Below are 56,229 nucleotides of genomic sequence, written 5' to 3' on the forward strand. Positions count from 1 at the left end.
TATTAGCCCCGGTTTCCCGGAGTTATCCCAGTCTCATAGGCAGGTTGCCCACGTGTTACTCACCCGTCCGCCGCTAATCTTCGGGAGCAAGCTCCCAAAGATCCGCTCGACTTGCATGTATTAGGCACGCCGCCAGCGTTCGTCCTGAGCCAGGATCAAACTCTCCAATAAAGAGTAAGATTAGCTCTTAAAAGTTAAAACTTAGAATTAACGTTGACGTTTGTTGTCTTGTTCAGTTTTCAAGGTTCAATTAAGCACTTGATTATCATACTATTTCTTTTCACCGTTGTCAACTTCTACGAAAAAACTTTTTAAAAGTTATTTTCAAGTCGTCGTTGTCGGCTACATGTATTACTATATCATCTTGATTCGCAGAAGTCAACTTCTGTTTTCAAACTATTTTTAAAGAGCCTTCAACTTTTTTGAAGCCGAAGACTATCTTACATAATTCCAAGATAAAACACAATAACTTTCTCTCTTTTTTTTAATGAACATAGAAATTGCGGACATCAAAGATATCCGCATCACTAATTATCATTTATTTCGTTTCCTAATCTTAAAGATCGGATCCTTCATTGCCTCACCGCGAGTGTATTCATCCAAACTTTTAAAGGTATAACCTTTCTTTTTTAAATCCTTAATGATTGTTTCCAAAGCATCCGCATTGTCCTTAGATACAGTGTGCAACAACAGTACTGCTCCCGGATGAATCTGCTTCATCACATTATTATAAGAATACTGCCAGCCCTTTTGGTCGTCGCGGTACCAGTCAACAAAAGCAAGAGACCAGAAAACGTGCGTGTAGCCCATTTCCTTTGCCTTCATAAGGGTACGTTCACTAAATACCCCTCGAGGCGGGCGAAGGTACACCATATGTTTAACACCAGTTATTTCTTCGGTACCTGCACGAACTTTTTCAAGCTCTCTGTAAAATCTTTCGTCGCCTATGGTCGTCATATCTGGGTGATAATACGAATGATTGCCAACAATATGACCTTCATCAGCCATCCGCTTTACAAGGTCAGAGGCACTTTCTAAGTAATGACCAGTTACGAAAAAGGCGGCAGGCACTTTCTCTTTTTTCAGTACATCAAGCACCTTGGCTGTGTACCCATTTTCATAGCCATTATCAAATGTTAAGTATATGTCCTTTTTGTTTGGATCACCTTTATAAAAGGCTCCGTACTTCTCTAACAGCTCATCATACTCTTTTCCGGCTTCGACCGGTTCTTCATCTGAAGATTTCTTAAAGCCCCAGTGAATCGGAGCATTGGAGACACTTGCTGAGACGATGGTCGAAAAGCTAAGCAATAAGGAAAAAAGGATGGCTAACAGCTTTTTCATCTGTAGTCCCCTCTCACAGTACAAGTTTTCCTTATTGTCCGTAATTAGAGAGAAAATCATTCATGTTATTTGGAAAAACCGAGTGAAGCTTCGTTAGCTAAAACAAATTCGGCAATTGCTTGGGCACACTCCTCCGTACCGTTAGTAAAAGTATCCACTTCTATATCATAGGCTTCATTCTGTTGGTGAACAAACTGAAGCTGTAGTCTTGCTTGTCCAATTCTTCGATCACCGCGTACCAATTCCCGCCTCTCCAGTTCCTCCACAGGACAATGAACACCAACAAAATAGATTGGATAATTTCTTAGTGTATGATAGGCATCTGTTATCGTTTCTTGATCGTGCAGCACATGATCGATAATCAGATTAATGCCTTGATCGGAAAACATGGCAATTGACCGATGGAAAAACGTTTCTGTAGGGACAGGTATTAGACGGGCTGTCCCGCGTTCTTCCATCCTTTCAATGATTGTGTCAAAGTCATCCACACTAAAATGAAAATAATTAGGAAGAAGCTTCACGATGTCCTTTGACAATGTGCTTTTCCCCGCACTTGAAACACCATTTAAAAAGATAATATTCCCCTTCATTTGTTCCTCCATCATGTAAAAAAATCGAGTGCTACTACAGCACTCGATCCTATATTAAAATACTCGTTCTTTGAATTTAGCTAGCTTTTCTAAAGATGATTTTTCCACATCTTGATGCAAGCTGTTTCCATGGGAATCCATTGTCACAACTGCTGTAAAACCTTCTACTTTTAAATGCCACATCGCTTCTGGAATTCCAAATTGCATAAGGTCTACACCTTCAACCGATTTAATACAATCAGCATAGTACTGTGCTGCTCCCCCGATTGCATTCAAGTACACGCCACCGTGTTCTTTTAATGCAGCTAGAGTTTTCAAACCCATTCCGCCTTTTCCAATGACCGCACGGATACCAAACTTCTTCATGATATCTCCTTGGTAAGGCTCCTCACGAATACTGGTTGTTGGTCCAGCAGCTTTTACATGCCATTTGCCTTCGTCATCCTTTAGCATAACCGGTCCACAATGGTAAATGATTTGTCCGTCAAGGCTAATCGGTGCATCATGGTCAGACAAATATTTATGAATGGCATCGCGCCCCGTGTACATCATGCCATTAATTTTGACAACATCGCCCACTTGAAGATCACGGATTTGCTCTTCTGTGATAGGAGCTTCAAGAGTAACTACACGATTCTCTGTTTCTTGAGATGCAGCTGTTTGCGCTTGCGCTTCTTGTTCCGCAGCAAAATCTACGTTCTCACCTTCTTGATACATCCAGCTATTGATCTCACCTGTTTCTGGATTCACCTCTACTCCTAAACGGCGATATGCCCAACAGTTATAAGCTACTGATACGAAGAAACTCGCAGGAATACGGTTAATGACACCTACTTTACAACCAAGGAGAGTCGTTTCCCCACCAAATCCCATCGTACCAATTCCCAGTTCATTAGCATGATCCATCACGTACTCTTCTAATTTTCTAAGATCTTCGTTAGGATTCACATCGTCCACCGAACGGAATAGCTGCTCTTTTGCTAGCTCATAACCAGATGTTCGGTCTCCCCCGATACCGACACCGATAAAACCAGCGCTACAGCCTTGTCCTTGTGCTTGATATACTGAGTGCATGATACATTTTCGAATTCCGTCTAGATCACGGCCTGCACGACCAAGTCCTTCTAGCTCTGCTGGAAGGCTGTATTGAATATTTTTATTTTCACAACCGCCACCCTTTAAAATAAGGCGCACGTCGATATAATCCTTTTCCCATTGTTCGAACTTAATAACAGGGGTACCTTCTCCAAGATTGTCTCCACTGTTATCCCCCGTAAGAGAGTCAACTGAGTTTGGACGAAGTTTTCCGTCTTTAGTTGCTTGAGCAATCGCTTCTTTAATCGCTTTTTTCATCACGATTTGGTTGGCTCCAACAGGCGTTTTAATTTTAAACGTTGGTAGCCCTGTATCCTGACAGATTGGCGACACATTGTCGTCTGCCATCTTAATATTATTTGTAATCGTTGCTAAGCTCATCGCTGAGCGTGTACCTGCGCTCTCTTTTTCCTTCGCCGCACGAATGGCACGTCGAACATCCTTTGGTAACTTTGTTGATGTTTCTACGATGAGTTGATACATACTTTCCTGAAACTTCTCGATATTCATGACTGGTTCCCCTTCCCCATGTATCTAAAAAATAAGTATGAATTTTTCAACATTTCCCCATCACATATTATACTCCTATCACGATTTGATGGAAAGGGTTTAGCAGGAATCGGTTACAGATGAGGAGTGTTTGGTGAGGGATCGGTTTATCGGCGAGTTGTTCAATTCACTCCTTGGAATTTAAAAAACGGCCGTGAATATCACGGCCACGATCAGCATTCATAGAAAATCCTATTTTTATCCGCGAGTTCCACCCGCAACCCCATACTTTTTCACCAACAAATACCTCTGAAGCCCGTGCGTCAATTGAATCGCTTCCTGCTGATGCTTGATTTCGAGATCCCTCTCCCCACGTTTGCCTGCAACCTCCGCTAATATCGCTTCCTTCATCCACGGTTTCTTCTGCTCACTAGCTAGTTGCGAGGCACGCTCCAGCTCTTCCTCCTCAATGGCCAATAGCCCCTCATAATACAATCGCAACGCTGGCTGCTTGATCTGAGCAATTAAGTCTCTTTCCTCCACTAACTTTCCTTTATATGCAGCATATGTAACAGAATAAATCGAATAATAATGACCCTTTTTATATTTTTCACGCACATCACGAAGTGCTTTTTCTACCTGAAAGTCATCCTCGTTTGCTAACGCATAATAAAAATGAAATATAGGCTGATTCAGTCTTGCTTCTAAAAACCTCTCAACCTTTTTCATATCGTCCGTTATATAGAGGTTGATCATGATTGGCAAATAGCTCACTGCCGCAGTAATCAATAAAATCACCACGATTAATATCCAAAATGGAATGTCAACCAATGCCGCAATGATACCAAGAACGATGGCAAACCCTAATATAATCGAAAACTGACTTCTACTTAACATAAAAGTTATTCCCTCTTTCTCTCCTGTTCGAGCAATTCAATAATGCGGTCAAGTTTTTCTTCAATCGCTGAAGATGAAGGTTTCTTCGACCGATTTAAATAGCTCACAAGTATGTAAATAAACACGGTAACAAACCCGACCATTAACAGCATTGATAAAATTTGAAATAACAAATCTCCCATATTCAACATTCTCCACATCCTTTCTATATATATGTACGAATTCATCAAACATAAGTTTCATCATAGAAAAAAGTGCAGCTAAACTAAGCTACACTTTATCATTTATAGATCACGGTTATTAAATTCTCGGCATTTTGATTCTAAATCATCAATCATTTCAATAAGACGATCGATATCTTCAAGCTCTGTATTTTCTGGCTCAATGGCATCCAATACTTCAATAAACATATTTAATCGTTGTTTTAAAAATGTAACCTGTGTATTTTTATCGCTAACTTTGTTACCCAATTCGACTCGCTCCTTTCACTCGTTTTTCATCCTACAGAAATTCCTTCCAACTTTCAAGGCTGTTTGCTTCTATTTTCCCCATTTTTCGAAGAACTTGAACATGGATTGACAGATTCATCATACAAATTGATAATAGCAAAGGATGATCTTGAAAAGGAGAGAATCGATGAAGACAATTAACAAACCAGCCATCACTCCCCAATATGATCCTTGGGAAGCCTATATGGATGTGGAACAACACGGGAAAATGACCCTGTCAAATATAGAATTTACAACGACCACACTTTGCAACATGCGCTGTGAGCATTGTGCAGTTGGTTATACTTTGCAACCAAAGGACCCTAAGGGATTGCCAATTGACTTATTAATTAAAAGGCTTGATGAAATACCGCATCTTCGCTCGCTTAGTATTACAGGTGGAGAGCCAATGCTCTCACTCAAGTCTGTTGAGAACTATGTGCTTCCTTTGTTTGAGTATGCCCATTCACGTGGTGTTCGTACTCAGATTAACTCAAATCTTACGTTAGATATTGAACGCTATTATAAAATCAGTCCCTATCTAGATGTTCTTCATATTTCGCATAATTGGGGAACGATAGATGATTTTATCGACGGTGGGTTTGCGATGATGGAGAAGAAACCAACTCGCGAACAGCGTGCCGCACTTTTTACTCGGATGATTGAAAATAGCCGTGCACTAGTCGAGGCTGGAGTGATGGTATCTGCGGAGACGATGCTGAACAAGCGAACTCTTCCATACTTAGAAAGTATTCACGAGCAGATCGTTGAGGAGATGAAGTGCCAACGTCATGAGATACACCCGATGTATCCTTCCGACTTTGCATCAAATCTGGAAGTTCTCGGGCTAGACGAAATTCGCCAAGCAGTGCATCGATTACTTGACTTCCGTAACGAAAATGTATGGATGCTGTTTGGAACTTTTCCTTTCTATGCGTGTAACACAAGTGAAGAAGATCAAGCTCTTTTACAAAAGCTTTATCATGCAAAAAATGTCACTGTCCGCAATGATCCCGATGGACGCTCACGACTCAATATTAATATTTTTACTGGTGAGGTCATCGTAACCGATTTCGGTGATACTCCACCACTTGGAAATATCCAAACCGATGAGTTACCAGGCATTTTTAATAAATGGCTTGAGACCCCCTTGGCAAAAAGCTTAAGCTGCCACTGCCCAGCCGCTCGCTGCCTTGGGCCGAATGTGCTAGTGAAAAACAGTTATTATAAAGGCATTGATTTTTCTACACGTAAAGCTTATATCTAAAAACAAAAGGGTCGATCACCAAGTTTAGTGATCGACCCTTTATTCATTCTCCCACTTATCTCGGCTTATCTGGTGCGATGAATCCAAATGATACATGGTCCTGAACGGGAATCCAAGCGCCAATTCCTTGCGACGTCACGTTTTTCACGACAATCATCTTTTTGCTGCCTTTAAGCATGATATACACTTCACCGTAAGTGACCTTTCCTTTTTCATTTACAGCTGGTGCGTATCCATACAGATAGCCAAGGCGTTTCGGCGGTACATTGTATACTTGATCCTTCTTCGTTCCCCCGCCAACTACGGTTTCAAATGCGAGAGGAAGACCTGTTTTTTCAGCAGCCTTTAACAGCATCATTTTCTTAACATCCTCTGCATTAGCCACCTTTGATGTTAAGCCACCGCGTACAATTTTCTGCATTTCTTGTACATAATGCATTTGGTAGTTTGCGTTTCCACCACGATTGTCTACATAATTCGTATTAATTTTTTGATATTCCCAGTTCGGTGCCGTTTCACTTGATTCATAATTTAGCGGCCACTGTCCTAAGTAAATGATCGCACGGTAACCGACAGCGAATGGTGTACTGTTCACAGTCGTTTCATTTAACATGCGAATCAATTCTGGGTTTTCAATTTTCACTTTAGAAGATTCAATTAAATCCTTCGTCAGTTCACTAGGTTGCAAGGTCGGCATATCCTGCGTTGGGTTTGGATATGTATTTTCTTTTGTAATGTTTAGTACTGAGTTTGGAACTTGAACCTGTTGTTGTTGCTTTTCCTTTTTTGCTTCAGGTGCAGCTGGTTTTTCAGCGTGTATGGTGGAAAAAGATAAGAGCGAGAAAAGAAAGCCAACGACTAGCGCATACAATAACTTTCTCATGTAGTGGAACTCCTTTCAGCTAACTCATAGATTTGATATTAGTTTTTTCGGAGTTCCATCAAATTATCCATTTGCCAAAAACTTCTACCATCTCTTAATTAAAACTCTTTCCCACATCAAACTAAAAAAAGCAATAAACGGCCCAAGACCAAGTGCCACAGCAAATGTGCCTAACCCAATCGGCCCATGAAGGAGAACGGCAAAGCATAAGGCTAACACCTCACCTATCGTTTTGGCTGTTCCGAGAGTAATCTTGTATCTCTCCTTCAAGGCAATCATAAAGTCATCAATTGGGCTAAGTGGCCATCTTGCCTGTATATACGTAGCGATGCCTAATGAAATGAGTAGGATTCCCACGGTAAGGCTTATTAATTTAGGATAGAATCCTACTGGATGAAACGCATCAAACACAAATAATAGCCACCCATCAATAAAAATCCCACTAATAGCTACCGTGATTGCACAGGACACTTCAGGCATCGTCTTCTTGATCAGAGCATTCAAGAAGATTAACAGTAGACCAATAATGATGGACCAACCACCTACCGTTAGCCCTAGCAAATGGGTCAACCCAACATTCAACGAGTCCCAAGGGCCAGCACCAAGATCAGCTTTTATGGTCAGAGACGCACCTAAAGTCAAAATAGCAAGTCCACCAACATAGAACAATAAGCGATGTATAAACAACGAGTAAATAAGCCCCCTTTCGCCAAATTGTAACAATATTGTAATGTTCTGAATATTTACATAAATAACTTTGTGAGCTATAATTAGCTTACATTCTAAACAAAGGAGGATAGCAGAACATACGCTTAACACTTTTAAAAGGAGGTTTGTAGTTTATCTTGTTATTCGTCTCTTCTTTAACGAAACCATCATAATAGAGAGGGAGTTGATAAACTAGAAAACAAGCGTCTGTATCTTTTTATTCCAACCTTGTCCAACATATTCTTGGAAATGTAAATATTACTTAAAAAAAATAAGAAAAGACTCTGTACCGTTTCTTGATACAGAGTCTTTTTTGGCATTTATTATGGCTGTTTTCGTAAAGATTGTTGTTAAAATCTTAAGGACGATTTTAACGTGGCAATAGCTATTTTGCACTTTAGAATTTAGTTTGCAGGCTCTTTTCTTAAGAAAAGAGCCTTTATAATAAGTAAAATCCAATCCCCATAATAAAATAGGCAGCAAGCAAGGTGGCCCCTTCAAACCAGTTGGATTCTCCATCGTTTGCGATGATAATCGACAATAACACAGCCGACGCCATCGCAATCAGCTCCTGTATAGTGAACACTAATGGCATCGGTGTTGGGAAAAATAAAGAAACTAACACGAGCGCAGGTGCAACGAACATCGATATTTGCAGTGTCGACCCCACCGCAATTTCTACTGCGATATCCATCTTGTTTTTATAAGCCATAATAACCGCCGATGCGTGCTCGGCAGCATTTCCAACAATGGCTACGATAATGACTCCGATGAAAAGCTCGGTCCATCCAAAGGTTTCTCCGACTACTTCAAAGGTATGAACGAGATTTTCAGAAACGTAAGCGACAGCAAGTGTGGCAATAAATAAAACTCCGATCGCTTTGTTTCTTCCCCATTCTGGTACCTCTTCTTCATGTTCTCCACCTTCCTGAGTGGTTTGATATACCCCTCGGTGAGTAACCAGCTTAAAAAATAAAGCCGCTAAGTATAAAAGAATTAAAATCACGGAGATGCCAACACTTAAGGACATTTTTTCCGTTGGTTCCATGGTCATCGAAAATACTTCGGGTATCACAAATGCAACAATCACGGCAAACATTAATAATCCGGAATTATGCCTTGCATCAAACACATTAAAGGTTTGTCTTTTATATTTTAGTCCGCCGACAAAGAATGAAAGTCCTGCCACCAACAAAAGGTTTCCAAGTACAGAACCGGTTAATGAGGCAAGCACGACACCCGTTAATCCTGCTTTTAATGCAAATACAGAAATAATTAATTCCACCGCATTGCCAAAGGTCGCATTCAACAATCCCCCTACTCGAGGTCCCGTAACAATAGCCAAACTCTCGGTCGCTCTCCCCATAAAACTAGATAACGCAATAATCGTTAAACAGTAGATGATAAACATGATAATACTAGACCAGTGCATCATTGTACCGATCACAGATAACGGCACACCAATAAGGACTAATATCAAGAACACTTTATTTGCCATATACCTTCCTTCTTTCATGTAAAAATTATCAGTCATAAAAACTCGTTTACGAGACAGATTATAGATAGCTTCATAAAAGGAGAGATCATCATGAATGTAAAAGATAAAGTACTACATATGCTTGATAAACACGCGATTGGAACGCTTGCTACGATTCAAGATGGAAAACCCTTTAGCCGATTTATGCTCTTTTTTCACGATGGGTTGACATTATATGCAGCCACTCACAAACACACGCATAAACTGGATGACATGAATGCAAATCCAAATGTTCATATTCTACTCGGTCTCGAAGCGGGAAGCTTTACCAATCATTATTGCGAAATTGAAGCAACCGCCTCCATTGAGGAATCACCAGACCTACGGAAAAGATTTTGGGACGACTCATTAGCTGAATGGATGTCTGGCTCGGATGATCCGAATTACGTATTATTAGCTTTCAAGCCAGAAAGAATCCTTTATTTTGAAAAAGCTGGCAGTGAGCCGGAAGAGCTAACTATTTAAAACGAGGGGCAGAAAACTCTGCCCCTCCCTTTTATGATCCATTTGAAGCAATTTCAAACGTTTCAATGATCTCAATTTTTCCAATTACGGATTGAACCATCGAGCAGTTTTTCCGCGTTAATTCCATTGCCTTATGGATTTTCTTTTCGTCTAGGTTCATACCTTTAATCGTAAAGTGAACTTTGATCACCTCGACTCGATCTGCTTCCTCTTTGTTTCTTTCAACATCTGTAGCAATGTGTATATCTTCAATCGTCATGCGCATCTTTTCAAGCACTTTGCGAAGAACTCCCCCGCTGCATACGGCAACCGAAGCAACTAAAAGCTGATAAGGACGGAATCCGTAAGCTTCATCACCTGCAACATCTAATCTTCCGTATGGTGTTTCTGTGTAAAACCCGACATCCTTCATATGAAATTCCATTTTCTCACCTCGATATGATTTCATACACATGAGATTACACTATTTTTCCATTTTTAAAAAGAACTTCATGGTAAAAATTTGTTTCAACCTTCGAAATATTCTTGTATGATGGGAGAAGAAATATGGAGGAGAAACAATCATGAAAAATAGTAAACACGCTTTCTGGGTACTTGTCAGCATTGTAGCGATTTCAGGCTTTAGCCAAGGGATGCTACTGCCATTAGTCGCGGTTATTTTTGAAAAAAGCGGGATCAGTTCTGGAATGAACGGAATGAATGCTACTGCTTTATATATAGGAATCCTTCTAGCCTCTCCTTTTATGGAGCAGCCGCTTCGAAAGTTCGGATATAAAAATATTATTTTAATTGGGGGATTATTGGTCGTTGTTGCCCTTGCTCTTTTTCCTTTGTGGCAAAACTTTTGGTTTTGGCTTTTGCTTCGCTTTTTCATTGGGATAGGTGACCACGCCCTTCACTTTGCGACACAAACATGGATTACTTCTTCTTCTCCAGAAGCAACTAGAGGAAGAAATCTTTCTTTGTACGGATTGTTTTTTGGAATAGGGTTTGCGGTAGGACCACTGATGACACCGCTTGTAAATATCAGTCTGTCACTTCCCTTTATCATCTCATCAGCCATGTGTCTCGTCGGATGGGTCTTTATTTTTGCATTAAAAAATGAGTACCCTGACAATGACGAAGGGATTGGCAGCTTGAAAGACACGGGAAAACGATTTGGGCAAGCTTTAAAGTACGGTTGGGTTGCATTTTTGCCACCTCTTGCGTATGGCTTTTTGGAATCATCATTGAATGGAATTTTTCCGGTATATGCCCTCAGGTCTGGTATTGAAGTGTCAGAGGTGTCTATCTTGCTTACTTCCTTTGCAGTTGGTGGGATTATTACACAGCTACCGCTTGGAATCCTTAGTGACCGCTTTGGTCGTCGAAAAGTGTTGATTGTCATTTTATTTCTTGGATTTACGAGTTTCTCGGCAGCGAGCTTTTTAGAAGAATCATTCCTTGGTTTATTTATTTGTTTCTTATCAGCCGGTATGGTGGTTGGTTCGACATTCTCGCTTGGAATAGCGTTCATGACTGATATTATGCCGAAAAATCTATTACCTACAGGAAATTTGCTTTGCGGAATCGCCTTTAGCCTCGGAAGCTTAACAGGACCTTCTATTGGTGGAGTAATCATTCAAGCCTTTAAACAAATCAGCTTTTTTCATATCGTAAGCACTCTTCTTTTTTCCATCTTCCTTGTGATTGTTGTGTTTGGAAAACGGATGAAGGTAAACTTAGCCAGTGAAAAAAGTGCGTGATTCTCTGACTTTTTACTTATTTTAAAATTGAAACTATTACAATGTATGTAAATGTAGTATATTCTCTAACCATCCATGGTTCTAGGGAAGAAAAATATAATGAGCAAATCCCTTCTGAACTCATAAAATATATGGTATGATGAACTTAATAAAATATAAACCAAGCAATTCTGCTGTCATCATTAGATGACAGCTTTCGTGTTTTTTAGGGGTAATGACTTTGATTATTTTTCTCAATTAGACAAATGGAGGAGAGAATATGAATACAGAATTAAAGGCTTTAGAGAGACCTATTGAAGCTAATGAAAGCTTTTTTGAAAAAATGAAGCCGCATGCTGAATTAATTGCTGCGATTACTAGTGGGGTTCTAATTGCGGTTGGTTGGACATTAGAAAAAATCGATTGGTCAACAGCTTCTATTGTTGCTTTTCTGTTCGCTTTTGTTATCGGTGGATTTGCTAAGGCAAAGGAAGGAATAGAAGATACGATTGCAGACAAGGAATTAAACGTAGAAATGCTGATGATCTTTGCGGCAATCGGTTCAGCGATTATCGGTTATTGGACAGAGGGTGCCATTCTTATCTTTATTTTTGCGATGAGTGGTGCACTTGAGACGTACACGATGAACAAGAGCCATAAAGAGATCTCCGCATTAATGGAGCTTCAGCCTGAAGAGGCACTTCTCATTCGCGGTGGTCATGAGGAAACGGTTCATGTAAGCGAGCTTCGTATCGGCGATCATATTTTAGTAAAGCCTGGTGAACGCGTCCCTTCAGACGGGAAAATTATTAAAGGCCAATCAAATTTAGATGAAGCGGCTATTACAGGAGAATCGATTCCTGTAAGTAAAGGAATCGGGGAAGAAGTGTTTGCTGGTACGGTGAATGTAAATGGATCTCTTACTGTTGAAATCACTAAACCAAGCAGCGAAACCTTATTTCAAAAGATCATTCAATTGGTTCAATCAGCACAAAGTGAAAAATCACCTTCGCAGCTTTTCATTGAAAAATTTGAAGGGACTTACGTAAAAGTTGTTCTTGCCGTCGTTGTACTCATGATGTTTGTTCCACATTATGCCCTTGGCTGGAGTTGGACGGAAACCTTTTATCGGGCCATGATCTTACTTGTGGTTGCCTCCCCATGTGCGTTAGTTGCGTCGATCATGCCAGCAACCTTATCTGCCATTTCCAATGGGGCGAAGCACGGCATCCTTTTTAAAGGCGGGGTACATTTAGAAAACCTTAGCCACTTACAGGCCATTGCCTTTGATAAAACAGGAACACTTACAAAAGGTAAGCCTGAGGTAACCAATATCATTGTAGTCGAAGATTTGGAAAGGCAGCCCCTTTTAAAAGCAGTCGCATCCATTGAGAATCATTCGAATCATCCACTAGCTCAGGCGATTGTTACTTATGTAAAAAAAGAAACAGGGGCTACACTAAATCATCCTGAGAGCATTGAAGATGTATCGGGATATGGTGTGAAAGCAAGTCTTGACGGGATGGATTGGAAAATTGGTAAAGCTGACTTTGTCGGCAAGATTGAGGCAGAAAACTTTTCTAATGGGGTAGCCAAACAGCTCGCATCTGAAGGGAAAACAATTGTATTTGTGAACCAAAATGAGAGACTTGTTGCCCTTATTGCATTAAAGGATGTGGTACGTGAGGAAACAAAAGCGGCCATTGATTTATTAAAAGCAAAAGGGATATACACCATCATGTTAACAGGTGACAGTGAAAAAACAGCTGAAGCCATCGCTGGTGAAAGTCACGTGAATGAATACGTAGCCGAATGCCTTCCGGAAACAAAGGTGGAAAAATTAAAAGAAATTCGAAAACGTTTTGGTACCGTTGCAATGGTTGGAGATGGAATCAATGATGCTCCTGCCTTAGCAACCGCCAATGTGGGGATTGCCATGGGCGAAGGCTCAGATGTTGCACTTGAAACAGCTGATATCGTGTTAATGAAGAACGACCTTCCTCGTATTGCCGAGGCGATTACACTTTCTGAAAGAATGAATCGAATAATCAAACAAAATGTAATTTTTTCCATCACTGTCATCATGTTGTTAATTGCTTCAAACTTCCTCCAATTTTTAGACCTTCCTTATGGGGTTATTGGACATGAAGGAAGTACGATTCTTGTTATTTTGAATAGTTTACGTTTATTAAAGTCATAGAAAGAGCCGGGGATCATCCCCGGCTTTTTAGCATGCTTCGTCCTTCATTTTGCTATAAAGTGCGTTAATCTCTCCACCAATAATCATAATAATCCCTGACATATAAAACCAAATCATCAATACGATGATGGCTCCGATGCTTCCATAGGTTGCCGAGTAATTACCGAAATTACTGACATAGTACGAAAAAGCAAGCGAAACCAGCGCCCAACCGATTGTTGCAAAAATAGCACCAGGTACAGCACGGACACACTTGAATTTTTTGTTTGGTGCGATCCAGTAAAGACCAACAAATACCGTAAACAAAATGAGCGAACTAACCACCCATCGGAGCGCATTCCAGATCGACAAAAATTCATCTGATAAACCAAATGCAGAAAATAAGAATATGCCGATTTGCTTCCCGAAAACAGGAAGCAACAAAGCGACAATAAAGACAAAAATCATCGCAAAGGTTAATAAGATAGACATGCCCCTTGCGACAAAAAAAGAACGGCTCTCTTTGACATCATACGCATGGTTAAATGCTCGAACAATGGCATTAATGCCATTTGATGCTGACCAAATGGTGGCAATGATCCCGAAAGAGAGCAAGCCCCCGTTTCTTTTTTCCATAATGTCGTTTAAGTTGGTTTCGATAAGTGTAAAGGATTCTGTCGGAGCAAAATCTTCCACAAAACCTAAGAGCTCTGGTTGAGAAATGGGTAAAAACGAAATAAGCGTCGCTAAAAATATTAGCAACGGAAATAAAGAAAGCAGAAAGAAGTAGGCTAGCTGTGCAGCCAGTCCAAATACATCATCCTGCAATACTCTTTTTGTAAGTAAGGTAAGAAATCTCAGATTAATAACCATTCCATTCCCCCTTCTTTACTATCAACTATTCCTCTTCCTTTTGAAATGCCTCTTTCGTTTCCTTTACGATCCCCGTTACCGCTGGTGTTACTTCACGAAGTTCCTCTACCTTGTCTGCGATAAAAGAAATATCTCCACTCACTTGCTCAACGGTTGAACGAATTTTTGTTGTCGCATCCTTCACCTGTTCGACAACTTCATCTGGATGCTTGATATAATAGGATAGCTCCCCACTTGTCTTTTTACAGCTTTGTACGACGGCCTGTCTTGTGTCACGATCGAGTAGACTGATTGCCCCTCCGGCAAGAGCTCCCCAAAGGACACCTGTCCAAAACTTTTTTGTTCCACTCATCTCATTTTCCCTCCCAGCTTGCATTCTCATTCGTTTGAATTTCTTGTAACAAACGTTCACAGCCGATCTTTAATAAATCAAACACTTCTTGAAAGTTCCCGGTAAAGTACGGGTCTGGAACATCCACTTTTTCTGCCTCCGGAACATAATCAAGAAGTTTTACAATTTTTGCACTCGTATGAAGAGATTTCAGCTTATGTATATTTTTTTCATTTTGAGAGTCCATTGCCACAATATAATCAAACTCGTTCAGATCAGCAGCAACGATTTGTCTAGCCACCTGACCTTCAAAACTAATCTGATGCTGACTTAATATATCTTGTGTTCCCTGATGAGGAGGCTTCCCAAGATGCCAATCTCCCGTACCTGCAGAGTCAACCGTTATTTTATGTTCTAATCCTTCCCTTTTCACTAAATCACGAAACATCGCCTCTGCCATTGGTGAACGACAAATATTACCGAGGCACACAAATAAAACTTTAACCATAACTATTTCCCTCCTTTCTACATTTTGTAGGAAAAGGAACGGCTTTTCAACCTTTCAGGCAAGAAGTTGCTGAAATTCATTTGACTTTTGTAGGGGAACATGGAAAGATAATTCTACAAGCTTGCAGAAAAAGGGGAGAACGAACGATGAACTTGTCTGAGAAATCAGTAGAAAACGTGGAATATATGATTGAAAAGATAAAAGAAAAGTTAAAGGTATTGAATTTAGGGGCCATCAAACCATCACATTTTGATGAAAATATGTATGAAGAGCTAAAAGAAATTTATGACCTAGTGATGAAAAGAGATTCGTTTAGCCCAAATGAAACGCAAGCATTAGCGGAAGAATTAGGAAATCTTCGTAAACAATAATAAAAAGAAGAACCGATTTTTTTCTAACGGGTTCCGTTACCTGTCGCAAAACCCGAAAATATAGCCCAATTTGTAATGCATGGCTCAGTTCACTATACTGAGCCATTTTTAATATCCATTTTTGGTTGCCTGTTGAACGAAGCTCCCTACCCAACCATAAAAGAGCGGACCCAGATGAGGGAATCAGCAGGGTTTGATAATTAAGCGGAGAAATTTCTCTTAATTAGGAAATAGCACTGATAATAGCTTAAATAGACGGAAAGATTCCGACTATTGACTCAAAAAACGTGAAAATGGGTAATTTTACTTTGCTTAATCGGAAAAACTCCGCTTATATACCCTGAACAGAGCTCTACTCTGCAGTTTAACCGAAAAAACTCCGCTTATTTTTAAATTTTTTGTAAGATAAATTGTATATTAAATTGAGGGGGCCCAACAGCCATTGTGCCACCCGTTAGATTTTTTTCGGCTCTTTTTTACTGATCCAACACTTCTGTGATTAATAATGTGTGATTTTCTGCTAACGAAACTTCTTCATTTGAATCTAAGTATCGTACGAACGGTCTTTGAAGATTCCCTTTTACTTTCGTGACAATCGCTTTTCGCCCATTGTTTAGTATGACCTTCGTGCCAGGAATAAAGTGTGGTACCTCTTGGACAAATAGTTTAACAAGATCTGTGCTAAAAAGCGTTCCACTTTTTGTCATTACGTACTCCATCACCTCATGGGGAGGAATTCCCTTTTTCGATAATGCATTTTCGTAAAGATTTGCAATGCTGCAGATTTGAGCAAATTCATGTATTTCTTTTTCAAGTAATCCCCTAGGTACTCCACTACCATCAAAGGCTTCGTGGTGCTGATAGGCAACATGAGCAGAAAGCAAACTCACTTCTCTTGTTTTTCGTAAATATTCAAACCCTACCCTGGGATGATCATCCTCCAAAGGGGTTAGAGCTTTTCCGATGTCATGAAGTAATGTACCGACTGCTAAATCACGAATTTGCATTTGAGAAATTTGATATTTTTTCGCAATTTGCAACGCAAGAAGTGTGACATTAACCGAGTGGGCATACTCTCGTAGATCTTCCGCTAATGAAGAGGCAGGAATTAAAAGAATGGCCTTTCTTTTGTTTACTTCCTCAACCAGCTTAATAGCAAGCTGTTGAATCGGTCTAATCGGAAGTTCTTCCTTTTTCTCTACCGCTTTATAAACAGCTTGTAGTACATCTACTGCATCCACCCATGTCGGAACATCGAGCATCTCCTCCATTGAAATTCCGAATGACTCTGCGTCCTCTATAAATAAATATCGAATATCAAGATCGATTAACTTTTGCAAGTATGTTGGATGGATCGAGCGTCCTGCTGCAAGGAGCACCCTTTTCTGCCGATCAAAAATCGGTTTCGCCAACTGCATGGTGCGTGGCTCATATTCATCAATTCGAATTAATCTCATGGTTACTCCCTCTGCACTCATTATTACCCTTAGTATACAAATTGTTCGTCTTCATTACTATTGTCCTTTACTCCTAAGTTTCACTCCTTCTATAGGATTGATAGGGGAATAGTTTGGATGGAATCTCCAAATAATATGTTTGAGTTATCTAGACATCGAAAGGAGGGATGTTAAGTGGTACGTAAACTTCTTATGATATTGCTTGCTGGTTTTCTAGTGACGTCTGTCGTTGCTTGTGACGATGCACCAGGAGAAGATGAGATTGGCGATGGCGAAGTACAAGATGAGGAATAATGGTTTTTAAAAGCAATAGGGAACAGCACTAGTTGACGTGTTGTTCCCTAATTTTAATTCTTGCTAATTACACACCCATCTTACGGCGTTGATTGCTCACCTTTTTGGTTTGCTGGCTTTTCATTTTCTTTGTTGTCGCAGGACCGTTGGCGCTAGCTTTTCCTCCTGCTTGCTGATTTTTCTTTTTTTCTAGTTGTTGCTTAATCGCATCTTGTAAGCTAATTTTCTTTTTTTCTGTTTCATGGTTTTCTGTCATGGGTCTTCCTCCATCTTGCTTCATATAGTTTTGTGTTGATATTGATTGATTATTCACCTTGATCCGTTAGAATGATCGGACCATTCTTCGTGATGGCAATGGTGTGCTCAAATTGAGCTGAGTTTTTTCCATCCACGGTACGAGCTGTCCAACCATTGGAATCCATCTTTGTTTCGTAGCTTCCGACATTAACCATCGGTTCGATCGTAAATACCATTCCCTCTTTTATGCGAGGACCTTTGCCCGGTAGTCCAAAGTGCGGAACATCCGGCTTTTCATGAATGGAGGGGCCAATTCCATGACCAATAAAGTTTCTTACGACCGAGAATCCCTCTCCTTCCACGTAGGTTTGGATCGCATGTCCGATATCTCCGATTCGATTTCCTACGATGGCTGCTTCAATTCCTTTGTATAAGCTAGTTTTTGTTACCTCTACAAGGCGGTTTGTTTCTTCAGAAGCTTCTCCGACGATATACGTCCACGCAGAGTCTGCTAAGGCGCTATTCACATTGACAACCATATCTATGGTGACAATGTCCCCTGTATTTAGAGGTTCTTTTCTTGGAAAGCCGTGGCAAATCTCATCATTAATACTAGCACATGTTGCGTACTCGTAACCTCTATAACCTTTTTGCTGAGCAATTGCACCATGCTGCGCTAAATATTTATCAACAAACTGGTCAATTTCCCAAGTTGTTATTCCTGGTTTGATCATTTTTTTAATTTCTTTATGACAAGCAGCCAGAAGCTCCCCGGCTTTTTTCATGGCCTCAATTTCACGAGGTGATTTTAAAACAATCATTTATCTCACTTCCCCAAATCCCAATAATGTATAGTCTTTATTGTACTCTCTATCGGTCTATATTAGCAAAGCATTCCTATGTCTAATTTTGTTAGATATCCGCAAACAATAGTCAATCAAACGTTTGATTGAATTCCCTTCCCCCCTTTAAAAACAACAAAATCCAAAAAAGAATTTGTCGAACAAAAAAAATAGGTTTCACCCACCCCAATCCCGGGTATAAAAGGGTGACAGACACCCTTCGTGGACAAAATGGGCCATTCTGTCTTTTTGTGGTGTCTATCACCGTTCGTGGACAGATTGGGTGGTTTTGTCCATCTGGGGTGGACAATGGAAATTTTTTAGTTACGCCCACAATTATCACTTTCAATACGAATTGTATTGTGTATAATGCTACATAGAAGCATTAAAAGTTGTTAATCAGCTTTTAATCACTAGAACCGTATTAACCATCCATTTGTGACTAACTAAAGAAATTTTAAGAACGAAATCTACTATTTTCGTTCTGAATATGGAACTAACCAAATTTTTTTGCTATTATGAATTCATACAGAGAGATAGGTGAGTGATCTAGATGATTGGAGATCGTGTTAAAAAACTTCGTCTTGAAAAGAAAATGTCCATGTCTGAGCTAGCTGAACAAGCTGGTGTCGCTAAATCATACTTAAGTTCATTAGAGAGAAATTTACAAACGAATCCATCTATCCAATTTCTCGAGAAAATTTCAGCTGTCCTTCATGTACCAGTTGACCATCTTATACACGAGCACCCCAATAAAGACGAACTAGACTCTGACTGGATGAAGCTTGTGAAAGAGGCTATGAACTCCGGGGTTTCAAAGGATCAGTTTAAAGAATTTCTTGAGTTTAATAAATGGAGAAGTAATCAATCAAATAATAACTAATGCAAAAAGACAAAATCCAGGTGATTTTGTCTTTTTTTCCAAAATAAAAAGCATTCCCATATGGTCCGACCCAAATAGAAATACTCTCATTCTATGTATGAAACAACATGCTAAGTAAGCCAGTTTCTTTTTACCCTCTAATTTCCTTCTCACCTAAAAATCTTCTAATCTCATCTTTCTCTAGGCCTAACTTTTTTGCCTCAATGATCAACATCATCCACTCATAATCTAGCTCTTCTAACGTAACGTCACTCGTTTCCAACATCCCTCAATCTCCCCCTAAAATACGATCGTATTCCAGGCAGTCCAGCCGTCTTAGCAAAAAACTTCTAACTACCTTAGACCTGCGACTTTGCGTCCCCTCTTTTCAGAAGGTTTGCCTTTTTCTGTATTCTCGTACCCCATGTGATTCACTTATCAATCATTTTACTACTCGATTTTAGTAAATTGTGTAAAAATTTGTCACATACTTTTAAAATTTCCCAACTTTTTACTTACACTATTCGACACAGACCTCCATAAAGAACAATTTAGCACCAAAGGTCACATACATTTTTTAACATTTGTAAGATCAAGCACAAAAATCATAAGCCTTCATGTCACCCACTGTCGAAATCATTTTTAAAATTTTCTGACTTCTACCAATTAAGTCTTTATTCCTAGTTTTTGATTCTCATATGCTTTTAATTTTCTTTGGATAGGAATGATATTTACATGTACCCTTTCAAGTGTAACTGCATCAAAAAAAGGTAACTTTGTTAGATTATGACCACATATAGGACAGATCCATTCCCCTGCTTCCGAACTGCTGTATGAAGGGCGATAACATTTGTCACAGTTCTTTCGGTACATTCCCGCCACCTACTATTCTAATAGTTTTCGTTTCTTATTCTATTAAATTCCGTTCTATATAAAGAATAATTTACTTTTATTTTAGACGGTAGTGCTTTTAAACTAAACACCCTAAACGGACCATTTTTTCGTTATAATGAACAGTTTCCTTCAGTTTTCATCTCCTTTCTCCTTATTTCTCACTTTTATAATTTTTTTAAGAACAAATTGTTCGTTGTAGTGTACATATTCGGAGTTTGTAAATCTAGTACTATTTTTATGCAAAAAAAAAGGAATCAGTCCTTATGAGACTGACTCCACAAAAATATTTTTTAAGATAGAGTGTTAAGTTGAACAGCTATTTTTGATCCAACCTCAGCATTATTCTTAACCAAGGCAATATTTGCTTCCAAGCTTCTTCCTTCTGTTAATTCTTTTACCTTTGATAAAAGGAATGGAGTAACATTTTTACCCGCAATCTCATTTTCCTTTGCTTCTTTTAATGCCGATTCAATCACACCGTTGATAAATTCCTCTTCAAGAGCATCTGTTTCTGGGATTGGGTTGGCAATAACCACTCCACCCTTCAATCCTAACTCCCACTTTGTACGAATCATGCTTGCTGCTTCCTTTTCATTTTCCACTTGAACGTTTACTTGGAAGGGACTTGTTCTTGTATAAAAAGCGGGAAGTACATCGGTACCAAAGCCAACGACTGGCACCCCATGCGTTTCTAAATACTCTAGTGTTAAACCAATATCAAGAATAGATTTCGCCCCTGCACACACAACAGCAACATTGGTTTGAGCGAGTTCTTGAAGATCAGCTGAAACATCCATCGTTACTTCTGCTTCACGGTGAACTCCACCAATACCACCTGTTACAAACACTTCAATTCCAGCAAGCTCTGCACAGATCATCGTTGCCGCTACCGTTGTTGCTCCATTTTTCTTCGTCGCAACTAGGTACGGTAGATCTCTACGGCTCGCCTTTTCAATGTCCTTTCGTGTAGCAAGCATTTCTAACTCTTCATCTGATAAGCCTATTTTTATTTTGCCATCTAAAATAGCAATCGTGGCTGGTACCGCACCATTTTTACGAATAATGTCCTCTACTTCCTTAGCCGTTTGTACATTTTGTGGGTACGGCATTCCGTGAGAGATGATGGTTGACTCTAATGCCACTACTGGTACATTATTTTTTTTCGCTTCTAAAACTTCTTGTGAGTATTCTAAATATTTTTCCATGTTTGTTTTCTCCCTTAGTGGAAATTATGTTGAAAAGCTTCTTGTAGCTGTTGATTATTTAATGACGGGTTAACCGTTTCCTCCGTTGCTAAAGTAAGCATTGAACATGCCATACCAATTTTGCAGGCATCTTCCGTTTTTAAGTCACGTAAATAGGCATAGACAATTCCTGCAACCAGTGCATCTCCTGCACCCGTTACATCAACAACATCAACCTTTGGCGGTAACAATACACCTGCTTCATTCGCCTTTGTAAAGTAAATAAGTCCTTTGTCTCCGCGAGAAATGACCACTCTTTCAACGCCTTTTTTCATAATTGCTTCTGCAGCTTTAAAAAAGTCACCTTCGTCTTTAATTGGTGTCCCAGCTAACGCCTCTGCTTCGTCCTTATTTGCTATAAGCCAAGCCACACCATCAAGATTTTGTGGCAACTTCTTAATTTTAGGAGCTGAAACAGGAGTAATCACGAGGGGAATCGCTTCTTCTCTACATCGATCAATCACTTTTGCGAGCACGTCAGAAGGAAAGTTTGTATCAATCATGACAAGCTCTGTTGATGCAAGAAAACCCCAGCGCTTTTCAACAAACTCTAAATCAACACGATCATATATGCCCATATCTGCTAAAGCAACCGCCATTTCCCCATCCACATCCAAAACAGCCGTATACGTTCCCGTTGCTTCATTAGGAAGAATTTTTGAAGGCTCTATATCGACATAAGACCTTGTATAGTCTAGTAGCCATTTTCCTTCATGATCATCACCTACAACGCTCATAAGAGAAACATCTAATCCTAGTCTTCCCAAGTTTTCAGCAATGTTCCTTGCAACCCCTCCGCAAGAATTACTAGTACTAGCAGGATTGGATGTTCCTAACTGAAGCTTATCGATCGCTTGCATTTTCCTATCAACATTGGCTCCACCTATACAGATCACCTGTTTTTTATTAGGTAATACATACGCCCGACCTAATAGTTTTCCTTGCTTTGTAAGAGAAGAAATATAACCAGCAACAGCCGAACGAGACAAGCCCGTCCTTTCCGCCAACTCATTTTGAGATATAAATGGATCTCTTTTAATCAACCCAAGTATTGTTGCTTCCTTATCACTCATAATTCACCTCGTATCACATTAGACATTTGTCTTTATTATAAACTTTTGTCCATTTGTTTTCCACCCTTATTATTCTCATTAATTGGAAAAATATTTCATGATTTTAACTGGATCGAACTAACCTTTATATTGATTGTTGTCAATTGTTAAATTTGTATATTTTTTGAATTTTATTTGCCATGTTTATGAATAAACACTATAATTAAAGTAGATTCAACCATGTGTGAAGGAGGTATTTCCATGACCGTTGTTCACATCTTGAATTTTACCATTCCAATTGCATGCATACTCTTTGCTGGCATTTTAATGGATCGAATGTGTAAACCGGAAGTACCACAACCTGATAATAACAACGATTAGTTTTTGTGTTTTGCGTTTATTGTAAGCGCTTCCTAATGAATAATCCCTTGTATCTCTTTTTGGCCACTCTTTGGAGTGGTCCTTTTTTATTTTTAAAAATAGAAAAAGACTGAACCTATCATAGGCTCAGTCCGCAGTTCTTGGTAAAATTAAAATTTCTACCCGACGATTTTTCGCTTTTCCAGCGGCATCTTCATTTGAAGCAATAGGTTGGAATTCTCCGTATCCCTTTGCGCTAAACCAACTTGGATCAAGCTTGTCGTTTTCGAGTAAGATTTTCATAAAGTTAATGGCACGCATTACGCTTAGCTCCCAGTTAGATGAGAACTGTGCATTTTTAATCGGAACATTATCTGTATGTCCACTGATAATAACACTTCGAGCTGGATCCATAACGAGTAAATCTGAGATTTCTCTAACAATGGTTAAATCTTGGGTTCTCACCGAGTCACTGCCCGATTCAAATAAAACATTGTCTCGTATCGTTACGTGTAATCCGTCATCTTCGAGAGTTGTTTCAAGTTTGTCCTCTAACCCTTTGCTCGTTATATACTCGTTTACCTTTGCTTGAATGGCTTGGAGCTCAACCTGTTCCGCTTGTTCTGCTAGCTGCTGCTTTTGCTCTTCTGTCATCCCTTGTGATTGAGCTTGAGATTGTTCTGTATTTTCAGAGTCATTTTGCTGCTCGTCTGGTGCAGTTGCTCCTTCTTCAGGAATCGGGCTTGGAAACTCAAATATTCCCGTTCCACTCGTAAATTCAGCATTAAACACTTCTGCCATCGCTTGAAACTTTTTCGCATCCAGCGAACTCATTGAGAATAATACGATAAACAAAGCAAGTAGGAGAGTTAAAAGGTCAGCGTAAGGAATTAACCAAGATTCGTCAACATGCTCCTCATGATGATGCTTCTTATGGCGCTTACTCATTTGCCGCTTCTCCTGTCGCAGCTAAGAACTTCTTCTTTTCACTACCAGGTAGGTAAGAAGCTAGCTTTGTTTCAATAACTCGAGGAGCTTCCCCTTCTAGAATGGATAGAATCCCCTCTACCATCATTTGTTTAATCTTCACTTCTTGCTTAGACTTACGCTTCAATTTGTTTGCAAATGGATGCCATAATACATAACCGGTAAAAATACCTAATAGGGTGGCAATGAATGCAGCACTTATCGCGTGACCTAGACCCTCAATATCATTCATGTATCCAAGGGCAGCAATCAAACCTACTACCGCACCAAGTACCCCAAGGGTCGGAGCGTACGTACCTGCTTGTGTAAAGATAAGTGCACCAGATTGATGTCTTTCTTCCATCGCTTCAATTTCTTCCGATAGCACGTCGCGAATATAGTCGGCACTTTGTCCGTCAACAGCAAGTGATAATCCATTTTTCAAGAAATCATCGTCGATTTCATTCGTTTTTGACTCTAGAGCTAATAGCCCCTCTTTACGAGCTAGCTGCGCCCAATCAGAAAACATTTTAATTAAATCAGCTGGGTTTGGTAGCTTGTCTTCTTTAAAAAGCTTTCCGAAAAGATTTGGTACTCTTTTGATTTCACTTGTTGGGAATGCGATTGTTACGGCCCCTGCCGTTCCTAACAAGATAATTAAAATTGCCGCTGGATTCACAAGCTGCACTGGGCTAACGCCTTTAAAGAACATCCCCACTAATACAGCCACGACCCCTACGACAACACCTATTACCGACGTTTTATCCATACTACATTCTCCTGTCTTTTCCTGAGTATCTTCGTGATAGAAGTCCTATTTCTATCAACCTACTACTATTTATTTCGGCTATATAGGTCATTTTTTTAAGAGAATATGTAAAAAAAATATGTCGGAAGGTGTAACAAAAAATGCCCAAGAGTTTCCTTAGGCATTAAAATAACTTATTATTTATTTTTTGCTCATAATTTTTAAAAATAGAAGAGTTTGTATTCACGCGACGTTTGGATAACATACTGTTATAACGCAGAACCTTTTCATTTAATTTTTTCTGGAGACCAAGTCTTTGATCATCGTCATCACAGGATTTTAACAGAGATTCTATAGACATCATTTCCTGCCTGAGTGCATGTTCTTCCGGAGAATATCCCGCATTTTTCAACACGGTATATGCCATACGAAGTTCCTCGGGAATGGCAGATAAATCATCGAGCTTTAACGGTTTCCCGTAGCCAGGTAAATGATCGAATTCTCCATTTTCTATCGCCTTACGAATGCGTTCCTCTGAAATACTTTGAGAAAAATCCATGAACACCCCTCCTTCCCTTATTATATCTTGTATAGTGGAAAGCGAGGGAGTTTTCCATCATTTGTTTTTTAACTTTGATCAGGCATCCAGTTTGCTGGGACACCTTTACCGGTTTCCTTTGCGTGCTGAAGGGCCTGCATAAGCCTTACATGTTCATAAAGGTTTCGTCCGACTTCTCTCGGATAGACGAGCTTAGCGACGATGATTTGTTCAGGATTTATAAAAAAAGAGGCTCTAAAAGCAGCACCTGCTTTCTCATCCAATACTCGATACGATTTGGAGATCGCATGAGTTCTGTCACTCAACATAGGGTAGTAGACATTTTGTAAAGAGGGAGTGGTTTCTCGAAACACTTTATGTGAATAGATGCTATCTGTGCTGATAGCCAAAATCTCCACATTCATCGCCTGAAAATATGGGTAAACAGCAGCGACCGCTGCTAGTTCTGTCTCTCAGACGGGTGTAAAGTCACTTGGATAGAAAAATAATAGAAGCCATTTCCCTTTATATTGCTCAAGTTCAAATGTTTTGATTTCTCCATTTACAAATCCACTTGTCGAGAATTTTGGAGCTTGATCGTCTCGAGTCGCGTAAAATGGCTGTTGTTCATTTTGAGATTCATTAGTCACTTGGATCCCCCTCCCTTTTTAAAAATTTACAACCCATTACTTTCTATAAATATGCATGAACCTTCTGAACTGTCCTGTTTCTTTTCTACATAGAAGGGAATTTTTCCGGAAAAGCTAATTTTGAGGAAAGGAGTGTGGAAAAATGGGTCGCGGAAAAGATTTTGAGCATAAGAAAAAGGGACATCCAGGGAAGTTTCCTGAGGGAACTCTTGTTGAAAAACATACAAAGGACGCAATTGGCGATGAGGAATTTCTTGTCGTACGTGAAGCGTTTAAAAACCGAGTGGAAACTCGAGACATCGAATAGACCTTGCAATCGCAAGGTCTTTCTTATTTGTCCAGCTCCATCGCCCAACCCCTCGAGGGAATAATTAAAAGCCATTATTCCTAGGTCATAAGCCAAATCTCTCCAGAAGGCAGGCCTTCCTGCGTGATTCGTCTTATGCTTGTCGGGGCTAAACGGGCGCTTGCGCTTTTCTTATTCCCTTTTTCTTTCGTTTTCCTGTATACTTATCCCGAGCAAATGGAAATTCGGAGGATAAATAATGAAATCACTCGTACTTGCTGAAAAGCCAAGCGTAGCTAGAGAAATTGCGCGTGTTCTTGGCTGTACACAAACACATAAAAGCTATATTGAAGGGCCAAAGTATATTGTCACTTGGGCGCTTGGACATTTAATTGAGTTGAAGATGCCTGAGCACTATGATACGAAATACAAGCAATGGAATTTAGAAGACTTGCCGATCATCCCTGATAAGATGGGGCTTAAGGTTATGAAACAAACCTCTCACCAGTATAAAGCGATAGAGTCTCTTGCCAAGCGAAAAGACGTGAAGGAGTGCATTATAGCAACCGACGCGGGACGTGAAGGGGAGCTTGTTGCGCGCTGGATTTTAGAAAAAATCCGCTGGAATAAACCGATTAAACGTTTGTGGATCTCATCCCATACGGATCGTTCGATTAAAGAAGGATTTGCTATGCTCCGTCCTGGAAGTGAGTATGAGAATTTATATGCATCGGCGGTTTGTCGAGCTGAAGCCGATTGGTTAATTGGACTTAATGTAACTCGTGCTTTAACCACAAAATATAAGGACCCTCTCTCTGCAGGTCGAGTGCAAACTCCAACACTTGCGTTAGTAATGGAGCGCGAAAAAGCCATTCAGACATTTAAGCCACAGGAATACTGGACGATTTCCGCCCAAATTGGACCTTTAAAGGCAGATTGGGAGGAAAATGGTGAAAAGCGAATTTTCTCCAAGGACAAAGCAGATAGTATTTTAGCAAAAGGCAAAGGACAAAAAGCGGTCGTTCAGTCGATCAATCGTACCGCAAAGTCTGAACAACAGCCTCTGCCCTATGATTTAACGGAGCTTCAACGTGATGCCAACAAGCGCTTTGGCTTTTCAGCGAAAAAGACATCGAGCGTTCTGCAAAAATTGTATGAGCAGCACAAGCTCGTAACTTACCCTCGTACGGATTCTCGTTACCTTACGACCGATATGGAAGCTACCATGCTCGATCGAGTCGAAGCGATTGCTGGAGGCTATAAGGAAGAAGTACGCAGCATTCTTGCTAACAAGGGTAAGGTAGTCGCAAAACGTGTGTTTAATAATGAGAAAGTAACAGACCACCATGCCATTATCCCTACAGAAGAGCGTTTATTTCTTCGTGATTTAGAGTCAGATGAACGAAAGCTCTACGATTTAATTGTGAAGCGGTTCCTTGCTCTTTTTTACCCTGCCTATCAGTACGAAACCATTCGTGCCGTATTTGATGTAAACGGGGAGTCATTTTCCGCGAAGGAAACGGTCGTGGTTGATGCAGGTTTTAAAGCTATTACAGGAAAAGACGAGGAGCTAAGTGGGCAAAAGCTCGGACAGATCACGAAAGGTCAGTCCTTCTCGATAGGCCAGGTTCAGGCGGAGAAAAAGCTAACAGAACCTCCTGCACGATTTTCGGAGTCTGATATTTTAGGTCAAATGGAGAAATACGGGCTCGGAACCCCTGCGACTCGTGCAGAGATTATCGAAAGAATCATTGAAACTGAGGTTGTTGAGCGGAAAAACGGACGTTTACATCCGACTCCTAAAGGAAAGCAATTGATGGATCTCGTGAATGAGGAGCTTACCTCTCCAGAGCTTACCGCGAAATGGGAAAAAGAGCTTGAAGCCATTTCACGTGGCAAAGGAGATCCAAAGCAATTTTTAAAACGAATTCGTAAGCAAACCGAGCAATTGATTTCTGAAATTAAGACGAGCGATAAATCGTATCGCGCTCATAACTTAACGGGATCCAAATGCCCAGAGTGCCAATCTTTATTAAAAGAGAGAAATACCAAAGAAGGCAAGATTCTCGTTTGCTCAAGCTCGGAATGTAACTACCGAAAGCGAAAGGATCCAAAGCTTTCTAACCGCCGCTGTCCTCAGTGTAAAAAGAAAATGGAAATGCACGAAGGAAAAGCTGGCTTGTACTTCCAATGCAGGAAGTGTAATGTGGTCGAAAAAGCAGAAGAGCGAAAGAAAGCAGTCAATAAACGCGAGGAACGAAAGCTTGTCCAAAAGTACTCACAAAAGGAAGACAATTTTGGAAACAGCCTCGGAGACTTATTAAAAGCCGCATTAGAAAAGAAGGATTAACGGAACGCTTAGGCGCCCTCAGGCACCTAAGCGTTTTTTCAGGAACAAAAATGTCCGCCCCACACGGACAAATCAGGGCGATCTGTCCACGAGCGGTGACAGACACCACAAAAAGACAGATCGGGTAGTTTTGTCCACGGAAGGTGACAGACACCCTGAAAAGACAAATCATGTGGTTTTGTCCACGAAGGGTGTCTGTCACCGCAATAAGGAGGTTTTCAGCATGAGAATACGCGAGTGGGATTCCAATTTGAAGGTTCGTTTGTTTGGTGAGGCGTTAATGAACATTACCTTTTGGATGTTTTTTCCCTTTTTAACGATATATTTTGCCGATGAGTTCGGCAAAAGCCTCGCTGGTTTGTTATTAATTCTTTCACAGGTTTTATCGGTTTTTGCCAATCTAATAGGCGGTTATTGTGCCGATCGATACGGACGTAAACGGATGATGGTTCTTTCTGCTTTTGGCCAAGGCATTTGCTTTATGTTGTTCGGATTTGCAGATTCACCGTGGCTTCAGTCTCCATGGATTGGCTTCCTATGTTTCTCGTTTGTTGGCTTTTTCGGATCCATCTACTGGCCAGCTAGTCAGGCTATGGTTGCTGATGTGGTTGACGAGAAAAATCGAAGCAGCGTGTTTGCCGTCTTTTACACATCGATTAATATTGCAGTCGTAATCGGTCCTCTACTGGGAGCGATTTTCTACGTGAATCACCGCTTTGAGCTTCTTCTCATCGCTGGGATTGTTTGTGTTGGTCTAGCAGCCGTCCTACAAAAATGGACACGTGAAACAGCACCAACTTACGAACTCAAGGAAAGCACCACCACGAAATGGTATTCGTTCGTTGGTAATCAGCTTCGCGACTACAAAGTCATTATCAAGGATCGAACTTTCCTTTTATTTATCACCGCAGGGATACTAGCCGCACAAACCTTTATGCAGCTCGACTTGCTCATCCCAGTCTATACAAAGGAAGTCGTTCATAACCAATCTCTCCTATCCATTGGCAATTGGACATTAACCCTCGGTGGTGAACAAGCCTTTGGTTTCATCCTTGCAGAGAACGGCCTGCTTGTTGCCCTTTTAACCGTATCTATTACCAAATGGGTCAATGGGTTTAAAGAAAGAAAAGTATTCATCGCATCTTCCCTGCTTTATGCAATTGCTATTATCTTATTTGGTCAAACAGAATGGATTTGGGGACTCGTATTTGCAATGGCTATCTTCACCGTAGCAGAACTTCTTGTTGCCGGATTACAGCAAAGCTTTATTTCAAAAATAGCCCCTGAGCATATGAGAGGACAATACTTCGCTGCAGCAAGTCTAAGATACACCATCGGTCGAACCATTGCACCAATCTCCATTCCTTTGACCGTGTGGATCGGCTATGAATGGACCTTTTTTACCATTGCCGTTCTTGCTATCGGTAGTGCCGTTATCTATTGGATTATGTTTTCAAGGCTAGATCACAAGCAACAACCTTTAACAGATGCAAAAGACTCTGCATAAGCACCTAAAGTCGCCACCCAATCTTGTATAAAAAAACCTTTCGGGTGGCGAATTTGTTTTCTTTTTCTAGAAAAAACGAATACAATAAGAAAGAAGAATCCATAAAAAAGGAGACTATACATATGAGCTTTCAAGCTAATTTAGAAAAATACGCAGAGCTGGCTGTTAAAGTGGGCGTGAACGTCCAGCCTAACCAGACACTAGTTATCAATACATCACTCGACTCTGCTGAATTCGTCCGTCTAGTTGTGCGTAAAGCCTACGAAGTTGGTGCCCATAATGTCATCGTCAACTGGCAAGACGATAAAGTCACGCGTACCAAGTACGAATTAGCACCTGATGCTGTTTTTAACGAGTATCCAGCGTGGCGGGCTCGTGAAATGGAAGAGCTTGCCGACAAAGGCGCTGCCTTCATGTCCATCGTTTCTTCAAGTCCTGACCTATTAAAAGGTGTCAACCCTGAGCGTATCGCAAACTCTCAAAAAGCTGCGGGTACAGCATTAAGCAATTACCGTAAAAAAATCCAATCCGATAAAGTGAGTTGGACGGTTATTGCAACTCCTTCTCCTGCTTGGGCTGCTAAAGTATTCCCAAACGCAGCACCTGAAGAACAAGTAAGTCTCCTTTGGGATGCAATTTTCAAAGCGACTCGTGCAGACTTAGGCAATCCAGTTGAAGCATGGAAAAAGCATGACGAAACACTTCATGAAAAGGTCGAATACCTAAACGAACGTCGCTATAAAAAACTACACTATACGGCTCCTGGAACAGACTTAACGATTGAGCTTCCAGAAAAGCATATTTGGGTCGGTGCAGGTAGCATTAACGAACAAGGAAACAGCTTTATGGCCAATATGCCAACAGAAGAAGTGTTTACTGTTCCACATAGAACAGGAGTAAACGGATATGTAGCAAGCACCAAACCGCTTAGCTACGGTGGAAATATCATTGATAACTTCACTATTACTTTTGAAAATGGGCGCATTGTCGATGTAAAGGCCGAGCAAGGCGAGGATATTCTAAAACGCCTTGTTGATACGGATGAAGGATCACATTATTTAGGAGAAGTCGCATTGGTTCCGTTCCAATCTCCTATCTCTCAATCAAATGTGCTTTTCTATAACACCCTTTTCGACGAAAATGCATCCAACCACTTAGCAATTGGAAGTGCCTACGCATTCTGTATCGAAGGTGGAAAAACGATGTCTGCTGAAGATCTTGAGAAAAATGGTCTCAACGAAAGCATCACACATGTCGATTTCATGATCGGCTCAGCTGAAATGAATATTGATGGTATTACAAATGATAATCAAACAGAACCCGTATTCCGAAACGGAAATTGGGCTTTCTAACTGGATACTGAAAAGGCTTGGTTACAAAACCAAGCCTTTTTCTATAAGAAAACTTTTTACCACAAATGGTCTAAACCCTCCGACTTTCCTATATTTTATAACATGGATGATTCCACACACTTCAAAGGAATAGGTGAGGTCTAGATGTTTGTTGTAACTTATTATGATAATAGAAATGTTTTATTAACTCAGTTACTCAAAAATCTCCCAGCGGAAGGGGAAAATGTAAAGATCAAAGGGCGAAAAGGAAAGATTACTGCCGTATCACCCATCGATGAAAAGTATGTTCACGTATATGTTGCTCTTGAAGCAGTTAATAAAAATAAACTTGCAGTACTAGATAACTCCAAAAAGAAAAAGCGATAAGAAAAGCGCAAGCCCCCTGGTCAGCGCCGTATGGCCTGGAGCGCTCCAACTGAGATAAAGGAAACACGAAGAGCCAGAGGCGCATTCGTGCTTGACTTATCGTAGGGCGGAGAGCGAAGGACACTAGGCGCTAGGGCGCAGGAGCTAGACAATTGTCAAAGTCGAAAATCTTATACTTTCTTATCTTTTAAAAAAAGCATGAGGAAATTCCTCATGCTTTACTTATTGTCGTTATTTTTTCCTTCCACTCCAGCACCTAATTCCTCAAAGCTTTTTACTTTCCCATGAGGATGCTGTTCCTCTTTCCTCTGCCTCCACTGGCGTTCTTGTTGACTCTTTGATTTTGTCATTTCAGACGCTCCTTTTCTCAGGATAACTACCTTTATATCATTTCAGGAACTCCTATAACTTATGTAATCATCATGTGTTTTACAAACAAATCCAGCCGGTACGTGGTAAAATAGCGAGCCTTATCAAGTTGGATCACCAAAAGAGGCTATTGCAAAGAAATTCGAATTATGGGAGGATGAAACTACATATATTAATTGTTAAGATGAATTTAGGAGTGAATAACGTGGACCAGTTACATATTATCGTTTCTGGTAAAGTGCAAGGAGTTGGCTTTCGATACTATACGCAAATGAGAGCAGCACAATATGGAGTCACTGGCTGGGTAAAAAATCTGGATGATGGCAGCGTAGAAATAATTGCTGTCGGTCAGCCTGAGGACCTCCAGCTTTTTATAGAGTCCATACGAGAAGGAAATCCTTTCTCTAAGGTCAACAATATGGAAATACATACAAGGGAGAAAACAGATCCATATCCTTCCTTTAAGATTAAATATTAGTATACAGTAGAGAGACCTCATTCGAAGGTCTTTTTATTTTCCAATAAATAACCAGTTGTTCAATGCCTTTTTATGGACATATTAGATTTGTACAATTATGAAAAGTCTTTGGAGGAAAAGAGTGTATGAGTTATTTAGATACTGCAGCTAGAGTAAGCATCACCTTTGTAGCCTTGTATGTCTTATGCCGAATTCTTGGAAAAAAATTAATTTCTCATTTAACACTCTTTGACTTCATATCAGGAATTACCATTGGTTCCATGGGAGGTTCGTTTATTTTTACCGATAAAATCCCCATTCATATCGGTCTTTTTGGAATGGCGATCTTTACAGCTCTTGCTCTTCTCTCTGATATTCTCTCCATTAAGTCTCACCATGCTCGTAAATTTCTTAACAGTGAGCCTTTGCTTGTCATAAAAGATGGACGAATTTTAGAAGATAGAATGTCCAAAGCAAGGCTAACGATGGACGATTTGTTATTATTATTAAGAAAAAAGGATATCTACTATTTAGATGAAGTGGAGTATGCTTTTTTAGAAACCGATGGATCACTATCAGCACAGAAAAAAATTGCCCAACAAACCGCTAAAAATCAGGATTTACAGATATCCACTCCCTTTCGTGGTATCCCAAGAACCTTTATTATTGATGGGAAGCTCGTGATGGATCACTTAAAGGGTACGGGAAAGGATGAGAATTGGGTGCGTAATATGTTGCAAGCAAACGGAATTCAAAGCCCTTCTGACATCGCTGTGGCTCAAATTGATGAACTTGGCACCGTGTTTTTAGATAAAAAAACAAAAGACACCTACTAAGGCGTCTTCCATTATATCTGTGACTCGTATACATCCTGGCTAGATTCTACTACATACTCTGGCTTTGGCTTTCCTGCATTGGCTTTATGCCCAGCAATATGATCGGGGTGCTTCTCCCAATTCTTCCAATCTGACTCAGATTCCCAGCGAATCATAACGATGACTTCTTCATTACCACGACGACTTTTCTTCAATAGTAGTTGCTTATCAATAAAACCTGGCTGCTCTGAAATCAATCCGCCTTGCTTTGAAAAGCGCTCGATTACCTTTGAAGCGTGTCCTTCTTCAACAACGATTTTTTTCATTTGATAAAACATTGGGATGGCCTCCTTTTTTGTAAAAAGCCGGAACGAAGTCCGGCTATCGTAATTTATTGAAGTGCTGCTTTTACTTCTTCTACCATAGATTGAGTTGATTGAACACCATTTCCTGCGATGTACCAGTTAACTGCATCTAGGTAAATAATCTTTCCATCCTTATATGCGTTTGTTTTCTTCACTAACTCATTTTCAATGGTTTCTTTTGCACCAACTTCTCCACCAACCGCAGCAGAGCGATCGATAACAAAAATGACATCTGGATTTTTCTCTAAAATGTATTCAAATGTAATGCTTTGACCGTGTTGAGATACTTCTAGGTTTTCGTCCGCTGCTTTGAATCCAAAGGCATCATGAACGAATCCATAACGTGAACCTGGGCCATATGCACTTACTTTTCCTTCATTCGCTAATAAAATCAACGCTTTGCTGTCAGAAGCTGATGCTTCCTTGTTAAGCTCATCAATGCTTGCTGTTAACTCTTCCATTTTTGAATCAAGCACATCTTCTTTTTCAAAGATTTCTGCTAAAAGTTCGAAATTCTTTTCTAGAGAAGACATATAGTTTGTATAATCCACATCAATGAACACAGTTGGAGCGATTTCAGCAAATTGATCATATAATTCCGCTTGTCTACCAGAGATAAAGATAACATCTGGTTCTAAGTGATGAATGGCTTCAAAATCAGGCTCTTTTAAGCCACCTACATTGGTATATTCAGAACCAGCATATTTTTCTAAGCTTTTTGGAACAACTGCTTGTGGAACACCAGACACTTCTACACCAAATGCATCTAATGTATCAAGAACACCAAAATCAAATACAACGACCTTCTGTGGGTTCTTTTCTACTTTAACTTCACCATATTCGTGAGTAATCGTTACTTCTTTTGACGCTTCTTCTGTTTTTTCTCCTTCTGTACTAGCAGTCGTGCTCGCTTCCTCTTTGCCACCACACGCAGCTAATAAGAAAAGCATTGTGAAAATAAGAGAAAATAAACCTAACTTTTTCATCTTTCTATCCCCTTTTTTATGAATTAAAGTACACGCAGATTCGGCAATTGTTCATTTCTTGAATCGGAATATCCATATCATAAATTTCCTTCAAGGCTTTTGATTGGATAATCTCATTCGTTGGTCCATCTTTTACGACCCTTCCATCCTTTAAAGCAACAATACGGTCGGAATAGACAGAAGCAAAATTGATATCATGAAGAACGATTACCACCGTTTTTCCGAGCTCATCCACCAGACGGCGTAAAATTTTCATAATCTGTACAGAATGCTTCATATCCAGATTATTTAATGGCTCATCCAGTAAGATATACTCTGTGTCTTGGGCAATAACCATCGCGATAAAAGCTCGCTGCTTTTGTCCCCCAGACAACTCATCAAAATATCTGTCCTCCATGTCCTTCAACGCCATGTATTCAATCGCTTGATCAACCATTTTCTCATCTTCAGCCGTTAAACGACCCTTTGAATAAGGGAAGCGACCGAATGAAACCAGCTCACGAATGGTTAAACGAACATTCATATAATTCGATTGCTTTAAGATCGATACAATTTTTGAAAAGTCATTTGACTTCATCTTTTTAATATTCGACTGATCAATGAGCACCTCACCTGTATCTGCATCCAAAAGACGACTGACCATCGATAACAGAGTTGACTTTCCTGCTCCATTCGGGCCGATAAAAGAAGTAATCTTTCCTCTTTGAATGGAGACAGTTACATCTTCTACGACTTTCTTTTTTCCATAAAACTTCGAAAGTGCTTGAACTTGGATCAAGATGATCGACTCTCCTTTAGCAGTAAATAAATGAAGTACACGCCACCAATGAAGTTAATAATGACGCTAAGTGTCGTTGAAAAAGTAAAGACTCTTTCTACCACCCATTGGCCACCAACGAGGGCAATGATACTAATTAAACCAGCTCCGCTGATCAGAATCTTGTGTTTATAGGTTCCAAACAACTGATAAGACAGGTTAGCAACAATCAATCCAAAAAACGTAATTGGTCCTACAAGTGCCGTTGAGACGGAAATAAATACCGCAACAAGTATGAGCATTTTCTTTACTAATGAATCGTAGTTAACACCTAGATTTACGGCGTTATCCCTGCCTAGAGACAGCACATCTAAATAGGTTGTATATCGCCAAGCATAAAGCATTAACAATCCTATGATCCCAATCGCAATCCATAAAATATCGGTATTGATATTATTAAAGCTTGCAAACATTCGATCTTGTACAATTTGGAATTCATTCGGATCAATCAATACCTGTAAGAATGTCGAGATGCTTGAGAAAAATGTCCCTACGATAATTCCAATCAACAACAAGAAGTAGATTGGTTGATTTCCTTTCTTAAAAAGAAATCGATAGAGTAATAGCGCAAAAACAATCATCGCGACGACTGAAATGCCGAAATTCACTTGCTTGTTCGTAACCGTAAAATGGGTTGAACCCAAGAAGAAAATAATCACGGTTTGAATGAGCATGTAAAGGGAGTCTAGACCCATAATACTCGGAGTTAGGATTCGGTTGTGGGTAATCGTTTGAAATACCACAGTGGAATAAGCGATAGCCACCCCTGTTAAAATCATGGCAACTACCTTAAATCCTCTTCTTGGAAGAGCATAATCATAGCTTCCATTCAAATCATGAAATAAATAAAGAGCACAAACGGCTATTGCAGCCACAGTCAGTAATATATTCTTGGTTGAGTTACGCATACGCCTTCCTCCGGAACAACAAGAATAGGAAGATTCCACTACCGATCACACCGACCATTAATGAGATAGATATCTCATATGGGTAAATAATGACTCGGCCAAGAATATCTGTTACTAAAAGAAAGTTTGCTCCCAGCAACGCCGTATGTGGTAGGGTCTTTTGTAGATGGTCCCCTTTGAAAATAGAAATAATATTCGGAATAATTAAGCCTAAAAAAGGAATAACCCCGACTGTAAGAACCACCGTCACCGTAATTAGAGCAACTAATACCAACCCTATATTCACGACTCGCTTATAGGCAAGACCGAGGTTTTTGGAAAAATCCTCACCCATCCCAGCAACCGTGAACCGATTAGCATACAAGTAAGCTACTAATAACACCGGTATACTTATGTACAACAGTTCGTAGCGACCTTTCATAATCATTGAAAAATCTCCCTGAAGCCAAGCGGACATGTTCTGTATAACATCTGCACGATACGCAAAGAACGTAGCAACTGATGATAAAATATTTCCGAACATGAGTCCGACGAGTGGGATAAATATAGCATCCTTGAACTTAATTCTGTCCAGGATTTGCATAAATAAGAAAGTCCCTGCTAGAGCGAAGGCAAATGCGATTCCCATCTTTTGTAGCATCGTTGCATTCGCAAAAAATAGCATCGATACGAGAATTCCTAGCCTTGTCGCATCTAAGGTTCCAGCGGTTGTCGGAGAAACAAATTTGTTTCTGCTTAATTGCTGCATGATCAAACCAGCAATACTCATCCCTGCTCCTGCTAGCAAAATAGCAATTAACCTTGGAACGCGACTAATTAAAAAGATCTCAGTTTCTTCTGATTGAAAGTCAAGTAACATCTTTGGAGAAATGCTGCTTACCCCTACAAAAAGAGATAGAACTGAAAGAATAAGTAACGCGAGTAGTAAATATCGTTTCTTCATCGGCTCTCCTCTTTATCAAGTATCTAATAATGAGAATCATTATCACAAGCTCTATCATATATTTATATACAAAAAGTGTCAACCTTATTGATAATGTTTTTCATATAAAATTGAAAATTTACCCAAATCCACATCCTACTCTGTAAAATTAATGACAAGTAAGGTACCCTAAGGTTAAAAGAAGACTTGTTGATTTCTATTAATTGCATAGGAGTATCTCATATGACCAACATTCTAATTGTCGATGATGACATCAATATTTTAAAGCTTCTAGATGTTCATTTATCAGAAGCTGGGTATCAAGTATTCGAAGCTCAGGATGGGATAAAAGCTTTAAGTATCTTAAGCAATATAAAATGTGATTTAGCCGTTGTGGATGTGATGATGCCATATATGGATGGTTATGCCTTAACAAAAGAGATTCGAAATAGGTACGACATTCCTATCATCCTTTTAACAGCTAAAAATCAAATTGAGGATAAGGAACAAGGTTTTCATTCTGGAACCGATGATTATCTTGTCAAGCCTTTTGAACCGAAAGAACTACTCTTTCGAATCAAAGCTTTGCTTCGGCGATATGACATACAACCGGATGGATCGATTGTTCGTGTAGGAGATACGATCATTAATAAAAAAAGCTATGAAGTTCAAATTGGAAGTCGCACGATACTATTACCCTTAAAGGAGTTCGAACTTTTGTATTTTTTGATTTCAAGTCCTAGGCAAGTATTTTCCCGAGATCACCTAATAGAACATATTTGGGGTTTGGATTATGAAGGAGATGAACGAACGGTAGATGTTCATATAAAAAGATTAAGGGAACGTTTTTCAAAATTGACAGAGGATTTTCAAATTAAGACCGTACGTGGGATTGGATATTTATTGGAGACAAAACGCGGATGAAATCTCTTTATGTGAAATTTGTTGTGATTACAATTGGAATCATGTTTTTAAGTGGGATACTAGCTTTTTTAATCTCTAATACTTATTATCAGCAAAATTTAAAACCTTCTAATGATCAAAAAAATACAAAAATTGCACTTGAGATAGCTGCATTTGCTGAGGAACATCCGAATATCAATTTCAAGGAGTACTTAGAAAACCTTTCTACCATTGGATATCAAATGTACTTAGTAGATCATTCTGGAAGGGAATCCTATTTTGGAGCACCATTTAGGGATCAAACTCTTTCTGCTTCCACTAAAGAGCAAGTATTTCATGGTGATATTTATCATGGTATTCTTCAGTTTCCCAAGAAAACCTTTGTGACAGGTTTTTTTGCAAATGAATTAAAGAATACGATTGGTATCCCAGTAACACATAATGGAATAAATTATGCTCTTTTTATTAGACCTGATATTAAGCTTCTTTTTAATGAGATGCATATTTTATTCGGCTGGCTACTTGCATTAATGATTATTTTAAGCATCGTGATGGTAGTGGTCAGCACGAAATATTTAGTGAAGCCGATATCTAAATTAACAGTTGCCACAAAGTCATTATCAACAGGAAACTTTAATGTAGAACTCGATATTGATCGTAGTGATGAATTAGGAGAACTATCCCAAAGCTTTCTACAAATGTCACGTAAATTAGAACAATTGGATGAGATGAGAAAGGAATTCATATCAAATATTTCTCATGATATACAATCCCCACTATCTAATATAAAAGGGTATACAAATCTATTGGAAAAAGAATCATTGAGTAATAAAGAAAAAACACAATATATTTCTGTCATAAATGGTGAAATTAGTAGACTTTCTACTTTAACTAAACAATTATTACTTCTTGCCTCCTTAGATCGCGATGAAGATATTTTGAAGAAAAGACCATTCAATGTTGCACAGCAAATGAAGGAACTGGTCCGAAATTATCAATGGGTAATAAATGAAAAAGGGATTATGCTTGGCTATTCCTTGCCAGATACCGAAATGATCGGTGACCCCTCTTTATTGAATACAGTATGGAATAATCTGTTAACGAATGCCATTAAGTATAATAAAGCCGATGGTAGTATTGAGATATCAATTGAAGAAAGGGAAAAATCGATATTGATAACCTTTGAAGATACAGGAATAGGATTGAATCATAAGGAAGTAGAGAGGATATTTGATCGCTTTTATCGGGCAGATATTGCACGCACGCGTTCTGTTGATGGGACAGGACTTGGCCTATCTATAGTGGCTACAATTGTTAAACTGCATGGTGGTTATATTCATGTGAATAGTAAAGAAAATGAAGGGACCACTTTTGTTGTTGAATTACCTATAAGTTAGTATGATCTTTCGATTGTGTCAGGCATTCCAGTGGGGAAAATACCCACTGGTGATGTCTGACACTTTTTTGGTAAAGTCAAAATTTCTCCTTGCTCCCCCCATTTGTAACTTGTTATTCATCCTCCGTTCATATAAAAACTATAGACTAAGGATGTCAAAAGAGATGGGAGGAGAATACATGAACATGGCATGGAAAGAAATTAAAAAAAATAAAGTAAGGTTTTTCATATTAGGTTCAATCGTTTTTCTAATTAGTTTGTTAACTTTTATTATTTCTGGTTTGGCAAATGGATTATCACAAGATAATGCTGCATTAATTAAAGACTTGCCAAACGGACAATTTTATATGAATACAGATGCAGAGGAAACTTATAATTTATCGAGAATCGACCTTAGTATTCAAGATCAAATGTTAAACGAACAAAAGGATGCTGCTGCACTATCCATACAAATGGGCTTTTTGAATGATGAGAAGGATAAGCAACACAGCGTTGCCTTTGTTACATCTACGGACACAAAGTTGTTTGAACATGTGAATCGCGGGGAAATCGTACTTGATCGCTCATTAGAGGAAGAAGGTATCAAGGTGGGAGATACCTTAACGAATAATCAATATAGTGGCAAATTTGTGATTAAAGGTTTTGTGGACCAAAAGAAATATAGCCATGCCCCTGTTGCTTATATAAATATGGAGGATTACAAAGAAATGTACCGAGTTGAAGAAATGCAGTTGGTTTTCATACCAGGAGGAGATACAACACAGGAATTCACTGGATTACAATCTTTTTCAAATAAGGAATTCCTCAAAATCATTCCGAGTTACAGTGCAGAACAAACGTCTTTAAATATGATTATATGGTTCTTAGTGGTGATTAGTGGAATGCTGTTTGCTATCTTTTTCTACATGATGAACGTTCAAAAAATGGGTCTATACGGTATTTTAAAAGCGATAGGTGTAAAAACGAGCACCTTGTTTAACATGATGTGGACACAAATGTTGTTTATTACCATAATTGCACTTGTTCTATCTGTTACGCTTAGTCAAGTCTTTAATCTGGTTGCACCAAAGGGAATGCCTTTTAGTTTAACCGCTGAAACAACCATGCAATTGTCGTTTGTCTTCTTAATTATTGGATTTATGGGAGCTACGCTATCAGGTATACAAATTAATAAAGTAGCACCATTACAAGCGATTCAACAAGGAGAGAATTAATATGGAGATATTTACTATAGATGAAGTCAGAAAAACATTTACTAATGGTGAGGTGCAAGAAGAAATACTAAAAGGAATAAACCTATCTCTTAGAGAAGGTGAAATAACAGCATTAGTAGGTGCATCAGGATCTGGCAAAAGTACACTCCTTACAATAGCAGCAGGTCTTCAACCCGCATCAGATGGACGAGTAATATTCGAGGGCCAAAATATGACGACCATGAGCTCAGAACAAGTTCGGAAAATACGAGCAAGTAAATTTGGTTTCGTTTTTCAATTTGCACATCTCGTTCCTTTTCTTACAATTGAAGAACAACTGATACTTATGCTGGAGGTTTCTGATTCGAAACTTAAGAAATATGAACAAAAAAGAGAAATTGACAACATTCTAAAGTTAGTTGGAATGGAACATCGAAGAAATGCTTATCCGTCTTCCTTGTCGGGTGGGGAAAAACAACGGGTTGCCATTGCTCGTGCAATCATCCATAAACCTAAAGTTCTCTTCGCAGATGAACCCACGGCAAGTTTAGATTCTAAAAGGTCTAAAGATGTTTTGTCATTAATCCGAGATTTAACTAAAACACTGAATATCACGACCTTAATGGTTACCCATGACGAGGAAATGCTCTCTTATGCTGATCATATTATTAAAATGAGCGATGGACAGGTTTTGAAGAGTAAAAATTAAAAGATATAAAGGAAAACGGGTACTGATCCAAGCAGGATTAGTACCCGTTTTTGTTGAAGGAAACGCACAGCACTCCCTATTAGGGCTACAGCTTTGCATTTGTAATATGAGCAAGATGATGATTTCCGTGCCATGCGTACAAACCAATATTTTTCTCTACTGACACGATACCTGAATCTGGATGTACAAAAGTTCGTTTCAATTCGTCATCACTTACACCATTTAAAAGTGTGGTCAATCTTAAGTGAACAGACTCAATAAGTGTTAAAGACACTTCAACCGGTAGCTTCGAATCTTCTAACTCAGCCCATCTAGCTTCCTCGTAAGGCTTAATGACTGGACTGTCTTCAGTCAAGGCCAGCTTAAAACGTATATATGCGTTCATATGGCTATCTGCAATATGGTGCACCACCTGCCGAATCGTCCAACCTCCCTCACGGTAAGGAGTATCTAGCTGTTCATTGCTTAAGCCTGAAACAGCCTCTCTTAGCTTTTTAGGCAAGCTAGCAATTTCCTCTATCCAGTGATGTGTTAACGTTCTATTGATGTCTCCCTCTAACTGAAACGTCCCAATCGGGTATCTCTCATCCATCTTCAACCTCTCCCCATCACATATTTATTTATCTGCTTGGTCCGAAGTTCCTTTCTCCATACCTGAACTAGGGCCATGCTTCACACCTTTGCTTTTATATGGCTTTGCATTCTTAGCTTTTTTTGCTCCAGCTTGCCAACGCGTCCAGCCTTTTTTTCCCGTACCTCTGCCTACTCCACTCTTGCTCTTTGCTTTTACTTTCGTCAATTCTAATCACTCCATTGCTATTCTATCTTATATTATAGCTCTTTTCTTAAACTTTGTTGTTTTTTGGAACATCATTTTATTGATTGCACTATGTATCCGTAGAAAATAGCATCAATCTAATAAGAAAAGAGCCTGCAAACTAAATTCTTAAGCGCAAAATAGCTATTTCCACGTTAAAATCGGCTTTAAGATTTTAACATCAACCTTTACGAAACCAGCCTATATTATAGACTAGTTTTATCATATTGGAGGATGATATGCTGATATTTCAATTTTAGAGTGGACTAAATTACTTCCAAACCTTCTCTAATAACTCTCTAAAAATTTCATTAAGTAAATGCGTTGATGTGTTTTTATCACTTACCTTCATGTCCTTCATCATTCTCTCAATGTATTCAAACTCTTGTTGTAGGTATTCGTTAAGCACCCGAATTGGGGGTTCTAACTTTAATGAGTGCTCTGCTCTCGCTCTTTTTTGAGCGATAAGTTCTTCAATGGATTGCCTTACCGGACCTATGGGAACCAGTTCTTTTACAAGTACATCAAACTCAATGGGTGGAAAGGTATGGTTCGAAATAATCCACTTCCCTGCTAACAGAGGACGAAGAACCGTAAAGTACTTTTTATGATGTACCTCTTCTTCTAAAAGGTACGAACGAAAGTTTCTTTTCGCCATACTAACATAATGGTAAAGACAGGTTACAGGTGAAAACACCTTATGTTCGATGGCTAACAACTTTTCAAGAGTTGAATATTTTTCATAGTAGAGAATGTCAGAATGAAGCCACTCGAAAAATGGCGGGTTAGACTTTCGGTACAATCTTAATGCTTTCGTTAACTCCCATCCACTCATGTCTAATAGCGGATGAACCGAGATGGAAAGAGTGTCTTTTGATGGCACTTCAAGAACATCTCTTCCTTGATCAATGGACAAATACCATTTCTTTGTATGTACATACAGAAATCTCACATCATAATCGCTATCCATGGAAGGAAATCCCCATGCCCGGCTCCCCGATTCACAAGCGTACAATACTTTAACATCATATTCTCGCTCAATTTGCTGAAGAACTTCTATTATGTGTTCCTTCATAAAATCCCTCTTTAGTATTTTCTTTTATCATAATGCTCAGACAAACGAAAACCAATACTAAGCTAAATAAACCGGCAGGAACTTGTCCTACCGGTCTAGTATTATATTTTAAATCTCTTGATCATTTCAGCAAGCTGTGAACTTGCTTCATTCAACTCAATAGCTGATTGTGTGACCGAATCGAGCGCACGTACCTGCTCCTCGGTCGATTCACTTACCTTGTCTGAAGCTACTGCAGAGTGCTCCGCAACGGAAGCGATGCTTTGAATGGAAGCTACCACATCATCCTTTAAATCATTGATATGGTCAATATCCATTCTGATCGATCCGATGGAAGAGACAATCGCATTTATCGTATGTGATATATCATTAAACGCTACTTCTGTTTGACCAACAGCCTTGCTTTGCAATTCTGAAATGGCTACTGTTTGCTCCATTTCCTTCACAACATGCTTTGTTTCTTTTTCAATGCTTGAGATCGTTTGTTTTACTTGATGTGCTGCTTTCGCTGATTGCTCAGCAAGCTTTCTTACCTCATCAGCAACAACGGCAAACCCTTTTCCACTTTCACCCGCTCTAGCTGCCTCAATACTTGCATTTAAAGCGAGGAGATTCGTCTGATCTGAAATCTCTGTAATCGAATGAATGACCTTTTCAATTTCCTTTACCTTTGAGTCAAGGTTATTAATGACTGTCCCAACACTCTTAATGACTTCATCGCTTTCGACCGCTCGTTGTCTTAAGAAGTTCATTTGCTCCAAGCCTTTAGCATTCGTGACTTCGGCTTGCTTGGACAAACCAGTCATTTCATCAACATTATCTTTTACTTTTTCGATTTGTGTCGATAATCCGATTGCCTTTTGATTTGCTCCCTCAGCATCCTGTGCTTGCTGATACGCGCCTGCGGCAATCTCTCCGGTCGCTCTTGCTACCTCTTCACTTGCAGCAATTGTTTCCTCTGATACTGCTGTTAAGCTAGAAGCTGAGTCATTTACACTGTCTACAGATTTTTCTACAGAGGCTATAAGCTCACGCATGTTTTCAACCATGATGTTAAAATGATCAGTTAATTGACCTGTTTCATCCTTTGATTGGCTTTCCACATGAATCGTCAAATCACCTGCTGCTACCTTTTGAACTTGCTGGTTTAACAGAGTGATTGGTTTTGCGATACTTTTTGACAGGAAATAAGTAATCACAAGACCAGTAATAATGGCGATCGCTGCAATGATGAGAATCGCATCTTGAAGGCTTTTTGCACTTTCTAATACGTTTTTCGTCTCATATACCATTCCGACCTTCCAGCCTGTTTGATCAAGTGTCTGGTAATATAATTCGTAATCTGTTTTACTTTCTGTATACGAGGTTGCCCCTTTGTCTCCACTACTTACAGTAGCAAAATACGCTTTTTTACTAACATCTTTTCCTTGTTCCTTAGGATGAACTAAGGCCATGCCATTTTTATCTAATAATAGAGAATATCCACCATAACCGACTTTTGTTTCTTTGATGATTCCTGAAAGTCCTGCTAGGCTAAGGTCCATCCCAACAACCCCAAGCGTTTCCTTCGTTTCTGGGTCAACAACCGCTTGTGCTACTGTTACGACATATTCTCCTGAGCTCGCATCCTCATATGGATCTGTCCAGATGGTTTGGCCTGATGATTGAACTGCCGCAGTATACCAAGGTCTTCCCGTTGGATCATAATCTGGTGGCAGCTCGATAACAGGGGTAGTCGTAAACTGCTTCGTTTCTGCCCCAACATAGATGGTTGCAGCATTTTTATTAAGGTTCATAAATTCTTGAAAGTCTTTGTCAACGATGGGCCAATAAGTGCTTAAACCCGTTTGCTCGTTAGCTTTCACTTGCTTTAAGTAATCAATAATTCGGCTATCTTTACTATAGCGGTCAACCGAACTTCCATAAAAATGTAAGTATAAGTCAATATTGCTTTTTAAGCTATCTACTTGAGCACTTGAGCTTGAACTCACGCTAGTCAACATTTCATCCTTTGTTTTAAAAAACGTAACAGTTGAAACAACTAGTAACGTAACAGCTATAAGGATACTGACCGTTAGCATGATTTTCGTTTGTATTTTCTTGAACATGCCTTCACCCCAACGATGTTTTTCTTTTATATCGTCACAGGGTAAAGAAATTTGAAGGATTTTGTCGAATTTTTAGAAAAAAAAATAAAAAGCAGAGAATTCAATCTCTGCTTTCATTTTAATTAACGGTTATCAATCGTCTCTGGATTCAGGTCATGGTTCATTAAGCGATAATGTGCCATTTCTTCGTATTTCGTACCAGGCTTGCCATAATTTGTGTACGGATCAATTGAAATTCCGCCTCTAGGAGTAAATTTCCCCCACACTTCGATATAGCGCGGATCCATTAACTCAATTAAATCGTTCATAATAATGTTCATGCAGTCCTCATGAAAGTCTCCATGATTTCTAAAGCTGAACAAGTATAATTTTAGAGACTTGCTCTCTACCATTTTCTGATCAGGAATATAGCTAATATAAATCGTTGCAAAGTCCGGCTGACCTGTTTTTGGACAAAGGCTTGTAAATTCAGGACAGTTGAATTTCACAAAATAATCACGATTGGGATGCTTGTTATCAAACGCCTCAAGAATGCTAGGAGAATACTCGAACAAGTACTTTGTCCCTTGATTTCCTAATAAAGTCACACCTTCTAATTCTTCATCTTTTCTTCCACTCATGAAAAGAACCTCCTTTTAATATGAACCGTGTTCAACAACGAAAAGAGGCATAGAAAACATAACCTTGACTGAAAAAATAAAACCATATCCTCATTGGATATGGTTGATAGTAATCATCAAAGCCATAGTTTTTTATAGAGGGTTTTGTTCGCTATGAACCTCTCCCGACACACGGGAATATGAATATGTCATCGTTACTATAGTGAATTTCTGTAAAAGTGTCAACGGTTTTTTATTCCACTTGTTTTTGGCAATTGGTGCATATTTCAAGCGATATTAGGAAACATTAACCTTCGTGTTGAATAAAGGAGGGATATTGATGAAGAAATTTGTTGGAATTATGGCTGCATGCTTGCTTTCGATGTCCATCTTTGGTGCCACGTCTTCTTTTGCTGAAGTGGAAAAACCTGAAGATGCTACGAACACCGAAGAGGTGAAACTAACTGACGCTCAAAAAGCTGAGCTCGCTAAACTACATAAAGGTATTTTGGAACAGAAAAAACAACTGATTCAAAAATACGTAGAATTCGGTGTGATCCCAAAGGAAAAAGCCGACAAAATGATTCAGCGTTTCGAAGAGCATTACAAAATGCTTGAAGAGAATGGCTTTATTTTCAGGGGGCCACACGGCGGATCCGAACGCGGACCACATGATCACCACAAAAGTGAAGAGTAACAAGAAAAGCGCAAGCGCCCTGGTCAGCGCCGTATGGCCTGGAGCGCTCCAACTGAGATAAAGGAAACACGAAGAGCCAGAGGCGATTCGATGTTGACTTATCGTAGGGCGGAGAGCGAAGGACACTAGGCGCTAGGGCGCTGGAGCTAGACAATTCTCAAAGTCGAAAATCTTATAATTTCTTCTCTTTCAAATTAAAAACGGACCTGCTCATGAACATGAAGTGGCCCGTTTTTTGGTTATTGAACGAATTACAACCCCTTATTATCCGCAGGGAATTTTACACCAATCTGCTTGCGTACTTCATCCATAATTTCCATCGTTACCAAGGAGTTTTCGTATGTATTAATGGTTGATTCAGTCTCACCTTTTTCAATCAGTTCAATGAATTCCTTCGCTTCATAATACATAGATTCTACTTTTTGCGGAACGGATAGGTCTACTTTTTCTCCATTTCGGTATTCAAGTACGACCTTTTCTGGTGTGTTCACTTTATCAATCACTAGATTTCCGTCTTCCCCTTGAATTTCAGAAGGAATGGAAGAGTTCGTGATCTTTGAGTACATTAACACGGCATCCATATTTTTATAAGTTAAAAGAATACTTCCTTCGCCATCCACGCCAGATTCCAACAGGACACCAGATGCTTTAACGGATAATGGTTTACCGAATAGCGCCACGACTGGATATATACAATACACACCAATATCCATCAATGCCCCATTTGAGAAAGTAGGGTCAAATGCATTCAAAATCGTTCCACTTCGATACGCATCATAGCGGGAGGAATACTGACAATAGCTTGCAAATACACGTCGTACCTGACCGATTTTCTCCAGATTCTCCTTAATCACAGCAAAGTTTGGAACAAAGGTAGATTTTAATGCTTCCATTAAAAGAACATTGTTTTCCTTCGCTGTTTGAATCATTTGCTCCAATTCCACTTTGTTTGAGGCAATCGCTTTTTCACAAAGAACATGCTTTCCATGCTTTAAAAATAGAATCGCTTGTTCTGCATGAAAAGAGTTTGGGCTTGCAATATACACGGCATCAATATATTCACTTTTTGCCATTTCCTCTAGACTTGTAAATAAATGAGAAGCCTGGTATTTGTCCCCGAATTCCTTCGCTTTCTCTTCATACCTTGAATATACGGACGTTAATTGAAAATTGGGCAGTTCATTTGCCGCCTGTAAAAATGATTCTGTAATCCAGTTGGTTCCTATTACACCAAAGCGTATCATTGTCTATCTCCTTTGCCTTTAGTATGCTACCATTATCTTCCCTTCTTACGATTTTTTCAACCTTCATTAAATCCACTTGCCAACATTAGGAAATGGAGGTATTATTTAATTGACCAGTGTTCAATTAATGAGGTGAAACGATTGTCTCCAAGAAAATCTGCACAAGATGAACTAACAAAGGCAGCTATCATCCATGTCGCTCGTGAATTATTTGTTACTAGTGGCTATCCCTCTTTTTCCATGAGGAAGCTAGCTAATAAGCTTGGATGTAGTCACGGGGCCATTTACTACCATTTTAAAAATAAAGCTGAACTGTTTTATGAGATTGTCACACAAGATTTCCTTACTCTCGATCAAGTACTTGAGGATGTGCTTTCCACTCCAACTAACTCTAATGAGGAGAAACTGTATTTGATTCTTTTCGAGTATATCCGTTTCGGCTTAACCCACCAACCTCAATATGAAGTAATGTTTCTGATCAAGGATGAAGAAGTTAAAGGATATCTGCTTGAGGCTCCTAATAAAAGCTATTTACACTTTGCCAATGCGGTTGCTAGTCTTACACCCAAGCCTCTTTCACCGAAGGATATATGGTCCTTATTTATTGGGGTCCATGGGTTTGTCACGCATTATTGCAGAACCGAAACCACCTTTGAGGACGTGAAACTACTAGCCAAATCGCATGTGGAGTTTCTTTTAAAAGCATTGATATAAAAATGAAGGGCACAAGCCTTTTATTTTTACGCATTATTAAACAGTGGTCAATAAATAAAAATAGGAGAGATTTCAAATGAAAAAAGCATTGGTATTAGGTGCAAGTGGTGGGATGGGATTTGCTTTAGTAGAAGAACTTGTTAGTAGAGGGATAGAAACGATTGCCTTTGCACGTTCTTCTGAAAAACTAGCTCTTTACAAACAGGATTGGGGTTCGTTAGCAAAGACCAAGGTTTGCGACGTGTTAAACGAACAACACTTAAGCGAGGCAGTTAAACATGTTGATCTCGTATTTCACTCTATCAATATTCCTTATGAAAAGTGGAATCCGGGCCTTTTTCAGATTCTTGAAGCCATCCTTACTCAGTGTGCCAATCACAAGAAACCACTCATTTACGTTGATAATATTTATTCTTACGGCAGACAATCATCACCCGTTTCTGAAAATACCTCAAGACATCCACATACGAAAAAAGGAAACATTCGCTTACAGCTTCAAAATCAAATTCAAACATCTAAAGTTCCCTACATTATTGCCTACTTCCCAGATTTCTATGGACCTAAAGCGGAGAGTACCATCCTTCAATACACCTTTAATCAAATGTTGAAAAAGCACTCTGCTGGCTTTGTTGGAGACACTAAGCTTCAACGTGAATTTATTTATACGAAGGACGGTGCAAAAGCACTTGTCGAACTTGCCTTGAGAGAGGACTGTTACAATCAGCATTGGAATATTTCTGGTGCGGGCACGATAAGTGGAGAAGAAATTGCTAAGATTGCCTCTCATTTTCTTGATAAACCGCTGAAGGTAAAACCGATTGGCCGACGGATGATAGCCGCTCTTGGTTTGTTTAATCCTTCTATGAGAGAAGTGACAGAGATGATGTATTTAAATGAGACACCCGTCATCCTGGACGGAACCAAGTACGAAACACTCATAGGGCCTCTTCCAAAAACACCCTATCATGTAGGTGTTGTCGAAAATTTAAAAGAGTTGGCAAAAAAATAGAAACAAAAAAAGACTCGTAAAGAGTCTTTTTTTTCAAGCTTAAATTAAGCTTTGTTTACGTTAGCAGCTTGTGCTCCACGTTGTCCTTGTTCTACGTCAAAAGTAACTTCTTGACCTTCTTCTAAAGTCTTGAAGCCTTCGCCTTGGATAGCTGAGAAGTGAACGAATACATCGTCTCCACCTTCGCGCTCGATGAATCCAAAACCTTTTTCTGCGTTAAACCATTTTACTTTACCTTTTTCCATTGTGAGTTACCTCCTAGTGCCTTGACACTGTAATACTATCCTTGCTCTCATTGATATAAAGAAGTAGTTTTCTTACATACCGAACAAAAATAATTCTCTTATATCTTACCATCAATAACTAGTTTTAGCAAACGCATTCAACGTTTATTTTTCGAGTCCTTTTGACATAATTAAACAAATTGAAGCAAAGCTTTACTTTTTTCTACTATAACTTTAATAGAAATGATGTAATTTTTTTCGAAGCTCTTCTATCCCTTCTTTGCAAACCCCGTAAGGTAGCCAAGAGCATCCTTTACATAGATGATCCAAATCGTCGGGAGTTACTTTGGAAGCTGTTAGGGAGACTAGATGTGACTTCAAGTACGACTTCTCTTTCTCTAGTCCTAAATGGGATAGTACTTTTTCATCCATAGACAAAACATGCTCATTTGATCCCGCGCTAGCCTCACATTTTGTGTTCCCTCGATGGGGGCAGGCCATGCATGCGTCATCAAAGGCAGCTACCGTTTTTATCATAAAGTCATCATGATCATTTCTAACTTTTGCTACAATTTCCGTCATCTTTTCAACAAATGCTGGGCTATATCCCATCCCTCTGAAACCATGAACACAGAGGAGATGATGCCCTCTTAACACCTTTTCTTCTTCCATTTTCCTTTCCTCCTCTACTCATTTATTCTAGCAAGAAAGGCAAAATCCTTTAACGGTTTTCTTCCGCCAGTTTTTTTAAGGAGAAATGAGAGATACCGATTTTTTTGCAAATGGTTAGGTAGTGCATAAGAGTTAATAACAAGGCTCCTGTGTTCAGACCAATTAGAACTCCCTCCATTTGAAATTCGCGGAGTGAGCCAAGCACGTACATAATGGTAAACTGGATAATCGATGACCATACGGTATGGTAAAACGCATCCTTCATAAGACCGAGCCCAATCAAATAAGCCTGCATCGGAATGACAAAGAAATGAAGCAAAAAGTACGGCCAAAGAATCTGCAAATATCCAGAAGCTACAGACGATTTAAAAAACATACTGGTCAGTGGTTCCGCGAAAAAGTAACAGACGAGCATAGCTGGTATTCCGTATAATGCCGTCCCTTTTAGTACCTGTTGCAACAAACGTTGTAGCCGGTTAAAGTCTCCGTTTGCATACGCTTTGGAAACAGTTGGTATCAGCATGATCAACAAAGAATGCCCAATAAAAGCTGGGAAAAATCCAATGGTCATCGCTACGCCGGTGAGCATTCCAAATTGTTCAGTTGCCACCTGCTCGCTCACCCCTGCATGTACTAGAGCAATTTTAATAATAAAGGGTTGAACCGCATGAGTTAGCGAATGGAAAATCCGAAGTCCCGTTGTTGGAATGGATACAGCCATCAAGCTCTTTCTTACCTCTTGATTAGGAAGGGCCTCTCTCGGCCTTCTTTTTAGCTCATGATACTGAATAAAAAACGTATGGATTAAATAGAGGACGATGACAAACTCGCTCCCTACAAAAGTACAAAAGGCAATAAGTATTGCCGTATCAGTCTGGAATTCAAACAATTGGAATAGAAAGACAAGCAAACCAAGCTGTACGAGCTTTCGAACAAGCTGTGTAGATGCAATCTTGCTCATTTGCTGTTTTCCCATAAAATACCCGCGAGCGATGGATGAAAAGGAAATCATAGGAATTAATAGGATGACAAGCCATCGTAAGAGCGGATGATACGTGTCAAATGTCGATATATACGGGAGAATGATCGTGACAGCAGCAAGTAATACGGAAGTGAAAATAATTGTTAGCTTAATCACATGCTGAAGCATGCTTTGGTGATAACGGGCATCCTTTTCAGCAATAAACTTAGAAATCGAAACGGGCATCTCAAAGCTTGCTAGCATAATAATTAGGAAGATGGTCGGCAAAATTTGCATATATAAGCCAAGTCCATGCTCCCCTAACTCCTTTGCTAGTACCATATTCGCAATAAACTCTACACACTCACCCATAAAGGTGGCGACAACCAACAATAATGTTCCTTTCATAAATGCACTCATGCTGTCTCTCCTTACATTTAATAGCTTTCACCTTACACTATATGAGACAAGTTCTAAGAATATTTTATTTAATTACTTCGGCGGTCGAAATTCAGGTTCAAAAAAAAGCAGGGAATCGCTTGGAATAAAGAATTTGGACAGGTGTTGAGGGGAGTTGTACTTGGGTGTCCAAATGCTGGCGTTATTTGGACAGGGCTTGTGGGGAGTTGCACTTGGGTGTCCGAATACTGGCGTTATTTGGACAGGACTTGTGGGGAGTTGCACTTGGGTGTCCAAATGCTGACGTTATTTGGACAGGACTTGTTGGAATTTTCACTTAGGAGTCCCAATACAGGGGTTATTCGGACAGGACTTGTTTGGAATCTGTATTTGGGAGTCCGAATGATGGCGTTATTCGGACAGGACTTGTTGGAATTTTCACTTGGGCGTCCGAATGCTGGCGTTATTCGGACAGGACTTGTTGGAATTTCCACTTAGGTGTCCCAATCCAAGGGTTAGAACCTTAATATATGAAAGTCTAATTGATAGTGTATCCTTTCGAATGCCACAATTAAACTTAAAACCTTTGTTTAAAAGAAAACTAGCGTGAGTCAAATACTCACGCTAGTTTTTGTGTCAATTTATACCTATACACCCGAAAACAGAATCCTTTACCCATCCTATGCTAACTCCTCTAGCTGGGAATAAAGTTCTTCTACATGGCTTTCAAGAGCTTCTTTTTCACTGTAAAGTTCTTGAATAATAGACAGCTGCTCTTCCAACTGAAGCTGTTCGTTTAATTCTTTTAAATGTGCTTCCACTTTTTCTATCCTGCTCTCAATTTCTTCTATCGACACCGTACTACCCTTTTTAACGGTGTCTGTCACCCTCGTTTTTTTTGAGTAGGCTGTTGGTGTTTCAATTTTTTGAGGCTGCATTTCTAACAGTTTCTGTCTCGCCCATTGGTAACCACCTGCGAAATGATAAAGTCTTTTTTCTTTGATCCAATAGATTCGATCAAAGAGCTTATCTAAAAAGTAACGATCATGAGATACAGCCAGGATCGTTCCATTAAATTCTTCTAGAGCTTCCTCAAGAACTTCACGGGATTCTATATCTAAGTGATTGGTAGGCTCATCAAGGATTAGAAAATTCAAATCCTGATACATCATCTGTGCCAGACGAAGCCGCATTTTTTCCCCACCGCTTAGCTGAGATACCTTGCGAAACACACTGTGACCATAGAACAGAAAGCGAGCAAGAATATGTCTGGCCTCTCCTTCTGTCACCTTTATTTCATCTCGGAATAAGTCAATCACCGTTTCGTCCTTTTTATCAGGAAAAATATGCTGAGAAAGGTAGCCGACTTTCACATTACTTCCAAGCTTTAATTCTCCACTATCTACCTGCTCTTGTTGCAGGAGCATTTTAATAAGCGTGGATTTTCCCGTCCCATTTTCACCGACCATTGCCACCCTTTCGCGGAATTGAATGTGAAGATTCGCATCCTTAAATAGCAATTGCTCTCCGAAAGATTTATTTACCTCCTTCATGACAACCACATCCTTGCCACTTCGGTCAGCTACCTCCATCTCCAGATTCATCTTTTTGCGATTCAGTATCGGTCGATCCAGCTTCTCCATTCTCTCAAGCGCTCTTTCCATATTACGCGCACGCTTATGAAGCCCTTCATTCGGCGGATTTGCACGATTCGCCCACTCACGTAGTCTTTTGATGGCTTCTTTCATTTTTTTAATCTTTTTTTGCTGTTCTTCGTAAGCCTGAAATTCCTTTAAGAGACGCTCCTCCTTCTCCTTCACAAAGACAGAGTAATTCCCTATATACGAAGTAATCTCCCCATCCTCCAAATCAAGCATTTTTGTGACCACATCATCGAGAAAGTATCGGTCATGAGACACAATAACAACCGTACCTTTATACTCTTTTAAAAACTGTCCTAGCCACTCCACTGACATCAAATCTAAATGATTCGTTGGTTCGTCCAGTAATAAAAGATCCGGTTGCTTTAACAGAAGTTGCGCTAAGCCAATCTTCGTTTTCTCGCCTCCGCTTAGAGACTGAAACGATTTATCTAAGAGGTGTTGAATGGAAAGGCCATTGGAGATGCGATCAATATTGGCATCCATTTCGTATCCGCCTAGCAGCGTGTATTGGTCTTGAATTTGACCGTATTTTCCCACGCATCTTTCAAGCTCCTCTGCAGAGAGATCCGGACTCGCCATCTTTACCTCAAGCTCTTTCATTTGCTTCTCCATCTCTACCAATGCGGCGAATGCGGTTTTTAACACATCCAAGGCAGTTATCTCGCTTTGGAAAACAGGGATTTGTTTCAAGTAACCGATCGTTGTCCCTTTTCTCCAATGAATTTGACCACTATCAGGTATTTCCTCCCCAGCTAATAGCTTAAAAAGAGTCGTTTTCCCACTGCCGTTACGACCAACGAGACCAACACGATCTCCTTCATGGATTTCTAGTGATAAGTTTTCAAAAATGGTGTTTCCACCAAACATTTTGCTAATCGAATTTACGCTTAAAGTAATCATATCTATATAAACCTCCGGAGTTTGTAAGTTTTTTACACAAAAAAACCATGGGAAAAATCCCATGGCACGAAAAATGTGTACGAAAAAAAGAGAGCATGAAGCCCTCTTTCATCCGTTCATTATTTGTGGATAAGAGATGTTTCACTGTTTAGTTTGCTATGGAATTGCTTAAAAAGGGCAGACTTCTCCCGTTGTTCGCAAAACCAGCAAAAATTGCACGGACGATATACGTATAGTCCATCCAGTATCCGCGCATCAAAACAGCATTTTTCATCTCTTTCCACCTCCGTTTCAGTTTAGTTACTTTCATGATATTCAAACCGAAGCTGAAAAGCAAGAAATTTATGTAAAATCTACTTTACTAGCTCATGTTTGAACGCGTAAATAACTGCTTGCGTTCGATCTTGTACTTGAAGCTTGCTTAAAATATTACTAACATGTGTTTTTACCGTCTTTAGAGCAATAAACAAGTCGTCAGCAATTTCTTGATTGCTTTTTCCCTCAGCCATTAACAAGAGGATTTCCATTTCTCTTGATGTAAGCTCCTCATGGGGCGCAACATCATTTTTCTGACGCATTTTCAACATCATTTTCCCTGTCACCTCAGGTTCAAGAACCGATTGACCGTGATAAGTTGCACGGACAGCGTTGGCTATTTCACTCGCTTTTGAAGTCTTTAACATGTAGCTCGTTGCTCCCGCTTCAAGTGCCGGATATACTTTTTCATCGTCTAAAAAGCTCGTCACAATGATGATTTTTGCATCGGGCCACTCTGCAATGATTTGACGTGTTGCTTCAATGCCATCCATTTCCTTCATTACTAAATCCATTAATACGATATCTGGCCTTAACTCCAGTACCATTGGGATTGCTGTTTTCCCATTATCCGCTTCACCTACAACCTCAATATCTGGCTGTGCAGATAGGTATGAAGAAACTCCAATTCTTACCATCTCATGGTCATCAACAAACACGACTCTAATCACTGCTCTCACCCTTCCTCATCAACGGAACCTTTACTTCTAGACGGGTACCTTTATTTTTTACACTAATAATTTTGCACGTTCCACCTATCTCAACTGCACGTTCATGCATATTTTGAAGGCCGTACGAACCAGCTTTTGATTCTTCCACATCAAAGCCAACTCCATCATCCACTACCCTCATAATGATAAAATTGTCTCGTTGGATGAGCAAAACCTCCAGCTCCTTCGCCTTTGAATGACGAAGAATGTTCGAAACAGATTCCTGAAGAATCCGAAAAAGATGGTCCTCCACCCCTTTATCCAGAGGAAACTCCTCTACCTTCCATCCTATTTCCATCGTTACTTTTTGTGATAATTCGACTAACAGCTCCTCAATACCTTCTTGAAGCGTTTTTCCTTTTAACGGTACAGGCCTTAAATGAAGAAGAAGTGCTCTCATTTCCAATTGAGACTGGTGAATCATTTCTTCTACCATCTTCATCTGCTTTGCTTCTCGATCTTCACTTTCAACCTGCTTTGTTTCATTGATTGCTGACATCATCATCGAAGCAGCAAAGAGCTGTTGG

General features: G+C 39.6%; 64 protein-coding genes, 1 rRNA gene and 1 riboswitch (1 of these 66 only partly in view). Of the genes, 21 read left to right on the forward strand and 44 right to left on the reverse strand.

What is annotated here, in order from left to right; genetic code table 11:
- The 7 genes from ACRX5O_RS21600 to ACRX5O_RS21630 all read right to left on the reverse strand — a co-directional run.
- Positions 1-171: ribosomal RNA gene (locus ACRX5O_RS21600) — 16S ribosomal RNA — on the reverse strand; the annotation flags it as partial.
- A gap of 363 nt (positions 172-534) precedes the next feature.
- Positions 535-1,344: a delta-lactam-biosynthetic de-N-acetylase gene (gene pdaA, locus ACRX5O_RS21605; RefSeq protein WP_433907841.1), complete on the reverse strand. Its 810-nt coding sequence runs from the start codon at positions 1,342-1,344 to the stop codon at positions 535-537.
- Between the two features lie 65 nt (positions 1,345-1,409).
- Entirely contained in the window at positions 1,410-1,934 is a 525-nt protein-coding gene (locus tag ACRX5O_RS21610) for a chloramphenicol phosphotransferase CPT family protein (RefSeq protein ID WP_433907842.1), read from the reverse strand.
- 54 nt (positions 1,935-1,988) lie between these two features.
- Positions 1,989-3,539 (reverse strand): fumarate hydratase, encoded by a 1,551-nt coding sequence (locus ACRX5O_RS21615; protein ID WP_433907843.1) that lies wholly within the window; start codon positions 3,537-3,539, stop codon positions 1,989-1,991.
- Between the two features lie 237 nt (positions 3,540-3,776).
- On the reverse strand, positions 3,777-4,415 hold the full coding sequence (locus tag ACRX5O_RS21620) for a hypothetical protein (protein ID WP_433907844.1): 639 nt from the start codon (positions 4,413-4,415) through the stop codon (positions 3,777-3,779).
- A 5-nt stretch (positions 4,416-4,420) separates the two neighbouring features.
- Positions 4,421-4,606 (reverse strand): DUF4083 family protein, encoded by a 186-nt coding sequence (locus ACRX5O_RS21625; protein WP_430776815.1) that lies wholly within the window; start codon positions 4,604-4,606, stop codon positions 4,421-4,423.
- Between the two features lie 93 nt (positions 4,607-4,699).
- Positions 4,700-4,885 carry an SE1561 family protein gene (locus ACRX5O_RS21630; RefSeq protein ID WP_433907845.1) on the reverse strand — a complete coding sequence of 62 codons (186 nt, stop codon included), beginning with the start codon at positions 4,883-4,885 and terminating at the stop codon, positions 4,700-4,702.
- Positions 4,886-5,051: 166 nt separating this feature from the next.
- Here ACRX5O_RS21630 and yfkAB point away from each other — a divergent pair, with 166 nt between their 5' ends.
- Complete coding sequence (gene yfkAB, locus ACRX5O_RS21635; RefSeq protein WP_433907846.1) at positions 5,052-6,170, forward strand: radical SAM/CxCxxxxC motif protein YfkAB; 1,119 nt, start codon at positions 5,052-5,054, stop codon at positions 6,168-6,170.
- A gap of 55 nt (positions 6,171-6,225) precedes the next feature.
- Here the strand turns inward: yfkAB and ACRX5O_RS21640 are convergent, their stop codons facing one another.
- The 3 genes from ACRX5O_RS21640 to cax all read right to left on the reverse strand — a co-directional run bounded on the left by ACRX5O_RS21640 (position 6,226) and on the right by cax (position 9,259).
- Positions 6,226-7,053 carry a YfkD famly protein gene (locus ACRX5O_RS21640; RefSeq protein WP_433907847.1) on the reverse strand — a complete coding sequence of 276 codons (828 nt, stop codon included), beginning with the start codon at positions 7,051-7,053 and terminating at the stop codon, positions 6,226-6,228.
- An 84-nt stretch (positions 7,054-7,137) separates the two neighbouring features.
- Positions 7,138-7,740, reverse strand: a complete 603-nt coding sequence (locus tag ACRX5O_RS21645) for a YczE/YyaS/YitT family protein (RefSeq protein WP_433907848.1) — start codon at positions 7,738-7,740, stop codon at positions 7,138-7,140.
- Between the two features lie 460 nt (positions 7,741-8,200).
- Complete coding sequence (gene cax, locus ACRX5O_RS21650; RefSeq protein WP_433907849.1) at positions 8,201-9,259, reverse strand: calcium/proton exchanger; 1,059 nt, start codon at positions 9,257-9,259, stop codon at positions 8,201-8,203.
- A gap of 90 nt (positions 9,260-9,349) precedes the next feature.
- Between cax and ACRX5O_RS21655 the strand changes: the two genes are divergently transcribed.
- Positions 9,350-9,763: a pyridoxamine 5'-phosphate oxidase family protein gene (locus ACRX5O_RS21655; protein WP_433907850.1), complete on the forward strand. Its 414-nt coding sequence runs from the start codon at positions 9,350-9,352 to the stop codon at positions 9,761-9,763.
- A 31-nt stretch (positions 9,764-9,794) separates the two neighbouring features.
- Here ACRX5O_RS21655 and ACRX5O_RS21660 read toward each other — a convergent pair whose 3' ends face one another.
- Positions 9,795-10,187: an OsmC family protein gene (locus ACRX5O_RS21660; RefSeq protein ID WP_433907851.1), complete on the reverse strand. Its 393-nt coding sequence runs from the start codon at positions 10,185-10,187 to the stop codon at positions 9,795-9,797.
- 139 nt (positions 10,188-10,326) lie between these two features.
- Here ACRX5O_RS21660 and ACRX5O_RS21665 point away from each other — a divergent pair, with 139 nt between their 5' ends.
- Together ACRX5O_RS21665 and ACRX5O_RS21670 are read left to right on the forward strand one after the other, a co-directional pair.
- Positions 10,327-11,508, forward strand: a complete 1,182-nt coding sequence (locus ACRX5O_RS21665; protein WP_433907852.1) for an MFS transporter — start codon at positions 10,327-10,329, stop codon at positions 11,506-11,508.
- Between the two features lie 259 nt (positions 11,509-11,767).
- Positions 11,768-13,687: a heavy metal translocating P-type ATPase gene (locus ACRX5O_RS21670; protein ID WP_433907853.1), complete on the forward strand. Its 1,920-nt coding sequence runs from the start codon at positions 11,768-11,770 to the stop codon at positions 13,685-13,687.
- 27 nt (positions 13,688-13,714) lie between these two features.
- Here the strand turns inward: ACRX5O_RS21670 and ACRX5O_RS21675 are convergent, their stop codons facing one another.
- Genes ACRX5O_RS21675 through ACRX5O_RS21685 form a run of 3 tightly spaced genes read right to left on the reverse strand, consistent with a single transcriptional unit; the run spans position 13,715 to position 15,378 of the window.
- The gene (locus ACRX5O_RS21675) at positions 13,715-14,539 is read right to left on the reverse strand and encodes a YihY/virulence factor BrkB family protein (RefSeq protein ID WP_433907854.1); all 825 of its coding nucleotides are present in this window, start codon (positions 14,537-14,539) and stop codon (positions 13,715-13,717) included.
- 25 nt (positions 14,540-14,564) lie between these two features.
- Positions 14,565-14,891, reverse strand: a complete 327-nt coding sequence (locus tag ACRX5O_RS21680) for a YtxH domain-containing protein (protein ID WP_119706726.1) — start codon at positions 14,889-14,891, stop codon at positions 14,565-14,567.
- Between the two features lies 1 nt (position 14,892).
- Complete coding sequence (locus tag ACRX5O_RS21685) at positions 14,893-15,378, reverse strand: low molecular weight protein-tyrosine-phosphatase (protein WP_433907855.1); 486 nt, start codon at positions 15,376-15,378, stop codon at positions 14,893-14,895.
- A 146-nt stretch (positions 15,379-15,524) separates the two neighbouring features.
- Between ACRX5O_RS21685 and ACRX5O_RS21690 the strand changes: the two genes are divergently transcribed.
- Positions 15,525-15,749, forward strand: a complete 225-nt coding sequence (locus ACRX5O_RS21690; protein WP_433907856.1) for a DUF1128 domain-containing protein — start codon at positions 15,525-15,527, stop codon at positions 15,747-15,749.
- A gap of 476 nt (positions 15,750-16,225) precedes the next feature.
- Here ACRX5O_RS21690 and ACRX5O_RS21695 read toward each other — a convergent pair whose 3' ends face one another.
- The 3 genes from ACRX5O_RS21695 to map form a co-directional block, all read right to left on the reverse strand.
- Positions 16,226-17,206 (reverse strand): HD-GYP domain-containing protein, encoded by a 981-nt coding sequence (locus ACRX5O_RS21695; protein ID WP_433907857.1) that lies wholly within the window; start codon positions 17,204-17,206, stop codon positions 16,226-16,228.
- A gap of 361 nt (positions 17,207-17,567) precedes the next feature.
- Positions 17,568-17,756 (reverse strand): hypothetical protein, encoded by a 189-nt coding sequence (locus tag ACRX5O_RS21700; protein ID WP_433907858.1) that lies wholly within the window; start codon positions 17,754-17,756, stop codon positions 17,568-17,570.
- A 49-nt stretch (positions 17,757-17,805) separates the two neighbouring features.
- On the reverse strand, positions 17,806-18,558 hold the full coding sequence (gene map / locus ACRX5O_RS21705) for a type I methionyl aminopeptidase (RefSeq protein ID WP_433907859.1): 753 nt from the start codon (positions 18,556-18,558) through the stop codon (positions 17,806-17,808).
- 574 nt (positions 18,559-19,132) lie between these two features.
- Here map and ACRX5O_RS21710 point away from each other — a divergent pair.
- Positions 19,133-19,462, forward strand: a complete 330-nt coding sequence (locus ACRX5O_RS21710) for a helix-turn-helix domain-containing protein (protein ID WP_066052684.1) — start codon at positions 19,133-19,135, stop codon at positions 19,460-19,462.
- 130 nt (positions 19,463-19,592) lie between these two features.
- Here the strand turns inward: ACRX5O_RS21710 and sinI are convergent, their stop codons facing one another.
- The 8 genes from sinI to ACRX5O_RS21750 all read right to left on the reverse strand — a co-directional run bounded on the left by sinI (position 19,593) and on the right by ACRX5O_RS21750 (position 25,893).
- On the reverse strand, positions 19,593-19,727 hold the full coding sequence (gene sinI / locus ACRX5O_RS21715) for a DNA-binding anti-repressor SinI (protein ID WP_433907860.1): 135 nt from the start codon (positions 19,725-19,727) through the stop codon (positions 19,593-19,595).
- Positions 19,728-19,759: 32 nt separating this feature from the next.
- A riboswitch (cyclic di-GMP riboswitch) is annotated at positions 19,760-19,853 on the reverse strand.
- Positions 19,854-20,107: 254 nt separating this feature from the next.
- The gene (locus tag ACRX5O_RS21720; RefSeq protein ID WP_119706719.1) at positions 20,108-20,314 is read right to left on the reverse strand and encodes a hypothetical protein; all 207 of its coding nucleotides are present in this window, start codon (positions 20,312-20,314) and stop codon (positions 20,108-20,110) included.
- Between the two features lie 311 nt (positions 20,315-20,625).
- Positions 20,626-21,540, reverse strand: coding sequence for a pseudouridine-5'-phosphate glycosidase (locus ACRX5O_RS21725; RefSeq protein WP_433907861.1), 915 nt, complete (start codon positions 21,538-21,540; stop codon positions 20,626-20,628).
- Between the two features lie 14 nt (positions 21,541-21,554).
- On the reverse strand, positions 21,555-22,652 hold the full coding sequence (locus tag ACRX5O_RS21730) for a carbohydrate kinase (protein WP_433907862.1): 1,098 nt from the start codon (positions 22,650-22,652) through the stop codon (positions 21,555-21,557).
- Between the two features lie 486 nt (positions 22,653-23,138).
- Entirely contained in the window at positions 23,139-23,939 is an 801-nt protein-coding gene (motB, locus tag ACRX5O_RS21735) for a flagellar motor protein MotB (RefSeq protein WP_433907863.1), read from the reverse strand.
- Entirely contained in the window at positions 23,932-24,726 is a 795-nt protein-coding gene (motA, locus tag ACRX5O_RS21740) for a flagellar motor stator protein MotA (protein WP_433907864.1), read from the reverse strand. The genes motB and motA overlap by 8 nt, the downstream gene beginning before the upstream one ends.
- A gap of 163 nt (positions 24,727-24,889) precedes the next feature.
- Positions 24,890-25,264 (reverse strand): DnaJ family domain-containing protein, encoded by a 375-nt coding sequence (locus ACRX5O_RS21745; RefSeq protein ID WP_433907865.1) that lies wholly within the window; start codon positions 25,262-25,264, stop codon positions 24,890-24,892.
- A gap of 68 nt (positions 25,265-25,332) precedes the next feature.
- Positions 25,333-25,893, reverse strand: coding sequence for a peroxiredoxin (locus ACRX5O_RS21750; RefSeq protein ID WP_433907866.1), 561 nt, complete (start codon positions 25,891-25,893; stop codon positions 25,333-25,335).
- Between the two features lie 142 nt (positions 25,894-26,035).
- Here ACRX5O_RS21750 and ACRX5O_RS21755 point away from each other — a divergent pair, with 142 nt between their 5' ends.
- The 5 genes from ACRX5O_RS21755 (at position 26,036) to ACRX5O_RS21775 (ending at position 31,754) form a co-directional block, all read left to right on the forward strand.
- Positions 26,036-26,200, forward strand: coding sequence for a hypothetical protein (locus ACRX5O_RS21755; protein WP_162927685.1), 165 nt, complete (start codon positions 26,036-26,038; stop codon positions 26,198-26,200).
- 238 nt (positions 26,201-26,438) lie between these two features.
- A complete protein-coding gene (locus ACRX5O_RS21760; RefSeq protein WP_433907867.1) occupies positions 26,439-28,529 on the forward strand; it encodes a DNA topoisomerase III in 2,091 nt (696 codons plus the stop codon).
- A gap of 223 nt (positions 28,530-28,752) precedes the next feature.
- A complete protein-coding gene (locus tag ACRX5O_RS21765) occupies positions 28,753-30,036 on the forward strand; it encodes an MDR family MFS transporter (protein ID WP_433907868.1) in 1,284 nt (427 codons plus the stop codon).
- Positions 30,037-30,158: 122 nt separating this feature from the next.
- Positions 30,159-31,388 carry an aminopeptidase gene (locus tag ACRX5O_RS21770; RefSeq protein WP_433907869.1) on the forward strand — a complete coding sequence of 410 codons (1,230 nt, stop codon included), beginning with the start codon at positions 30,159-30,161 and terminating at the stop codon, positions 31,386-31,388.
- 144 nt (positions 31,389-31,532) lie between these two features.
- Positions 31,533-31,754 (forward strand): hypothetical protein, encoded by a 222-nt coding sequence (locus ACRX5O_RS21775; RefSeq protein WP_433907870.1) that lies wholly within the window; start codon positions 31,533-31,535, stop codon positions 31,752-31,754.
- 218 nt (positions 31,755-31,972) lie between these two features.
- On the opposite strand, the gene ACRX5O_RS21780 is transcribed toward ACRX5O_RS21775, so the two are convergent.
- A complete protein-coding gene (locus tag ACRX5O_RS21780; protein ID WP_240390664.1) occupies positions 31,973-32,104 on the reverse strand; it encodes a DUF6254 family protein in 132 nt (43 codons plus the stop codon).
- A gap of 224 nt (positions 32,105-32,328) precedes the next feature.
- Between ACRX5O_RS21780 and ACRX5O_RS21785 the strand changes: the two genes are divergently transcribed.
- Entirely contained in the window at positions 32,329-32,601 is a 273-nt protein-coding gene (locus ACRX5O_RS21785) for an acylphosphatase (protein WP_433907898.1), read from the forward strand.
- A 125-nt stretch (positions 32,602-32,726) separates the two neighbouring features.
- Positions 32,727-33,416 carry a DUF421 domain-containing protein gene (locus ACRX5O_RS21790; RefSeq protein ID WP_433907871.1) on the forward strand — a complete coding sequence of 230 codons (690 nt, stop codon included), beginning with the start codon at positions 32,727-32,729 and terminating at the stop codon, positions 33,414-33,416.
- Between the two features lie 11 nt (positions 33,417-33,427).
- Here ACRX5O_RS21790 and ACRX5O_RS21795 read toward each other — a convergent pair whose 3' ends face one another.
- Genes ACRX5O_RS21795 through ACRX5O_RS21815 form a run of 5 tightly spaced genes read right to left on the reverse strand, consistent with a single transcriptional unit; the run spans position 33,428 to position 37,414 of the window.
- Positions 33,428-33,733, reverse strand: a complete 306-nt coding sequence (locus ACRX5O_RS21795; RefSeq protein WP_433907872.1) for an antibiotic biosynthesis monooxygenase family protein — start codon at positions 33,731-33,733, stop codon at positions 33,428-33,430.
- A gap of 53 nt (positions 33,734-33,786) precedes the next feature.
- Complete coding sequence (locus ACRX5O_RS21800) at positions 33,787-34,746, reverse strand: siderophore ABC transporter substrate-binding protein (protein ID WP_433907873.1); 960 nt, start codon at positions 34,744-34,746, stop codon at positions 33,787-33,789.
- A 16-nt stretch (positions 34,747-34,762) separates the two neighbouring features.
- Complete coding sequence (locus tag ACRX5O_RS21805; RefSeq protein ID WP_433907874.1) at positions 34,763-35,524, reverse strand: iron ABC transporter ATP-binding protein; 762 nt, start codon at positions 35,522-35,524, stop codon at positions 34,763-34,765.
- Positions 35,521-36,471, reverse strand: a complete 951-nt coding sequence (locus tag ACRX5O_RS21810; RefSeq protein ID WP_433907875.1) for an iron chelate uptake ABC transporter family permease subunit — start codon at positions 36,469-36,471, stop codon at positions 35,521-35,523. The genes ACRX5O_RS21805 and ACRX5O_RS21810 overlap by 4 nt, the downstream gene beginning before the upstream one ends.
- Positions 36,464-37,414, reverse strand: a complete 951-nt coding sequence (locus ACRX5O_RS21815) for an ABC transporter permease (RefSeq protein ID WP_433907876.1) — start codon at positions 37,412-37,414, stop codon at positions 36,464-36,466. The genes ACRX5O_RS21810 and ACRX5O_RS21815 overlap by 8 nt, the downstream gene beginning before the upstream one ends.
- Before the next feature lie 222 nt (positions 37,415-37,636).
- On the opposite strand from ACRX5O_RS21815, the gene ACRX5O_RS21820 reads away from it, so the two are divergent.
- From ACRX5O_RS21820 to ACRX5O_RS21835, 4 genes are all read left to right on the forward strand, one after another.
- The gene (locus ACRX5O_RS21820; protein WP_433907877.1) at positions 37,637-38,317 is read left to right on the forward strand and encodes a response regulator transcription factor; all 681 of its coding nucleotides are present in this window, start codon (positions 37,637-37,639) and stop codon (positions 38,315-38,317) included.
- Positions 38,314-39,693 carry a sensor histidine kinase gene (locus ACRX5O_RS21825; RefSeq protein WP_433907878.1) on the forward strand — a complete coding sequence of 460 codons (1,380 nt, stop codon included), beginning with the start codon at positions 38,314-38,316 and terminating at the stop codon, positions 39,691-39,693. The genes ACRX5O_RS21820 and ACRX5O_RS21825 overlap by 4 nt, the downstream gene beginning before the upstream one ends.
- Before the next feature lie 178 nt (positions 39,694-39,871).
- On the forward strand, positions 39,872-40,906 hold the full coding sequence (locus ACRX5O_RS21830; RefSeq protein WP_433907879.1) for an ABC transporter permease: 1,035 nt from the start codon (positions 39,872-39,874) through the stop codon (positions 40,904-40,906).
- A gap of 1 nt (position 40,907) precedes the next feature.
- Positions 40,908-41,594, forward strand: a complete 687-nt coding sequence (locus tag ACRX5O_RS21835; RefSeq protein WP_433907880.1) for an ABC transporter ATP-binding protein — start codon at positions 40,908-40,910, stop codon at positions 41,592-41,594.
- Between the two features lie 85 nt (positions 41,595-41,679).
- On the opposite strand, the gene ACRX5O_RS21840 is transcribed toward ACRX5O_RS21835, so the two are convergent.
- From ACRX5O_RS21840 to queF, 5 genes are all read right to left on the reverse strand, one after another.
- Positions 41,680-42,186, reverse strand: coding sequence for a YfiT family bacillithiol transferase (locus tag ACRX5O_RS21840; protein ID WP_433907881.1), 507 nt, complete (start codon positions 42,184-42,186; stop codon positions 41,680-41,682).
- A gap of 24 nt (positions 42,187-42,210) precedes the next feature.
- Positions 42,211-42,393, reverse strand: a complete 183-nt coding sequence (locus ACRX5O_RS21845) for a DUF3934 domain-containing protein (protein WP_433907882.1) — start codon at positions 42,391-42,393, stop codon at positions 42,211-42,213.
- A gap of 289 nt (positions 42,394-42,682) precedes the next feature.
- Positions 42,683-43,486, reverse strand: a complete 804-nt coding sequence (locus tag ACRX5O_RS21850; protein ID WP_433907883.1) for a nucleotidyltransferase domain-containing protein — start codon at positions 43,484-43,486, stop codon at positions 42,683-42,685.
- A 101-nt stretch (positions 43,487-43,587) separates the two neighbouring features.
- Positions 43,588-45,594, reverse strand: coding sequence for a methyl-accepting chemotaxis protein (locus ACRX5O_RS21855; protein WP_433907884.1), 2,007 nt, complete (start codon positions 45,592-45,594; stop codon positions 43,588-43,590).
- Between the two features lie 122 nt (positions 45,595-45,716).
- The gene (queF, locus tag ACRX5O_RS21860) at positions 45,717-46,214 is read right to left on the reverse strand and encodes a preQ(1) synthase (RefSeq protein ID WP_119706693.1); all 498 of its coding nucleotides are present in this window, start codon (positions 46,212-46,214) and stop codon (positions 45,717-45,719) included.
- 319 nt (positions 46,215-46,533) lie between these two features.
- Between queF and ACRX5O_RS21865 the strand changes: the two genes are divergently transcribed.
- Positions 46,534-46,890, forward strand: a complete 357-nt coding sequence (locus ACRX5O_RS21865) for a YckD family protein (RefSeq protein ID WP_433907885.1) — start codon at positions 46,534-46,536, stop codon at positions 46,888-46,890.
- A gap of 251 nt (positions 46,891-47,141) precedes the next feature.
- Here the strand turns inward: ACRX5O_RS21865 and ACRX5O_RS21870 are convergent, their stop codons facing one another.
- Positions 47,142-48,134, reverse strand: coding sequence for a Gfo/Idh/MocA family protein (locus ACRX5O_RS21870; protein ID WP_433907886.1), 993 nt, complete (start codon positions 48,132-48,134; stop codon positions 47,142-47,144).
- A gap of 141 nt (positions 48,135-48,275) precedes the next feature.
- Between ACRX5O_RS21870 and ACRX5O_RS21875 the strand changes: the two genes are divergently transcribed.
- Positions 48,276-48,848 (forward strand): TetR/AcrR family transcriptional regulator, encoded by a 573-nt coding sequence (locus tag ACRX5O_RS21875; RefSeq protein ID WP_433907887.1) that lies wholly within the window; start codon positions 48,276-48,278, stop codon positions 48,846-48,848.
- Positions 48,849-48,924: 76 nt separating this feature from the next.
- Positions 48,925-49,857, forward strand: coding sequence for an SDR family NAD(P)-dependent oxidoreductase (locus ACRX5O_RS21880; protein ID WP_433907888.1), 933 nt, complete (start codon positions 48,925-48,927; stop codon positions 49,855-49,857).
- A 44-nt stretch (positions 49,858-49,901) separates the two neighbouring features.
- On the opposite strand, the gene ACRX5O_RS21885 is transcribed toward ACRX5O_RS21880, so the two are convergent.
- The 3 genes from ACRX5O_RS21885 to ACRX5O_RS21895 all read right to left on the reverse strand — a co-directional run bounded on the left by ACRX5O_RS21885 (position 49,902) and on the right by ACRX5O_RS21895 (position 52,134).
- Complete coding sequence (locus ACRX5O_RS21885; protein WP_066052591.1) at positions 49,902-50,102, reverse strand: cold-shock protein; 201 nt, start codon at positions 50,100-50,102, stop codon at positions 49,902-49,904.
- A 213-nt stretch (positions 50,103-50,315) separates the two neighbouring features.
- Complete coding sequence (locus ACRX5O_RS21890; protein WP_433907889.1) at positions 50,316-50,753, reverse strand: DUF1284 domain-containing protein; 438 nt, start codon at positions 50,751-50,753, stop codon at positions 50,316-50,318.
- Positions 50,754-50,802: 49 nt separating this feature from the next.
- Positions 50,803-52,134 (reverse strand): polysaccharide biosynthesis protein, encoded by a 1,332-nt coding sequence (locus tag ACRX5O_RS21895; protein WP_433907890.1) that lies wholly within the window; start codon positions 52,132-52,134, stop codon positions 50,803-50,805.
- Between the two features lie 216 nt (positions 52,135-52,350).
- On the opposite strand from ACRX5O_RS21895, the gene ACRX5O_RS21900 reads away from it, so the two are divergent.
- Positions 52,351-52,611 (forward strand): hypothetical protein, encoded by a 261-nt coding sequence (locus tag ACRX5O_RS21900; RefSeq protein ID WP_433907891.1) that lies wholly within the window; start codon positions 52,351-52,353, stop codon positions 52,609-52,611.
- A 182-nt stretch (positions 52,612-52,793) separates the two neighbouring features.
- Here ACRX5O_RS21900 and abc-f read toward each other — a convergent pair whose 3' ends face one another.
- The 4 genes from abc-f to ACRX5O_RS21920 form a co-directional block, all read right to left on the reverse strand.
- Positions 52,794-54,677 carry a ribosomal protection-like ABC-F family protein gene (abc-f, locus tag ACRX5O_RS21905; RefSeq protein ID WP_433907892.1) on the reverse strand — a complete coding sequence of 628 codons (1,884 nt, stop codon included), beginning with the start codon at positions 54,675-54,677 and terminating at the stop codon, positions 52,794-52,796.
- Positions 54,678-54,825: 148 nt separating this feature from the next.
- Positions 54,826-54,987 carry an RAxF-45 family protein gene (locus ACRX5O_RS21910; protein ID WP_433907893.1) on the reverse strand — a complete coding sequence of 54 codons (162 nt, stop codon included), beginning with the start codon at positions 54,985-54,987 and terminating at the stop codon, positions 54,826-54,828.
- 43 nt (positions 54,988-55,030) lie between these two features.
- Positions 55,031-55,663, reverse strand: coding sequence for a response regulator transcription factor (locus ACRX5O_RS21915; protein ID WP_433907894.1), 633 nt, complete (start codon positions 55,661-55,663; stop codon positions 55,031-55,033).
- Positions 55,656-56,229: the 3' portion of a sensor histidine kinase gene (locus ACRX5O_RS21920; RefSeq protein ID WP_433907895.1), read on the reverse strand. 464 nt of this gene lie beyond the right edge of the window; the window shows 574 of its 1,038 coding nt (coding positions 465-1,038); the start codon falls outside the window, past its right edge; it ends in the stop codon at positions 55,656-55,658. Before ACRX5O_RS21920 ends, ACRX5O_RS21915 begins: the two co-directional genes overlap by 8 nt.

The sequence above is a fragment of the Robertmurraya mesotrionivorans genome, from assembly GCF_050971805.1.
Taxonomy (GTDB): Bacteria; Bacillota; Bacilli; order Bacillales; family Cytobacillaceae; genus Robertmurraya_A.

Bases quoted from the DNA above. Each gene is read 5' to 3' on its own strand.
- pdaA (WP_433907841.1), bottom strand. From the start codon at position 1,344: ATGAAAAAGCTGTTAGCCATCCTTTTTTCCTTATTGCTTAGCTTTTCG.
- ACRX5O_RS21610 (WP_433907842.1), bottom strand. From the start codon at position 1,934: ATGAAGGGGAATATTATCTTTTTAAATGGTGTTTCAAGTGCGGGGAAA.
- ACRX5O_RS21615 (WP_433907843.1), bottom strand. From the start codon at position 3,539: ATGAATATCGAGAAGTTTCAGGAAAGTATGTATCAACTCATCGTAGAA.
- ACRX5O_RS21620 (WP_433907844.1), bottom strand. From the start codon at position 4,415: ATGTTAAGTAGAAGTCAGTTTTCGATTATATTAGGGTTTGCCATCGTT.
- ACRX5O_RS21625 (WP_430776815.1), bottom strand. From the start codon at position 4,606: ATGTTGAATATGGGAGATTTGTTATTTCAAATTTTATCAATGCTGTTA.
- yfkAB (WP_433907846.1), top strand. From the start codon at position 5,052: ATGAAGACAATTAACAAACCAGCCATCACTCCCCAATATGATCCTTGG.
- ACRX5O_RS21640 (WP_433907847.1), bottom strand. From the start codon at position 7,053: ATGAGAAAGTTATTGTATGCGCTAGTCGTTGGCTTTCTTTTCTCGCTC.
- cax (WP_433907849.1), bottom strand. From the start codon at position 9,259: ATGGCAAATAAAGTGTTCTTGATATTAGTCCTTATTGGTGTGCCGTTA.
- ACRX5O_RS21655 (WP_433907850.1), top strand. From the start codon at position 9,350: ATGAATGTAAAAGATAAAGTACTACATATGCTTGATAAACACGCGATT.
- ACRX5O_RS21660 (WP_433907851.1), bottom strand. From the start codon at position 10,187: ATGGAATTTCATATGAAGGATGTCGGGTTTTACACAGAAACACCATAC.
- ACRX5O_RS21665 (WP_433907852.1), top strand. From the start codon at position 10,327: ATGAAAAATAGTAAACACGCTTTCTGGGTACTTGTCAGCATTGTAGCG.
- ACRX5O_RS21670 (WP_433907853.1), top strand. From the start codon at position 11,768: ATGAATACAGAATTAAAGGCTTTAGAGAGACCTATTGAAGCTAATGAA.
- ACRX5O_RS21675 (WP_433907854.1), bottom strand. From the start codon at position 14,539: ATGGTTATTAATCTGAGATTTCTTACCTTACTTACAAAAAGAGTATTG.
- ACRX5O_RS21680 (WP_119706726.1), bottom strand. From the start codon at position 14,891: ATGAGTGGAACAAAAAAGTTTTGGACAGGTGTCCTTTGGGGAGCTCTT.
- ACRX5O_RS21685 (WP_433907855.1), bottom strand. From the start codon at position 15,378: ATGGTTAAAGTTTTATTTGTGTGCCTCGGTAATATTTGTCGTTCACCA.
- ACRX5O_RS21690 (WP_433907856.1), top strand. From the start codon at position 15,525: ATGAACTTGTCTGAGAAATCAGTAGAAAACGTGGAATATATGATTGAA.
- ACRX5O_RS21695 (WP_433907857.1), bottom strand. From the start codon at position 17,206: ATGAGATTAATTCGAATTGATGAATATGAGCCACGCACCATGCAGTTG.
- ACRX5O_RS21700 (WP_433907858.1), bottom strand. From the start codon at position 17,756: ATGACAGAAAACCATGAAACAGAAAAAAAGAAAATTAGCTTACAAGAT.
- map (WP_433907859.1), bottom strand. From the start codon at position 18,558: ATGATTGTTTTAAAATCACCTCGTGAAATTGAGGCCATGAAAAAAGCC.
- ACRX5O_RS21710 (WP_066052684.1), top strand. From the start codon at position 19,133: ATGATTGGAGATCGTGTTAAAAAACTTCGTCTTGAAAAGAAAATGTCC.
- sinI (WP_433907860.1), bottom strand. From the start codon at position 19,727: ATGTTGGAAACGAGTGACGTTACGTTAGAAGAGCTAGATTATGAGTGG.
- ACRX5O_RS21720 (WP_119706719.1), bottom strand. From the start codon at position 20,314: ATGTACCGAAAGAACTGTGACAAATGTTATCGCCCTTCATACAGCAGT.
- ACRX5O_RS21725 (WP_433907861.1), bottom strand. From the start codon at position 21,540: ATGGAAAAATATTTAGAATACTCACAAGAAGTTTTAGAAGCGAAAAAA.
- ACRX5O_RS21730 (WP_433907862.1), bottom strand. From the start codon at position 22,652: ATGAGTGATAAGGAAGCAACAATACTTGGGTTGATTAAAAGAGATCCA.
- motB (WP_433907863.1), bottom strand. From the start codon at position 23,939: ATGAGTAAGCGCCATAAGAAGCATCATCATGAGGAGCATGTTGACGAA.
- motA (WP_433907864.1), bottom strand. From the start codon at position 24,726: ATGGATAAAACGTCGGTAATAGGTGTTGTCGTAGGGGTCGTGGCTGTA.
- ACRX5O_RS21745 (WP_433907865.1), bottom strand. From the start codon at position 25,264: ATGGATTTTTCTCAAAGTATTTCAGAGGAACGCATTCGTAAGGCGATA.
- ACRX5O_RS21755 (WP_162927685.1), top strand. From the start codon at position 26,036: ATGGGTCGCGGAAAAGATTTTGAGCATAAGAAAAAGGGACATCCAGGG.
- ACRX5O_RS21760 (WP_433907867.1), top strand. From the start codon at position 26,439: ATGAAATCACTCGTACTTGCTGAAAAGCCAAGCGTAGCTAGAGAAATT.
- ACRX5O_RS21765 (WP_433907868.1), top strand. From the start codon at position 28,753: ATGAGAATACGCGAGTGGGATTCCAATTTGAAGGTTCGTTTGTTTGGT.
- ACRX5O_RS21770 (WP_433907869.1), top strand. From the start codon at position 30,159: ATGAGCTTTCAAGCTAATTTAGAAAAATACGCAGAGCTGGCTGTTAAA.
- ACRX5O_RS21775 (WP_433907870.1), top strand. From the start codon at position 31,533: ATGTTTGTTGTAACTTATTATGATAATAGAAATGTTTTATTAACTCAG.
- ACRX5O_RS21780 (WP_240390664.1), bottom strand. From the start codon at position 32,104: ATGACAAAATCAAAGAGTCAACAAGAACGCCAGTGGAGGCAGAGGAAA.
- ACRX5O_RS21790 (WP_433907871.1), top strand. From the start codon at position 32,727: ATGAGTTATTTAGATACTGCAGCTAGAGTAAGCATCACCTTTGTAGCC.
- ACRX5O_RS21795 (WP_433907872.1), bottom strand. From the start codon at position 33,733: ATGTTTTATCAAATGAAAAAAATCGTTGTTGAAGAAGGACACGCTTCA.
- ACRX5O_RS21800 (WP_433907873.1), bottom strand. From the start codon at position 34,746: ATGAAAAAGTTAGGTTTATTTTCTCTTATTTTCACAATGCTTTTCTTA.
- ACRX5O_RS21810 (WP_433907875.1), bottom strand. From the start codon at position 36,471: ATGCGTAACTCAACCAAGAATATATTACTGACTGTGGCTGCAATAGCC.
- ACRX5O_RS21815 (WP_433907876.1), bottom strand. From the start codon at position 37,414: ATGAAGAAACGATATTTACTACTCGCGTTACTTATTCTTTCAGTTCTA.
- ACRX5O_RS21820 (WP_433907877.1), top strand. From the start codon at position 37,637: ATGACCAACATTCTAATTGTCGATGATGACATCAATATTTTAAAGCTT.
- ACRX5O_RS21825 (WP_433907878.1), top strand. From the start codon at position 38,314: ATGAAATCTCTTTATGTGAAATTTGTTGTGATTACAATTGGAATCATG.
- ACRX5O_RS21830 (WP_433907879.1), top strand. From the start codon at position 39,872: ATGAACATGGCATGGAAAGAAATTAAAAAAAATAAAGTAAGGTTTTTC.
- ACRX5O_RS21835 (WP_433907880.1), top strand. From the start codon at position 40,908: ATGGAGATATTTACTATAGATGAAGTCAGAAAAACATTTACTAATGGT.
- ACRX5O_RS21840 (WP_433907881.1), bottom strand. From the start codon at position 42,186: ATGGATGAGAGATACCCGATTGGGACGTTTCAGTTAGAGGGAGACATC.
- ACRX5O_RS21850 (WP_433907883.1), bottom strand. From the start codon at position 43,486: ATGAAGGAACACATAATAGAAGTTCTTCAGCAAATTGAGCGAGAATAT.
- ACRX5O_RS21855 (WP_433907884.1), bottom strand. From the start codon at position 45,594: ATGTTCAAGAAAATACAAACGAAAATCATGCTAACGGTCAGTATCCTT.
- queF (WP_119706693.1), bottom strand. From the start codon at position 46,214: ATGAGTGGAAGAAAAGATGAAGAATTAGAAGGTGTGACTTTATTAGGA.
- ACRX5O_RS21865 (WP_433907885.1), top strand. From the start codon at position 46,534: ATGAAGAAATTTGTTGGAATTATGGCTGCATGCTTGCTTTCGATGTCC.
- ACRX5O_RS21870 (WP_433907886.1), bottom strand. From the start codon at position 48,134: ATGATACGCTTTGGTGTAATAGGAACCAACTGGATTACAGAATCATTT.
- ACRX5O_RS21880 (WP_433907888.1), top strand. From the start codon at position 48,925: ATGAAAAAAGCATTGGTATTAGGTGCAAGTGGTGGGATGGGATTTGCT.
- ACRX5O_RS21885 (WP_066052591.1), bottom strand. From the start codon at position 50,102: ATGGAAAAAGGTAAAGTAAAATGGTTTAACGCAGAAAAAGGTTTTGGA.
- ACRX5O_RS21890 (WP_433907889.1), bottom strand. From the start codon at position 50,753: ATGGAAGAAGAAAAGGTGTTAAGAGGGCATCATCTCCTCTGTGTTCAT.
- ACRX5O_RS21895 (WP_433907890.1), bottom strand. From the start codon at position 52,134: ATGAGTGCATTTATGAAAGGAACATTATTGTTGGTTGTCGCCACCTTT.
- abc-f (WP_433907892.1), bottom strand. From the start codon at position 54,677: ATGATTACTTTAAGCGTAAATTCGATTAGCAAAATGTTTGGTGGAAAC.
- ACRX5O_RS21910 (WP_433907893.1), bottom strand. From the start codon at position 54,987: ATGAAAGTAACTAAACTGAAACGGAGGTGGAAAGAGATGAAAAATGCT.